Origin of the sequence: Stagnimonas aquatica, assembly GCF_003730135.1 — a bacterium.
Lineage (GTDB): Bacteria > Pseudomonadota > Gammaproteobacteria > Nevskiales > Nevskiaceae > Stagnimonas > Stagnimonas aquatica.
Genome location: NZ_RJVO01000001.1, coordinates 744915 through 800069 on the forward strand (window position 1 = coordinate 744915; position 55155 = coordinate 800069).

Consider the following 55155-nt stretch of genomic DNA (forward strand, 5'->3'; position numbering starts at 1 on the left):
GCGGGCCTAGCGGCACCGGCTCGCTGACCAGATAGCTTTCACTATCGGTCATCAAGAGCTCGGGCGAGTGCGTCATCTTGGCCAGGCTCGCGCCCAGGCGCGGGATGGTGGTGATGCCGGAGGCGAGCACTTCACCGTTGTCGCGCCAGGCTTCGGAGCTGGCGACGATCATCAATTCGGCGAGGGTGGCAGGGGCTAGGTCGCTCATGTTCAAAACACCGGCAGCTTGAGCTTGGCGAGGCGCTCGGCGCCGCCGATCTGGGTCTGGTAGGCGACTTCGCCACCGCTCACGAACTCCTCCACGTACTTCGCCCAGCCACCTTCTTCGCTGGCGGAGGCGTTGTAGCGCTTGAGGTGCTCCATGTCCCAGCCGTAGTTGGGGCCGAGGTAGGTCGGGTGCGCGCCACCCGGTGCATGCACGACGCTATGCACGAGGTAGCGCTCGAAGGGATTGAGCTTGGCGGTGTCGGCATCCAGCTCCAGCTTCTCGTGCACCACTTCGCTGCTGACGATGACGTGATCGGCGGCGCGGGCGTAGAGGTGATCGAAGAAGGTGTCGTGACCACGCACCAGCGTGTTGCCCAGGCGGTCGGCCTCGTTGACGTGAATCAGCGCGGCGTCGAGCTTGAGCGCCGGCATCGCCACGTAGACCTCGCCGTCGGCGTAGGGCGAGGCGATGGTCTTGAGTTGGGGATTCTTGGCCAGCACATCGGTCGCCAGACCGACGCGGGTGGGCAGGAAAGACATGCGCATGCCGGCGGCGCGCAGGCCCCACTCGAACATGCCCTCGTCGTATTCCTCCACCGCGATGGCGCCCGACTCGCGCGCCTTGCGGTAATAGGGTTCCAGCGGGATCGCGTCCATGGTGACGAAGGCGAAGATCAGCTTCTTCACCTTGCCGGCAGCGCAGAGCATGCCGACATCCGGGCCGCCGTAGGAGACGACGGTGAGATCCTTCAGCGGCGAGCGCAGGATCTCGCGTACCAGGGCCATGGGCTTGCGACGAGGGCCCCAGCCGCCGATGCCGATGGTCATGCCATCGCGCAGGGCCGCGACGGCCTCGGCCGCCGACTTCTGTTTGTTGAGTGCCATGTGGTTCTTGTTAGCGGAAGCCGACCGAGAAATCGTGGCCCCAGATGGAGACCTGCTTGGTGTGCGTGGTTTCCCAGACACCCGGCTCGACGCTGATGCCGCCCCAGCCGTATTCGAGCGCGAAATTGCTGGGCGTGAGCATGTAGAACGAGGTCATCTTGTCGTTCTCGTGCTGGCCCAGTGTCGCCATGAGTTTGGCGCCGTGCTTTTCGCGACGCAGCTCGCCGCGGTCCACCTCGTCCTTCTCGGTGACCTCCAGCATGATGTGCACGCAGCCGGAGGGGCTGGGCATCTCCGCCAGCGCCAGGCTGTGGTGACGGCCGGAGGCGGCGTGCAGGAAGTAGATGCGGATCAGCGGCGCATCCGGGCCGGGCTGGAAGTTGAAGATGTCGGAAATGCCGAAGCCCAGCACCTCGGTGAAGAACTTCAGGCTGGCGTCGAAGTTGAGCGAGGGCAGCACGGTGTGGCCCATGCCCTGCGCGCCGGTCTTGAAATGGGTGCTGCCCAAGGGCGACACGAACGGCGACTCGCCGCCCGCGTAGCCATAGCCCAGCTCGTGGCGGTTGCCGGAGGGATCGGTGAACAGCGCCAGATCGGTGACGCAGCGTGCGGCCTTCAAGGCGGCGCTGGCAGGCTCGACCTTCACCCCAGCCTTTTCGATGGCGGCGACGGCGGCGGCGAAGTCGGCGGCGTTCGCCACCTCCCAGCCGGAGGCCTGGTAGCGGTCCTCGCTGCCGGCGACCACCGCGAGACGGAAGCGGCGCTCGTCCAGCTTCAGGTACAGGCCGCCCTCCGGCGCCGGGCTGGTCATCGCACCCAGTACCTGCTCGCCGTACTGCCGCCAGCGGGAAACGTCCGTGGACTCCGCCACCACATAGGCCAGCGCCTGGATCAAGGGCTTGGGACTGCTCATGGAAGGTCTGCCTGAAAGGGGGATTTGAACGACCGGGATTATCGAGACCGCCCTGTGCAAGAGCTTCACCCGTTTTGATGAGTCGATCTGCGGGGCTCCCTGGGGCAGATCGTCTTATTGGACGAAGGCTAGCCAGTGGGCAGCCGAAATAATGCCGGCCACTGGCCATGAGCCATCGTCCAGGCTGCCTGCACAGCCTGGGCAGAAGACATCCGAGGCCGCGTCGCGCAAGCCCGGACACCGCGAACAACCGCCATTAGAACCAATAGACGAGGAGAACGCAGCATGGGTCGAGTACAGAACAAGGTGGCGATCGTCACCGGCGCCGCCAGCGGCGTAGGCAAGGCCGACGCCGAGCTGCTGGCGCGCGAGGGCGCCCACGTCGTACTCACCGACCTCAACGAGAGCGAGGGTGTGAAAGCCGCCGAGGCGATCAAGGCCAAGGGCGGCTCGGCGCTGTTCCTCAAGCACGACATCGCCGACGAAGAGAGCTGGAAGTCGGTGATTGCCAAGACCGAGGAAACCTTCGGCGGCCTCGACATCCTGGTCAACAATGCCGCGATCCTGATCTACGGCAACATCGAGAACACCGATCTCGCCACCTGGCAGAAGATCCAGAAGATCAACTCCGACGGCTACTTCCTCGGTTGCCACTACGGCTACAAGGCCATGCTCAAGCGCGGCGGCGGCGCCATCGTCAACATGTCCTCGATGGCCGGCATCGGCGGCGTCGGCTCCTTCTGCGCCTACTCGGCCTCGAAGGGCGCGGTGGCGGCGATGACCCGCTCGATTGCCGCGCACGCGCGCATGAACCTGCACAAGATCCGCTGCAACTCGATCCACCCGGACGGGATCATGACGCCGATGGTCACCGGCCTGCACGCGACCATGCCCAAGGGCACCCAGAGCGCGGTGCGGGTGATGGACCAGAAGCAGATGATGGCGCGCTTCGCCAAGCCCGAAGACATCGCCAATCTGGTGCTGTTCCTGGCCAGCGACGAGTCCAGCTTCATCAACGGCTCCGAGTACCGCATCGACAACGGCTATCTGCTCTGGGCCGACTGATGCCGATTGCGGATCGCCGAGCTCGGCTTGCGGCGGTGACCGTGGGCAAGGCACTCCGCTTCTGCCGATTCATTCCGCAATCCGAAATCCGAAATCCGCAATGCAACTGACCCTGCCACTCGCCTTCGCCGAATCGGTCCGCAAGTTCGCCGACCGTCCCGCCCTGATCGGCGAAGACGGTCGCAGCTTCAGCTACGCGCAATTGGACGCGCAGCGACGCACTGCCGCGCAGGCGCTGATCGCGCTCGGCGTGCAGCCCAAGGACCGCGTCGCGCTGTGGGCGCAGAACACGCCGGAGTGGGTGATCGCGGCGCTGGCGGTGCAGAGCATCGGCGCGGTGCTGGTGCCGGTGAACACCCGCATGCGCGGCCAAGAGGTTGCCTATGTGCTGGAGCGCAGCCAGGCCAAGCTGCTGTTCACCTGCGGACGCTTTCTCGACCAGTACTTCCCGGCGCTGCTGGAAGGCCACCGGCCGGCCAGCCTGGAACAGCTGATCGTGCTGCGCGACGCCCAGGACGGTGACACCACCTGGGCACAGTTCCTGAACCGGGCCGAGGGCGTCGATCCGGCCGAGGTGGATCGCCGCGCCGCGCAGGTGCGGCCCAGCGACCTGATGGACATCATGTTCACCAGCGGCACCACCGGCCAGCCCAAGGGCGTGATGAGCGCACACGGGCAGAACCTGCGGGTGAGCCTGGAATGGGGCAAGCGGGTGGAGCTGGTGCCGGAAGACCGCTATCTGGTCATCAACCCCTTCTTCCACGCCTTCGGCTACAAGGCCGGCTGGCTCACCGCCCTGCTTTACGGCTGCGCGATCCTGCCGCACGCGGTGTTCGACGCGGCGGCGGTGATGAAGCGCATCGAGCGCGACCGCATCTCGGTACTGCCCGGCCCGCCGACGCTGTTCATCAGCCTGCTCAATTCGCCCGAGCGCGCGCGCACCGACCTGAGCTCGCTGCGCGCGACCATGACCGGCGCCGCCACCGTCGCGCCCTCGCTGATCGAGCAGATGCGCGCCGAGCTGCACTTCAAGGTGCTGCTCACCGGCTACGGCCTGACCGAGGCCAGCGGCATGGTGTCGTTCTGCCACTCCACCGACGATGCCGAGACGGTGGCCCGCACCTGCGGCAAGCCGATCCCCGACACCGAGGTGAAGTGCATCGACGAAGAGGGAAACCGCCTGCCGCACGGCGTCGCCGGCGAGCTGCTGGTGCGCGGCTACAACGTCATGCAGGGCTATCTCGACAACCCCAAGGCCACCGCCGAGGCCATCGACGCCGAGGGCTGGCTGCACACCGGCGATGTCGCGGTGATCGACGAGCGCGGCTACATCCGCATCACCGACCGCCTCAAGGACATGTACATCACCGGCGGCTTCAACTGCTATCCGGCGGAGATCGAGCGGATGATGTCGGCGCACCCGGCCATCGCCCAGGTGGCGGTGATCGGCGTGCCCTGCGAGCGCCAGGGCGAGGTCGGCAAGGCCTACGTCACGCTGCGCCCGGGGCAGAGCGTCGATGAGAAATCGCTGATCGCCTGGTGCCGGGAGCAGATGGCCAACTACAAGGTGCCGCGCCACATCGAGATCGTCGAGGCGCTACCGACCAATGCCTCCGGCAAGGTGATGAAGTTCCAGCTGCCGCGCTAGCCTTGCAACCGCCCCTCGCGGCTCAGGCATGCCCGCTGGGCAGCACCTCGGGCAACCCGAGCAAGTCCCGGCGCACCGCATCACGGCCGTCGCCCTTGGCGCCGTACAGAGCCCGGTCCGCCCGCTCGAACAGGCTGGCCACGGTTTCCTCTGGCGCCGGCACCAACACCGCGACTCCGGCGCTGATCGTCAGGGGACGGCAGCCGCTGGCGGGACTCTCGGCGAGCGCCGCCACTTCGGCGCGCAGGCGTTCGGCGATCTGCACGGCCGACGCCGGCTGCACGTCGAACAGCAGCAGCACGAACTCTTCACCCCCCAGGCGCGCGCAGACATCCATCGGCCGCTGGGCAGCGGCAGCCAGGACCTGCGCCACGGCGCGCAGCGCGATGTCGCCGGCCAGATGGCCGTGGCTATCGTTGTAGCGCTTGAAGTGATCGACATCGAACAGCAGCAGCGCCAGAAAGCGTTGGTCGCGACGCGCCTGCCCGAGCACGCGCTCGGCCTGCGCGAAGAACACCCGGCGGTTGTGCAGGCCGGTCAAGCCGTCGCGCTCGGAGAGTTCGCGCAGCCGCGTCGATTGCAGCCAGTTGCGCCGGTCGGCGCGCTCCTGAAGGTAGCCCACACAAATGCAGATCAGCAGACCGGCGAGCAGGATCAGACTGTTCCGCAGCAGCCACTGGCTGTCGAGGCCCAGCGCCTGGCCCAGACCGACAAAGACCAGCACGGTGGCCAGACTCAAGAGCAGTGCGTAGCGGAACACCAGACCAATGAAGAAGTGCACGACCAGGAACGCGAACACCAGGAACTCGTGCGGCCAAGGGACCGCCACGCGTGCCGATTGCAGTGACACCGCACAGAGCGTCAGCAGCACCATGCCGCCCAAGCAGGCAGGCAGCCATTGCGGGTAGCCCGGCCCCGGACGCAGGGCGATCCCCAGCAAGCCCAGCGCCACCGCCAGGAAGCACAGCGCCATGGCGCCCAACATCCAGGGCTGCTGGAAATCACGGCGGGCATGCGCGTCCTGCAGAAAGAACACCCAAAATAGGATCGTCATCACTACGACCGTGCCGTAAACCACCGGGACGGCATTTTCAGTGCGGTACGCCAGGTAGGCGCGCTCCTGCGCCTCCTCGGTGAACCGCAGACGGCGCATCGCACTCACTAGAAGCGCTCCTTGGCCGCAGCTGCATACCCCTGACGGGCCGGCGGCGGCTCTAAAGATCAAAACAATCAATTGGTTGCGGTCACGTCAAAGCGATCCGCGACACACCCGAGGGCCGCTGCCACGGCCCGTCCCAGCCCCTGTTTGGTTACGACTCCTCTTGGCGCGAAGACCTGCAGTCGGCCCGAAGAATCGGTGTTATTGCCCGTCAAAGTATGGTTTTACCCAACAAAAGGCGTCAAGTAATTCCGCACGACACCGCTATAGGGCTGCCATACCGTGTCGCGCTGAAGCAAAAGGACTGCCCAGGTGAATCCATTCGCGAGGCGACTGAAGGATGCGCGGATTGCGATGGGGCTGACCCAGGAGCAACTCGGCTTTGCCGTGGGAGTCACCAAGTCCTCGGTTTCAGCCTGGGAAAACGGCCGCGAATCTCCGAGTTTCAACGCGCTGCTGCGATTGCGGGACGCCCTGCAATGCTCCATCGACGGCCTGCTCGACGAAGAGTCCGGCAGCCGCTCCGGGCCCGGACCGCTAGCCATCCGTGACGCCAAGGAGCAGGCGCTGCTGCGGCGGTTCCGCTCCCTCAACGCACGCCGGCGCCTGGCCTTGCTCGAACTGATCGGCGCCGAGAGCGACACTCCGAAACCGGCCAACTAGGCGCGCCGCCGCGCCCGGTCTCCCGTGATCGGACGAGTTTTCGCCGCCACCGCGCTGGCACTCTGGCCGGACTAAAAATCCGAACGGAGGAGAGATGAGCAAGTCCGAGCAAAAGCCCCTGGCCGGTGTGGTGGCGGTCGTCACTGGCGCCTCGCGCGGCGCCGGCAAGGGCATCGCCATCGCCCTGGGCCGCGAAGGCGCGACCGTCTACGTCACCGGCCGCACAGTGAACGAAGGCGAAGCACCGCTGCCGGGCACGGTCGGCAACACCGCGCAACTGGTGACCGAAGCCGGCGGCAAAGGAATCGCTGTCGCCTGCGACCACGCCAAGGACGCCGAGGTGAAAGCCCTGTTCGAGCGCGTCGAAAGCGAGCAGGGCCGGCTCGACATCCTGGTCAACAACGCCACCTTCCTGCACGACAAGCTGATCGACAAGGGGCCGTTCTGGGAAAAGCCGCTGGAACTGGTGGACATCCTCGATGTCGGCCTGCGCTCCGGCTATGTCGCCAGCTGGTACGCGGCGCCGCTGATGGCCAAGCAGAACAACGGCCTGATCGTGTTCACCTCCAGCTTCGGCTCCAGCTGCTACATGCACGGCCCCGGCTACGGCGCACAGAAGACCGGCGTCGACAAGTTCGCCAAGGACATGGCGGTGGACTTCAAACCCTACAACGTCGCTGCGGTGTCGATCTGGATGGGCATGCTGCGCACCGACCGCACCCGCCGCGCGATGGACCGCGCTGCCGAGCAGTACGCCGGCTTCTGGGAGATCGCCGAGACGCCGGAGTTCACCGGCCACATCGTCTCGGCGATCTACCGCGACCCCAAGCGCGCCGAGAAATCCGGGCAGGTCATCATCGGCGCCGAAATCGCCAGCGAATACGGCATCAACGACGAGGGCCGCCAGCCGCCCTCGCACCGGCCGATGCTCGGCTCGCCGGCGCAGGCGCATCCCGCCATCGTCGATTGAGCCACCGCCGCTAACGAGGAGAAACAGCAATGGGACGTTTACAAGGCAAGGTCGCCATCATCACCGGCGGCGCGCGCGGCATGGGCGCGGCCACGGTGCGGCTGTTCGTGGCGGAAGGCGCCAAGGTGCTGATCGCCGACGTGCTGGAGGCCGAAGGCCAGGCGCTGGCACAGGAGCTGGGCGCCAACGCTGCCTACCTGCGCCACGATGTCACCGACGAGGCCAGCTGGCAGGCGGTGGTGGCGAAGGCCAAGGCCGACTTCGGTGGTATCGACGTGCTGGTCAACAACGCCGGCGTGCTGTTGTTCAAGACCATCCAGACCACCGAGAAGGCGGAGTTCGAGCGGGTCATCAACATCAACCTGATCGGCACCTTCCTGGGCACCCGCATCGTCGGCGCCGAGCTGATCGCGCAGGGCAAGGGCTCGATCGTCAATATCTCCTCAGTGGACGGCATGAAGGCCGCCAACGGCCTCGGCGCCTACTGCGCCAGCAAATGGGCGGTGCGCGGCTTCACCAAGGTCGCGGCGATGGAGTACGGCCACAAGGGCGTGCGGGTGAACTCCGTGCATCCGGGCGGCGTCGACACCGCCATGGGCAATCCCTACGCCGAGCAGAAAGCCGAGGTGAACAAGCGCTACACCATGGTGCCGCTGCAGCGCGTCGGCGAGCCCGAGGAAGTGGCGCGTACCTCGCTGTTCCTGGCCAGCGATGACTCCAGCTACCTCTGCGGCGCCGAGATCGCCGTCGACGGCGGCATGCTCACCGGCCAGTACTACGTCGGCTTCCCCGGCGCCCCTGGCGTCTAGCGGACTGGCATGCCCCCTACCCCGAACGAGACCACGCGATGAGCCGTCTGCGCAGCGCTGCCGACCTTTCCCCGCAACAGGGCAAGCTCGCCCTCATCACCGGCGGCAACCGCGGCCTGGGCCTGGAGACGGCACAGGCGCTGGCCGGCGCCGGCGCGCGGCTGCTGCTCGGCTGCCGCGATCCGGCCAAGGGCGAGGCCGCCGCTGCGCAGCTGCGCCAACGGCATCCCGGCGCGCAGGTCGAGGTCCTGGCACTGGACGTCGCCGACCTCGACTCGGTGCGTCGCTTCGCCGAAGCCTTCAAGGCCCGGCACGCCAGCCTGGATCTGCTGATCCACAACGCCGCCGCGATCATGGTGCCGCAGGGCAAGACCAGGGACGGCTTCGAGACCCATCTCGGCACCAACCACCTGGGACCGTTCGCGCTCACCGGCCTGCTGCTGGACCAACTGGAAGCCGCGCCGGCCGCGCGGGTGGTGAGCATGTCCAGCCTCGCGCACTGGCTCACTGCGGGCCTGGACCCGGACGATGCCGGCCTGAGCCGGCGACCGTACAAGGAGATGGATGCCTACGGTCGCAGCAAGCTGGCGGCGCTGCTGTTCACCTTCGAGCTGGAACGCCGGCTGCGGCGCACCGGCAAGCGCAGCATCGCGGTCGCCGCCCACCCCGGCTACACCGCGACCAATCTCGATCTGGGCAATTTCTTCATGCGCCTGGCCACCCGGCTGTTCGCGCAGAAGCCGGCGGTAGGCGCGCTGCCGGTGTTGCTGGCCGCGACCGGCGATGAGGTCAAGGGTGGCGACTACTACGGCCCCGGCGGCTACAAGGAACTCGGCGGGCCGCCGAAGCGCGTGGACTGCAGCGCGGACGCGAAGGACGCGGATCTGGCGCGGCGGCTGTGGACGCTCTCGGAACAACTCACCGGCCTGCGCTACCTCTAGCCAGACAGCCGCGACCAGCCAAGCCGCGATTCCAGGGCCAGCCGTTCACCGGCGAGGCCCAGCTGTGGAACTTCAATGCGTTGTCTTGGCTGAGGCCGAGTCTGGAACCTGGGCGGCATGCCGCGCAACGCGGCGTGTAGGTGGCGCCCGCTCTAGTGATGAAAGCAGGCGCCCAATACTTGGTTTCCTTGCGTGAATTGCTGGCAAGTGGTGGCGTACGCCCGTTACCACAGCACGCTCTGGATCAAGCGTTCGGCCCTGCCCTTGTGGTGAAGGGCGTAGGGTCGGACGCGGCGGCGGCGTGCGTTGGCTAGGCTCGCGAGCGGCGGCGGCAACTTTCGAGTCAGAGGCAGTCGCGTTATCGGTCGTTTCCTTATGCACGCTTATGTGGCGCTGGCAGTCGCGCTCCACACCCTGTTCGTGAAATGCAGCGGTCGTCAGTGACGATTCGTGCTCGGCCACGCTGGCAAGGCCGGTGCGCGATGGCTCGTCAGTGGCAACACGGAACACCTGCCGGCCAATCCCGCCACGCCCCGCAACCCGATCCCCAGGAAAATTGCTCCGCCGCAGTGTCTTGGTATCCAGACGATTTCTATCGCCTGGATACTCCATCTCGTGCCCCATGAAGGGCACCACCGGAGCCAGCGCGCGCCAGCGTCGCCATCGCGTACCCCGCATAAACAGCGACATGCTCGCCGCCGGTCCGGGCATCAAGCCGCAGACCAGTCTCCAGGCAGCTGGAGCAATCTTCCGATACCGCCAGATCTCCCGATCAACACCGTTTCCACCATCTGCCCACCGAGCTGGTCGATACCCACATCGCCTGTGCGAGTTCCTCCACCGGAAGGCCGGTCTCCAAACGCTCCACCACCCCGACTCGACCATACGCCGTTACACGCGCATGCTTGGCGCAGCTTTCCTCCCAAGGCTATCGGGCGTCATTGCCCGTAACCTCCACTGCCCCATCCCTTCCGGCAGGCAACAACCCACCGGCACATCACAGCTCGCAGGCGCCCCCGCGATGGAAGAACTGAAACTGGTGCAGCCCTTCCTGGTCAGCCTCGGCATCGGGCTGATGATGGGCCTGGAGCGCGAGCGCCGGCCCAATGCCCGCGCCGGCCTGCGCAGCTTTGCGCTCACCGCGCTGCTGGGCACCACCGCTGCCTTGCTCGGCGAGCACGGCGCCAGTATCTGGCCGCTGGTCGCCGGACTGCTGACGGTGGGCGCGGTGATGCTGCACGCCCGCGCGCCCGCCGCCAATGGCGAAGACCCGGACACCGTCACCCCGCTGGGAGCACTGCTCTGCTACTGCCTGGGTGCCATGCTCTGGTATCAGCACACCCACCTGGCGGTCGCCCTGGCCCTGGCCGCCACCAGCCTGATGTACTTCAAGGCCGAGCTGCACGGCCTCTCGCACCGCCTCACCCACCAGGATCTCATCAGCTTCCTGCAGTTCGCGCTGATCAGCTTCATCGTGCTGCCGCTGCTGCCCAACCAGGGCTACGGCCCCTACGAGGTGCTCAACCCCTTCCGCATGTGGCTGATGGTGGTGCTGATCTCCGGCATCGGCCTGGCCGGCTACACCGCGCTGCGGCTGTTCGGCGAAGGCCGCAGCGCGCCGCTGCTGGGCCTGCTGGGTGGCGCGGTGTCGAGCACCGTCACCACCATGGTCTACGCCCGGCAGGTGCGACAGACACCCGCCCTGCGACGCATGGCGCTGGCGGTGATCCTGATCGCCAACCTGGTGGTGATGCTGCGGCTCGCCATCGTCACCGCCGTGATGGGCCGCGACGTGCTGGCGCAGTTGCTGCCGGTGCTGGGGCTGGGCTTTGCCGCCGGGGCACTCGTCGCCTGGCCGGCGCTGCGCGCGGCGCAGCACGAAGCCCAACCCGGCGCGCCGCTGGAGATCGCCAACCCCATCGAACTGCGCGCCGCGCTCAGCTTTGGCCTGCTGTTCGGCCTGGTATTGCTGGCGGTGGCCTGGCTGCACGACCTTGCCGGCGCGCGTGGCGTTTACGCCGTGGCCTTGGTTTCCGGCCTCACCGATGTCGATGTCATTACCCTCTCCAGCCTGCAGATGCACGAAACCGGCGGCCTGACCACCGCAGAGGTGGTGCACAGCATCGCCCTCGCCTACGGCTCCAACCTGGTCGCCAAGCTGCTGATCGTCGGCGCCATCGCCGGCCGCGCGCTGCTGCTGCCGGTGCTGCGCGGCTTCGCCGCCACCGGCGCGGGCCTCGGCCTGGGCGTGCTGCTGTTCGCCTGAGAGCCGTTGGGCCTTCGGCCCCAAGTCTCGCACCGCAACCGCCACCTCACACGAAACGCCTCACGCCGGGCGGTGACCGTAGCTCAGCACTCGCGTTATGAGCCATTTATCTCCCTCCTGACGCCAGACGATTACGAATTCCGCAGTACCCTCGCACGCGCCAGACTTGAACTGGCAGAACCGATGCACGCCTTGAGCGATGGCGCCGAAGTCTTTGATTGGATAGACGCGCAAGCTGCCAGCCACCAACTCTCGCCGGAAGTTGCCGCAAACGAACTTCTCGGTGTTGGCGATCATGTCGGCCCGATTCCAGGTGACCCCGCCATTGTCGTGATAGAACTCAACCGACTCGGAAAAGTACCCGGCGTGCTTCTGCAACTGACCCGCCTCTGCACAGGTGTTGAAGGCCGAAAAGACCTCCGTGTCCAGGGCCAGAATTTTGTCGAACAGAGGCCCAGGAGTCTGGGGAGCCGCGCTTGAAGAAACCTGCGGGGTAGCCGCGCAACCGCTCAGCACCAGGTTGGCAGCGAGCGCGCAGACGGCAAGGTGATTGTTCATGGTCTTCGAGGAAGAGAAGGGCAGTTAAATGCGGAACCGGACGCCGCTCTTGGCATTCTTGGATCACCGGCCTTCTGCGTCTACCGCCACGCAGCACCCTGCAGTAATCGTCCACCGGTCCGCGTGCGGGAGGGCGAGGCATTAGAAAGCGGCTTGCAGCCATCGACCGCAAACAGCTCCTTGCCGGGCAGGACCTGACCGGAGAACCGCACCGGCAGCATCTTCGACAGATGTGGATCGACCGCCTTGCAGCGCGCCACGAGCACCTCTTTCCAGAAGCGACAAAGCCGCTGCATAAGCGCAGCGGCTTGTGTGCCAAATCAGCAGCGATTCTGGGTTTTTTCTACAGCCTCAACGCCTAAGTTAAGCGGCGGGCGAAGCCCGTCCGCTTGAATGCATGGTTAGCGCTCATGTGCGGTTGCGGCGCGAGCGGATGCCACCCAAGCTTTTAGCGACGTTTGGTCTGCTTCAAATGCACCTGAAACTACCGGCCCAAGGCTGAAGTTGTTTGGGCTGAACTTATATGTGCCAGACAAAGCTCCTCGCTCTTCTAAAACGAAGGTGAAGGCAATGTTCTCTTCCATATTTTCCCAGTTGGCCGAGATGCGCTTGCCAATTGCGGCTTCAAGGCGCTGCAGCTCATCGACGAAAGAACTCCATTCTGCAGTGTCGATGGTGCACCCAAAACGGCATGTCACAGATGGCACATGCACTTCTATAGCCGCACTCATCCAGCCCTCTTGATCAGGCCGTGATAGACGAAGCTCAAAATCTAGGCCGTGGCTTTTGATTTGCATGAGAGCTAACGCCGAAATTAACCGGCGTGACCGCGAAGCGGGCACGTCCGAGTTGAATGCCTTGTTAGCCACGCCCGGCCCGAAACTGTGTGCGCTGCCAAGCGAGGAAATGAAAAAAGCATGGGAGCCTTTTGAACCGGGAGTTATCTATGACGAAGAAGAGATTCAGCAGCTTGGCGCGAGGCACCAATTGCCTGCACATAAACCTCTAGCTGACAGCTCTGAGAGTGGTTTTGAAGGAGCGCCGAACCATGATCGTTGAAGTTGCCGGAAACGATGTCATTCGGACGAACATCACCAACCTCCAAATCGAAGACCACGAACTCGCCGTCTTCGAGCTGCACAGCGAATCGCGTTCTGTTTGCATTGAAACCGCAGACTCTGGCTTTCATATGGCTAACGCCCAGCTTCAGTGGCGCAACCGCCGAAGGCGGGGGCGTCCACTGCAAGCACTTGTTGGGCCTTATCCCTGACTTTGGACACGATCATTTACCAAATAGGCCAGGCATCACTTTGCGTGCAACGGCCCACTCTCGTTTGTTATCTAAACAAGACACCGTAACTTTGTACGGGGTAGTTGCACCGATGCCGATGTGGTACCCCTCAGCCGCCGATCCGTCCCAGCTACCTGTTCCGTATTTGTCTACCAGCGTTGTCTTTACTGCTTCGGGCAGTGTTGCGATGTACTCCATGGCAAACTTTCTCGAAAGTGATTTGCCTTCTTGTACCTCCGCTGGGGAGTACGCTTTACCGTCTGCCGGAAGACCATAAGTGATTTTCACCGCGACTATTTCAAATATCTGCCTCTTATCTGCATCTAGTCTTATTTCGTACCTGTCGAAACGCGCGTCAGGTTCTGGAGCTTCGCCTACATACCAAACGGAAGCGTCATTTCCATACAGCTTTTCTCCCAACCGTGCGGGCTTCGAGCCAAAGGCAAAGCCATAAGCGCCTTCAGGTGAGCACGCATAGGCGGGCGCGGTGAACAATATCGCGGCGGCAACCGCTGAAAAAATGAATCTCACTGGATCTGCTCTCTCTTTACGGCCCAACGCTCAGGTTAAGCAGCGGCCACGCCGGAGCGACAGCGGAGGCGTGGACGTCGGCTTGAACCGCCGGTTGGGCGGTAACTACGCTGGCTTTCCATGTGCTTGTAACTCCGCTGCGAGGATGCTGAGGCTAAAGCCGCTGTATTTTTCTTCCTTGCGATCTTCCTCTGGAATGAGAGCGAGGTGAAGTTCCTCGTAGTTCTCCGGAGTGCACGAGACGCCTGGAGCGCCTTTGACTTGGTCATGGACTACGACCACAACAGTGCCAACAGGAACGGTTACATGGTGGCCGCCTGTGAATGGTGCAAACCAGTGAGTGAGCGCAATGGCGGGCATTGGCGACACCACTAAGAACTTGGAACCCTTCTTGAGCATGCTTCTCCAGATTGGCTCACTGTGTCTTTGCCGCCCAACGCCAAAGCTCAGCGGCGGGGCGAAGCCCCGTCCGCTGGAGTGCCTGGTTAGGGGCGACCATGCGAGTGCTCGCGCAGTGCAGCCGGTGCCGCAAAGAGATTGGCCTTAGCGATTACCAGACGGACGGGGCTGGCGGCTTTTGTCATGCGCTGTGCCCAACCATGAACCCTATTGAGACGCTGCCGCCAGATACGACCAAGCGGACTAAGTGGAGCGGGATGGAAAAGCTGACCTCACCCTTTATGCCGGGGGTTGATTCAGGCTTGCATATCAAGACCATGAAAGACCCTACCTGTGTTGCCGACTCGCAGGGGATATATGGGCCACGCGAGCCGGCGATGATGCAGGGAGGTGCAGCATGGCCGAAGAATTGAATGGCCTCGTCGGTAAGAAAGACGGCGGAAACACTGATGCCCATAAAGCCCCTAACGCATGGAGTTCAGCGGCGCCGAGCGAAGCGAGGGAATGGCCGAAGGCCACGTCCGCTGCAACGACTGGTTAGAAATTGTTATCACGCGATCCCTGCCCCTGAGCTACTCCCCCTCGCCAAAAAAGCGCCCCTTGAACCCAATGAGCGCTCCTTACAAAGCCTCTGAAATTTTGTCCGTATCAACTTGTTATGCGGCACAATTTCAGAGGCTTTGTAATAGCACACCAAGCGGTCATTCATACAGCTCAAAAAGATGTCTACGCTGTGCGGCTTTGCCCCAAGAATTACCCGCCGAAACCGCCTAACAATTACTAACGCCCAGCTTCAGTGGCGGCGTCGCCGAAGGCGACGACGTCCACTGGAAGCACTTGTTGGGCCCGTCACAGGTCAGCCTTTGCGACAAACTCCAACTCCACCTTTGCTGGGCAGGCGCGCACCTTCCGCTCCCAGAGACTTCTGATGCGAGCCAAATCATCTACCGGGAAGTCGAAGACCACCACCAGCAGCAGTCGGAAACGACTCTCAAAGAACTTGTCGGCAACAACTGCACCGTAAAGCGCGCGATCGAGTGCCATGCTCGAAATCATAGGTGAGCGCAACAGCTTTACCTCCAGAGCTGTGAACTGCATGCCTTCAGTAAATAGGGCGTCGAATGCGACTCCGGTATCTCCGATGCCGAGATTGCGTTCTCCAGGTACGCCAAGCCTCTTCTCGTATCGCTTTACGACCCCCTCCTCAACTCTCTCAATCTCGCGCCTCAGTTCCAAGTAATCGGGCCTGACCGAAACGCTCTCCGGTGATACGGAAACAACTTGCTCTGCTGGCGGCGGCGCTTCCGCTTGAGGTATTGCGTCACTAAGCTCCCTCTGTATTTTCGTTTCCTGCTCCTCTGGAGATAGCGTCCTCAGGAATGACTTGTCGTCCTTGTAGTCACCAGGCGCATAAAGCTTTCCGTGGTGCTTTGAAACAAGGAGATAGAAGACGCCTAAAACAACAACAGGGAAAAGTACGATGAAGATAATGAGCGGATGTCGCTCGTCAGCGGAGAGCGTGCTGGCCGTAGCACCTAAAAGTAGGTTCGCGATGCTATAAATCAGCGAGATGAAGAGGGCTACGATTCCCAGCGGATTTTTTACTAGATCCTTCACGATCCCCCCTTTTTTCTCAGGCCCAACGCATGGAGTTCAGCGGCGCCGAGCGAAGCGAGGGAATGGCCGAAGGCCACGTCCGCTGCAACGACTGGTTAGAAATTGTTATCACGCGATCCCTGCCCCTGAGCTACTCCCCCTCGCCAAAAAAGCGCCCCTTGAACCCAATGAGCGCTCCTTACAAAGCCTCTGAAATTTTGTCCGTATCAACTTGTTATGCGGCACAATTTCAGAGGCTTTGTAATAGCACACCAAGCGGTCATTCATACAGCTCAAAAAGATGTCTACGCTGTGCGGCTTTGCCCCAAGAATTACCCGCCGAAACCGCCTAACAATTACTAACGCCCAAGCTCACCGGCAGGCCGCGCCTTCGGAGAACCACCATGAAAAGAACTGAACGCGAGGCGCGGACTGTCCGAGTGCAGCGCCTTGTTGGACGGAACGACAAGATTTACTGGGCCAAGTTTCGAGGTTGCATAGCCGAAAAAGCAGCCAAGCGCGGACTCGATGAAAACGAGGCTGGAAGAGCAGTAAACCGGCGCCTTGTCGCTCTCTGTCATGAGATTGGACTTATTCCGCCCAACGCCAATTAGATGGAACACGGATCGCCGCCTAATCTGGCGGCACGTCCGTATAATCTGGAAAGGGAAATTTCAACATGCTGAATCCACAGAAGATTCGCAGTTGGGGAGGGATGAAACATGGAACAGAGGGTGGACACGGCCAAGGCTCCCAAGTTGTTGGACCAAGTTCGGCTCCGCATGCGGGCCAAGCACTACAGCCTCCGCACCGAACAGTCTTATTTGCACTGGATTAAACGCTTCATTCTTTTCCACGGCAAGCGGCATCCGCGTGACATGGGCGCGCCGGAAGTCGAGGCCTTTCTGACCGCGCTAGCGGTCGAATTGAAGGTCGCTGCGGCAACCCAGAACCTGGCTTTGGCCGCAGTGCTGTTCTTGTACCGGGAGATACTCGGAGTTGATCTGCCCTGGCTCGACGGAGTGACCCGAGCCAAGAAGCCGGAGCGCCTGCCGGTCGTGCTGGGCACCTCTGAGGTGCAACGCCTGCTGCAAAACCTGGGCGATGACCGGCCCTCGGCGCTGTTGGTTCGCCTCCTGTACGGGACGGGTTTGCGCTTGATGGAGGGTTTGCGCCTTCGCGTGCAGGACTTCGATCTGGAGCGCAAGCAACTCACAGTGCGGCATGGCAAGGGCGGCAAGGATCGTGTCACGGTTCTGCCTCAATCGCTGCTGCTACCGCTGAAACAGCATCTGGATGAACGCAAGCAGTTGTTCGACCGGGATGTCCTGGCCGGTGTGGGTAGCGTCTACCTGCCGGGCGCGCTGGCTCGCAAGTATCCGAATGCGGCGCGGGAATGGATTTGGCAGTACGTCTTCGTGGCGGCTGGCTTATCGGCCGATCCAGAGAGCGGCGAGATTCGCCGCCATCATCTCGATGAGTCTGTGGTTCAGAAACTGGTTCGTCGCGCCGCCCAGAAGGCCGGCATCACCCGGCCGGTTTCGCCGCATGTACTCCGTCATTCGTTTGCTACCCATCTTCTGGAGTCGGGCTACGACATACGCACAGTGCAGGAGTTGCTCGGGCACAGCGACGTGAGCACCACCATGATCTACACCCATGTACTGAATCGCGGTGGACGGGGAGTGGTGAGTCCGCTGGATCGCGTGTAGCGGCCAAGGCCGCCAATGTTCAAGCTGCGGTACTTCCTCAGTACCACCGTGCTCCGCCTACCGCCCCCACCCTAACCCTCCCCCGCAAGCGAGGGAGGGAACCCAACCGTGACGGAGCCCGCGCCAGCTAACGCTCCATCGCCTGCGCCGGCAGGCACCAGGGCGCGAAGTGCTGCGGCGCCAGCACGGCGCCGAGCGAGGCGGCGCCCAGGCTCACCAGCAGGACGGCGGTGAGGCGGCGCAGGGTCGGCGCCCGCAGCAAACCTTGCAGGGCCTGACCACCACCAGCGAGCAGCGGTACGGTGCCCAGGCCAAAGGCGGCCATCAGCAGGGCGCCGCTCAGCGCGCCGCCACCGGCGGTGGCGAGAAACAAAAGACCGTAGAGCAAGGCGCAGGGCATCAGCGACCACACCAGGCCGCGCACGAGCAGGCGCAGCGGACTGGGTGCGGCGCCAGAGAGGCGGCGCAGCAGGTGGTGACCGTGGCAGTCCGCCACCGGTCGGCGCAGGTAGGAAACGCCGATCAGCACCAGCACCGCACCGGCCAGGGCCTGCAGCCAGCCGCTGAATTCGCGCGCCGGCAGCCACAGCATCAGGCGCGCGCCGAGGTAGCCGGCGGCGGCGCCCATCAGCGCGTAGCCCAGCACCCGGCCCAGGTGCAGCCACAGCAGGGGGCTCATCGAAGCGGGGGCGCCGCGCAGTTGCAGGGTCTGCACCGGGCCGCACATCAGGGCGCAATGCGGGCTCAGCGCCAGGCCGGCCAGCAGCATCGCCGGGATGCTCAGCTCGTGCACCGGCAGCAGCATCATCGCCGGCTCTCTCTAGGACCGGCCGTTACCGGGCTTGCGGTCGCTGGCGCAGTCCTGGCAGGTGGTGGCGTCGGGCAGCGCGGCTAGGCGCGCGCCCGCGATCTCCTCGCCGCAGATTTCGCAGAGGCCGTAGAGGCCGGCATCGAGCTTTTCGATGGCATGGCTCACCTGCCGCAGTTCGGCGGCGGTGGCTTCGGCCAGGCGGTCGAGCACCTCGTCGTTCTCGCGCTCGGTGGCCTGCTCGCTGAAGTCGGCGGACAGCGGCTGCTCCTGGCGCTGGCGGTCGCGCTGGATGCGCACCAGGCGCTCGGCCAGTTCGGCACGCCGGCCGCGCAGCACGGTGCGGGCCTTGGGAAGATTCTGGGCGGCGGTCGCCGGGCTGGGGGTCATCGCGAACTCCTTGCGTTTTTGAGGCTGGGAGGATGCTCGGCGAGTGGGCGCAAGGCCGCGTTGACGCAGATCAATCTGGGCGGACGGAGGCGTGCCCACGGTGGGTGAACGCCCCCATCCCGGCCTTCCCCCGCAAGCGGGGGAAGGAGTACCGCGTAGTCGCTTGGTCGCGCTAAGGCTCGTCGTCGGGCATGCGGCTGCCGACTTGGTCGAGCGAGTCGTACTGGCCGCTGTACAGCGCCCACACCAGCAGGGCGCCGGCGAAGGCGACCACGGCGACACCCAGGGGGATCAGCAGGTAGAGGATTTGCATGATGCGATGCCGGTCGCGGGAACGGCCGCCTCGTTGGTGGGCGGGGAGCGCCCGGATGTTTTCTGAGGCGCTGGCGGTGCGACGCGCAGGGCGTTGGCAACCACCAGCAGGGAAGAGATCGACATGCCCAGCGCCGCCAGCCAGGGCGTGAGCGCGCCGGAGAACGCCAGCGGCAGCATCACCAGGTTGTAGCCCAGGGCCCAGCCCAGGTTCTCGCGCACGCGCCGCGCCGCCTGCGCGGCCACCTGCCGCAGCAGCCGCAGGCCGGCGAGGCTGTCGCCGGTGAGGATCACGTCGGCGCGCGCCTGCGCCAGTGCGGCGCCGCCGGGCATGGCAATGCCGATGTCGGCGGCGGCCAGCAGCGGCGCGTCGTTGATGCCGTCGCCCACCGCCATCACCACTGCTCCTTGCTGTTGCAGGGCGCGCAGGCTGGTGAGCTTCTGCTCCGGGGTCTGGCGCCATTGCGCCTCGGCGATGCCCAGTTGCCGCGCGAGCTGGCGTACTGCTGCCTCGCTGTCGCCGCTGGCGAGTTGCAGGCTCACGCCCTCCTGCCGCAGTGCGGCGAGGGCGGCGGCGGCATCCGGACGTGGCTGTGCCGCCAGGCCGAACAGCGCCAGCGCCCGGCCTTCGCGCGCCAGCGCCACCCAGGTATTCGCCGCGTCGGCGGATGCGGGCTGGCCCTCAGCAACCAGGCCCAGGCGCTCAGGCGCGCCCAGCCAGTAGCCTTGTCCCGCCACCTTGCCGAGCACACCGCCCTGCGGGTCCAGCTCCACCTCGGTGGCGGGCGCCACCCGGCCGGCGGCCGCCACCAGGGCGCGGGCAATCGGGTGCTGTAGCGGCTGCTCCAGCGCGGCGGCGATGGCCAGCGCCTCGGCATCACCCAGCTCCGCCAGCGGCCGCACCGCCACCAGGCGCAGGCTGGCCTCGGTGAGGGTGCCGGTCTTGTCGAACAGCGCGTGGCTCAGGTGCGGCAGGCGCGCCAGTGCGGAAGGGTGCGCCAGCAGCACGCCGGCCGCGGCGAGCCGGCTGCTGGCGGCGGCGTACACCGCCGGCATCGCCAGCGACAGCGCGCAGGGGCAGCTCACCACCAGCACCGCCAGCAGCACGTTGAGCGCCTGCTCGGGGTCGCGCGGCCACCACCAGGCGGTGGCGGCCAGGGCCAGCAGCAGCACCGCCAGCACGAAGCGGCCGGCGATGCGGTCCGCCAGCAGTTGCGCCGGCGGCTTGTCGCGCTGCGCTTCCTGCAACAGCCGGGTGATCGCCGCCAGCCGGGTGGCGTTGCCGGCGTTGCTCACCTTCAGGTCGATGGCGCGGGCGCCGACGTTGAGGCTGCCGGCCAGCAGGCGCGCATCGCGCAGATGCCGCACCGGATGCGACTCGCCGCTGAGCAGGGCCTCGTCGAGATCGGCGGCGGCATCCAGCAACTGGCCGTCGGCGGGCAGCGCTTCGCCGGGCGCGACGCGCACCACGTCGCCGGCTTGCAGGGCGATCAGCGGCACGTTGCGCGGCTCGCCGTCTTCGATGCGGACGGCGGTGAGCGCGCGGCGGCCGGCGAGCAGACGCAGGCGCTCGCCGGCGAGCGCGCGGCTGCGGCCTTCCAGATAGCGGCCGGTGCCGAGCAGCATCACGAACATGGTGGCGGCGTCGAAGTAGAGCGCGCCCTCGCCGGCCATCACCCGCCAGGCGCTGGCGAAGTAGGCGATGAGGATGGACGCCGCCACCGGCACATCCATGCCCAGGCTGCGGTCGCGCAAGGAGCGCCAGGCGGCGGCCAGAAACGGCCAGCCGCTGTAGAACACCGCCGGCGTCGCCAGCAGCCACTGCGTCCAGCGCAGCAACTGCGAGACGCCGGGGTCGATCACGTCGAAGTATTCCGGCCAGGCCAGCATCATCACCTGCATGGCGCAGATCACCGCCACGCCCACGCGCGCCAGCGCGGCGCGGCGCTCGCGCTGGCCGGCCTGCACGGCCTGATCCTGCGCCAGCACCTGCGGCCGGTAGCCGGCGCGGTCCAGGCGCTCGATGGCTTCCGACAGCGGCACGGCCTGTGGCGCGAACACGAACTCGACGGTGCGGCTGGCGAGGTTCACCCGCACGTCGCTGGCGACGCCGGCGAGCGCGCGCTCGACACCGCGCACGCAGGCGCCACAGTGCACGCCATCCACCGCCAGCAGCACCTCGCGGCGGCCGCCGGCCAGCGGCGTGCTGACCGCCTCCAGCAACTCCGGCCGGTCGTAGGTCTGCCAGCGCGGGTCCATCAGTGGCCCTTGGGCGCGACGCTGGTTTCGGCGATGGGCGTGAAGCCCTGCCGGGACGCGGTGAGGATGGTCAGCACGCCGGCCGCCAGCACCGCCGCCGGCAGGCCGAAGATCAGCAGCAGTTCGGCCAGCGGCAGGCGCGGCTTGCGGCGGCGGTCGGGCGGGGTTTGCGTGGGCTCAGTCATGCGCTTCTCCGGCGATGAAACTGGCGCTGCGCTCGCGCTGGAGCTTGGGATCGTCCTCGGCGACCAGGCTGAACTTGAGGCTGTGGATGCCATGCAGACCCTCCTCTTCGTGTTCGTCATCGGATGCCTGGCTGCGCACGCTCACCGTCAGCGCCTGGGCCTCGCCGCGACCAACCAGCAGGCTGTCCGGCACCGCCAGGAAACGGCGGCCATCCGGCGAGCTGACCGAGAGCTTGAAGCGGTGCGCGGCGGAAGTCTCGTTGCTCACCTTCAGGGTGTAGAGGTTCTCGATGGCGCCGTCGTCCAGCTCGCGGTACAGCGAGTGGCGGTCGCGGATCACGTCGAACTGCACCGGCGTGCGCAGCAGGATCGCCACCACGAAGCCGACGCAGAGCGCGGCCCAGATCAGGCCGTAGCCGATCACCCGTGGACGCAGCAGGCGGAACTTCTGCCCGGCCTCCTCGTGGGCGCTGGTATAGCGGATCAGGCCGCGCGGCTTGTGCACCGAGTCCATCACGCTGTTGCAGGCGTCCACGCAGGCCGCGCAGGCGATGCACTCGTATTGCAGACCCTTGCGGATGTCGATGCCGGTGGGGCAGACCTGCACGCACAGCGAGCAGTCCACGCAGTCGCCGGCCGGCAGGCCGCCGAGCTTGGCCACCGACTTGCGCGGCTCGCCACGCTTCTGGTCGTAGGAGATGACCAGGGTGTCCTTGTCGAACATCGCGCTCTGGAAGCGCGCGTAGGGGCACATGTACTTGCACACCTGCTCGCGCATCACCCCGGCGTTGCCCCAGGTGGCAAAGCCGTAGAACAGGGTCCAGAACAGCGGCCAGCCGCTCAGTTGCAGCGCGAAGAACTCGGGGAACAGCTCGCGCGCCGGCACGAAGTAGGCGACGAAGCTCAGCCCGGTGAACAGCGCGAAGCCGGCCCACAGCAGGTGCTTGGCGCCCCGGCGCAGGATCTTCTCGGCGCCCCAGGGCGCGCGGTCGAGCTTGATGCGCGCGTAGCGGTCGCCCTCGGCGAGGTGCTCCATCCAGATGAAGGCCTCGGTCCACACCGTCTGCGGGCAGGCATAGCCGCACCACAGCCGCCCGCCCAGGGTGGTGAAGAAGAACAGCGTCAGCGCCGCGATCAGCAGCAGCCAGGTGAGAAAGATGAGGTCCTGCGGCGCCAGCGTCAGCGTGAAGACGTGGAAGCGACGGTGCGGCAGGTCCAACCAGACCAGGGGCGTGTCGCCGATCTGGATCCAGGGCGCGAGGTAATAGAAGCCGAGCAGCAGCAGCATCGCCAGCACCCGCAGCCGGGCATAGCGGCCCTGGGCGCGGCGCGACTGGATCTTCGCCGACGACTCGTAGAGCAGCCCCGGCTTTTCGGTGGCCGGCGGCTTAGTGGAGGTGCTCATTCGGCGCCTCCGGCGGCAGCGGCACTGCCGGCGAACCGGCCTGGGTCAGCAGCGCCGCGATGGCGGCTGGCGCAGCGGCGGCCAGCCAGCACATGAAGAATCCGAACGACAGCTCGGCCAGGCCGAGCGTCGCCGCATACTCCTCTGGCAGCAGCAGCAGCCAGGTCAACAGCATGGGAATGGCTCCGAGAAAACTGGCCCAGAGCGTGATCGCCACCAGCCGGGCTCCCGGACGGGAGCCCAGGCCCTTGGCCGCAGCCTGCCGAAGCAGGGCCTCGGCCTGGATTTCCTCGCTGGTGTGATCGTCGCTCATGGGTTTTGCGAGAGGCTGTAGACGTAGCTGGAGACGACCCGGATATCGTCGGCGCTGAGGATGTCCTTGTGCGCCGGCATGCTGCTCTTGCGGCCGAACAGGATGGTCTCGCGGATCTTCTCGCGGCTACCGCCATGCAACCAGATGTTGTCGGTGAGGTTGGGCGCACCGATGTAGGGATTGCCCTTGCCGTCGGCGCCGTGACAGGCCGCGCAGGTGATGGCGAAGGTCTTCATCGCGTTCTCGCGCCGCTCCGGGCTGAACTTCGGATCGGACCAGTGCTTTACGGTGTCGATCAGATCGTCGGCGACCTTGGGGTCGAGCGTGGCGTTGAAGAACGGCATCTGGCCCTGGCGACCATTGCTGATGGAGGCAACGATGGCCTCCGGCGTGCCGCCGTAGAGCCAGTCCTTGTCCGCCAGGTTGGGAAAGCCGCGCGCGCCGTGGGCATCGGCGCCGTGGCAGCCGGCGCAGTTGTTCAGGAACACCTCGCGGCCCAGCGACAGTGCCGCCGGATCCTTGGCCAGGGCGGCGACATCACGGTCGCCCAAGGTGGCGTACACCGCCTGGCGCTTGGCCTTGACCACGGCCATGCGTTCGGCGAGCTGCTTCTCCTGGGTCCAGCCGCTCTTGCCGGTGAAGGCACCCAGGCCCGGGTAGTAGACGAGATAGCCGACGCCGAACACCACGGTGAGGATGAACATGTTCAGCCACCAGCGCGGCAGCGGATTGTTGTACTCGCGCAGGTCGTCGTCCCAGACATGGCCGGTGGTGCTTTCCCCCGGCGCTCCCCGGGCGTTGCTGAACAGCAGCCAGAGGCAGCCGATGATGGAGGCGACGGCGATGACGGCGATGAACCAGTGCCAGGGAGCGTTCATGACCGCGCCCCTCCCGACTTGCGCACCGCCGCCGGGCCGCGATGGGCGAGCCGGGGACGGTGCGGATGGCCGCTCAGCGCGAGCCAGCTCACGCCGAGGGCCAGGGACAACAACAAGGCACCGATGAACCAGTGCCAGTAGGTCAGAACCATGTCCATTTCAGTTCTCCTTGGAGCAACCGCAGCCGCCGTGCTGGCAGGCCGCCGGCGCGGGGTCGTCGCTCAGGGGCAGACGGGAGGCGTCCTCGAAGCGCGTGCGGTTACGCGCGGAGTAGGCCCAGACGGTGATGGCGACGAAAGACGCCAGCAGTAAGGCGGTGACGATGCCGCTGATCATGGCTGTTCTCCTTAATCGGTTACTGGGCCGGCGCCGCCGTTTCGGCGGCGGCCGGCGCGGGCTCGCCCTCGGCGGGCTGCTCGGCGGGCGCGGTGGCCTCGGGCGCGGGCGGCGGGACCACCGCTGGCACCTCCGGCTTCGGCACCTTCAGCGATTGCAGGAAGGCGATCAGGGCATCCATCTCGGTGTAGCCCTGCACCGCCGCCGGAGCAGCGGCGATGTCCTGCTCGGTGAACGGCACGCCGACCCGCGACAGTGCCCGCATCTCGGCGACCACGTCCTCGGCCTTCAGCGGCGTCGCCGCCAGCCAGGGGTAGCCCGGCATGTTGGATTCCGGCACCACGTCGCGCGGGTTCTTCAGGTGGATGCGGTGCCAGTCGTCGCTGTAGCGGCCGCCGACCCGGGCGAGGTCCGGGCCGGTGCGCTTGGAACCCCACTGGAAGGGGTGATCCCACACCGACTCGCCGGCGGTGGAGGCGGGGCCGTAGCGCATCACCTCCTCGTGCAGCGAGCGGACCATCTGCGAGTGGCAGTTGTAGCAGCCCTCGCGCAGGTAGACATCGCGGCCGGCGACTTCCAGCGGCGTGCGGATCTTGAGCCCCGGCGCCGGCTGGGTGGTGCTGCTCTGGTGCATCAGCGGCAGGATCTCGACCAGGCCACCGAAGCTGATCGCGACCGCGATCAGGATGCCCATGAGGCCGATGTTGCGTTCAATCTTGTCGTGCAGTGGGCCACTCATGGCTTAGGCCTCCTGGAGGGAACCGGTGGAAGGGTTGCCGGCGCGCTGGGCGCCGGGCTCGGGCTGCACGGTCTTCCAGACGTTCCAGGCCATCACGAACATGCCGGAGAGGAACACCAGGCCACCCAGCAGACGCAGGCCGTAGAAGGGATGCGTGGCCTTGAGCGCCTCGACGAAGCTGTAGGTCAAGGTGCCGTCGTCGGATACCGCGCGCCACATCAGGCCCTGCATGACACCGGCGATCCACATGGCGGTGATGTAGAGCACCGTGCCGATGGTGGACAGCCAGAAGTGCAGGTTGATCGCCGGCACCGAGTACATCTTCGGCTTGCCGAACAGGCGCGGGATCAGCATGTAGATCGAGCCGATGGAGATCATCGCCACCCAGCCCAGCGCGCCGGAGTGCACATGGCCGATGGTCCAGTCGGTGTAGTGGCTGAGCGCGTTGACGGTCTTGATCGACATCATCGGACCTTCGAAGGTCGACATGCCGTAGAAGCTCAGCGAGACGATCAGGAACTTCAGGATCGGGTCGTCGCGCAGCTTATGCCAGGCGCCCGAGAGGGTCATGATGCCGTTGATCATGCCGCCCCAGGACGGCGCCAGCAGGATCAGCGAGAACACCATGCCCAGGCTCTGCACCCAGTCCGGCAGCGCGGTGTAGTGCAGATGGTGCGGGCCGGCCCACATGTAGACGCTGATCAGCGCCCAGAAGTGGACGATGGAGAGCCGGTAGCTGTAGATCGGCCGGCCGGCCTGCTTGGGCACGAAGTAGTACATCATCCCCAGGAAGCCGGCGGTGAGGAAGAAGCCCACCGCGTTGTGGCCGTACCACCACTGCACCATCGCATCCACCGCACCGGAGTAGGCGCTGTAGGACTTGGTGAGCGAGATCGGGATCGCCGCGCTGTTGACGATGTGCAGCACCGCCACCGCGATGATGAAGCTGCCGTAGAACCAGTTGGCCACGTAGATGTGGCTGACCGTGCGCTTGGCGATGGTGCCGAAGAACACCACCGCGTAGGCGACCCAGACCACCGCGATCAAGAGGTCGATGGGCCATTCCAGCTCGGCGTATTCCTTGCCCTGGGTGATGCCCAGCGGCAGGGTGATGGCGGCGGCGAGGATCACCGTCTGCCAGCCCCAGAAGGTGAAGGTTGCCAGCTTCGGCAGGAACAGGCCGGTGCGGCAGGTGCGCTGCACCACCCAGTAGCTGGTGGCGAACAGCGCGCAACCGCCAAACGCGAAGATCACCGCATTGGTATGCAGTGGCCGCAGGCGGCTATAGGTGAGCCAGGGGGTGTCGAAGTTGAGCGCCGGCCACATCAACTGCGCAGCCAGGAGAACGCCGACGGTCATGCCGACGATCCCCCAGACCACGGTCATGATGCTGAACTGGCGGACCACACTGTCGTGGTAATTCACGACCGACGTTGTCGTTGGGGAACTCATCGGTTTCTTCTCCGAAAAAATGCGGGCCTACTCGGTACGTCGCGGCATTGTTGTGAGCGGGCCTCCGGGGAGCATTGACTTGCGTCAATTGCGACCCGATATATCGGCGCAGACCATTGCTCGCCGTCACGCGGAGTTCAGCGCCATGACCAGTCCCAGCACCCACCTCGTCTGCCCGCATTGCCAGGCGGTCAACCGCCTGCCCAGCCTGCGGCTCGCGGAGCACCCGGCCTGCGGGCAGTGCCACCGGCCGCTGTTCACCGGCCATCCGCTGGAACTGAACCAGCAGAGCTTCGCGCGCCACATCGAGCGCAACGATCTGCCGGTGGTGGTGGACTTCTGGGCGCCCTGGTGCGGGCCCTGCCGGGCGATGGCGCCGGCCTACGAGGCGGCGGCCGCGCAACTCGAACCGGGCCTGCGGCTGGTCAAGGTCAACACCGAGGCTGAGCCGGCGCTGGCAGCGCAATACAACATCCGCAGCATTCCCACCCTGGCGGTGTTCAAGGGTGGCCGCGAGGTGGCGCGTCAGGCCGGCGCCATGCCGCTGCCGCAGCTGCTGGCCTGGCTGCGACAGGCCAGCCGCTGAGCCGCTGAAGGCCGCTGGCGCAACTGCGAGCCGCCGGCACGACCAGACCGACTGACTGCGGCCAACCAGCGGCGGCTACTTCGACAGGCGGCGACCGGGCGCCCAGGACAGCTCCTGCCCACGGCCGGTCAGTTGCCGGGTGATGGCGCTCTTCAGCGGCGGCAGACGATTGGCGACTCCCAGCAGGGCCTCGCGGGCGAAGCGCGCGGGCGGCCGCTCGTCGGTGTAGAGGCCGACCAGCAGGTTGGTGCCGTGATAGAGCGCGGCGGTGGCACGGCGGTGCTCGGACTGGTAGCGCGCCAACACCCGGCCCGCTCCCAGATCAAGGCCCTCGCGGTGCGCCGACGCCAGGGCGCGGCTCAGGGCATCGACGCCGTACAGCCCGAGGTTGAAACCGTGCGCGGTCACCGGGTGCATGCCCACCGCCGCGTCGCCGATCAGGGCGCAGCGCTGGCCGACGAACTGCTGGGCATAGACCGCCACCAGCGGATAGCTGTGGCGCTCGCCCAGCAGTTGCATCGCGCCGAGGCGGCCGCCGAACTGTTCGCTGAGCAGGCGGGCGTACTCCGCCGGCGGCAAGCGGCGCAGGCGCTCGGCCTCTTCGCTGGGCGCGGTGAGCACCGCCGACACCCGGTTGCCGGTGAGCGGCAGCATGGCCAGCGTGCGACCGTGGCCGAAGCATTCATAGGCGATGCCCTGGTGCGGCAGGGCGTGGCCGAGATGGCAGACGATCACGTCGCGGCCGAAGTCCCGCAGGTCGGCGCCGATGCCCAGTTGCCGGCGGCTGTCGGAGAGGCGGCTGTCGGCGGCCACCAGCAGTCGCGCGCGCAGTTGGCGGCCGTCGGCGAGTTCCACCTGGGCCGCCTCTTCGTCCACCACCAGCTTGCGCGGCTGCACGCCGTCGAGAATCTCGACGCCGGCCTGCGCCACGGCGGTGGCGTAGGCGGCACGACGGATCACATGGTTGGGAACCAGAAAGCCGAGACCGCCGGTGCCGGCCTCGCGGCTGTCGAAGTGCAGCGCGCGTGGCGACGCGCCGTTGAGCACCCGCGCCTCGCGGATGGTGGACACCTCGTCGCGTGGAATCCGCGCCCAGATGCCGAGCCGTTCGAGGATGTCCACGCCGCGATGGGTGAGCGCGATCTCGCGTCCGTCCGGCGCCGCCTCGGCGAGCGCTGCGCGCGGCTGGCGCTCCAGCAGCTTGACCCGCAGGCCCTGCTGCGCGAGTGCACAGGCCAGGCTCAGCCCGGCCGGGCCAGCCCCGACGATCAGCACTTCGGCGTCGTCGGGCGCGGAGGCCGGGGCGCCATCCGCCGCTGCGGCGCTGGTGGGTCGGCGGTGTTCGTCGAGGCTCATGGCTTGGGGACTCCGGCTTGGCGTTGCAACTGGCCCGGCAGCGCGGTGCGCGCGCCGGCGAAATCGGTCCAGCAGCCGCGCTGGTCGTCGTAGAGCTTGCACAGCCGCGCGGTCTCGAAGTACCAGCGCCAGGAGAAGTCCTGGATCACGATGCTGCCGGGCAGGCGCTGTTCCAGAATCCGTTGCGCGGCCTTGAGCCGGTAGAGCGGAATGCTCATGTCCACGTGATGGGCGGTGTGCTCGAAGATGTGGTGCAGCAGGCCGCCCAGATCCACACCCCGCCAGGGCCGCAGCCGCAGATGCACGGTGGTGGTGACGAAAGGCTGCGCCGCCGACCACTCGGCCTTGTCGGCATGCCAGGCGATCTCGGGGTGCGTGTGGTGCACGTAGATGACGAAGCCGATCAGCGCGTTCCACACCAGCCAGGGCAGCGCGAAACCGGTGGTCAGCAACAGCGCTGGCGACTGTCCGCTGGCGCGCGCCGCCCAGACCAGGCCGGCCATCCACAGCAGCGCGAAGGCGCTCACCAAGAGGCCGTCCCAGACGAACACTGCGCGGCGGCTGGGCATTTCGCGACGGCTGGGGAAGTACATGCGCCGCCACCAGATCTCGATCAGGTAGTACAGGCCCGGGCCCCAGCCGCTGCGGTAGACCCGCTCCAGCGCCTGCCGCCAGCGCGGCAGCGCCCGGTACTGCTCGGGTGTGAGCGGCTCCCAGACCATGTCGAAGCCGCGCAGATTGGTGTAGCCGTGGTGGACGACGTTGTGGCCGACATCCCAGAGGCTGTAGGGCGTCAGCGAGGGCAGGAACAGCAGCCGCCCCAGCCAGCGGTTGAGGCGGCGGTTGGGGGTGAAGCTCTGGTGGCAGGCGTCGTGGCCGAGGATGAACAGGCGGCCGATCACCAGACCGGCGATCACCCCGAACAGCAGCTTGAGCGGCCAGGACGGCAGCCAGATCACCGCTGCCAGCGCCGCCGCGAACAGACTGTAGTCGAGCAGCACCAGGGGCAGCGCCCGCCAGGTGCTGCGCGCCGACACCGGCAGCAGCCAGCTGCGCAGCACCTTGCGGTGCGGGACGGCGAACGGCGCCGTGGGTGCCAACGGAGCGACTGACATGGGGCGAGACCTGGACCGGAGAAACGGCGGCGTCGAAATCCTGAGGCCGGGCATCCGGCACCGAGTTGACCCAGATCAATTTCCGACGCTCCGGCCACCGCCGAGGCGACCGCAAGGCGGTCTTGCAGGCACCATCGGTCGCGCCGACCACGGATGCCGGGGCTTCGATGGCGGCACAATTGCATGCGAAGTCGACTTGTCGCTCCCGCTCCTGCCTCCCCCCGTTACCGCTTCTCATGGAAATCCTGCTTGATCGCTTGGCCAACTCCGTTTCCAACGCGGAGGATCTTGAAGGCCTCACCCGCCCCCTGCTGGAACTGCTGGAACTGGTCACCGGACTGGAATCCACCTACCTGACCCAGATCGACGAAGAGCGCGGCGTGCAGCATGTGCAGTACGCGCGCAATTCCAGCGGGCTGCAGATTCCCGAAGGCCTGTCGGTGCCCTGGGAAGACACCCTGTGCAAACGCGCCCTGGAGTCCGAGCAGATGTTCACCGACGATGTCTCCGGCTGCTGGGGCGACTCCGAAGCCGCCCGGCAGCTGGGCATCAAGACCTACATGAGCCAGCCGGTGCGCGGCATCAACGGCGGTCTCTACGGCACCCTGTGCGCCGCCAGTTCGCAGCGGGTCTCGACCGCCGCCAGCACCACCAAGGTGCTCGGCCTGTTCGCCCGGCTGATCGCCCACCAGGTCGAACGCGAGCACCTGCTGCACGCCTTGCGCAGCACCAATGCCGAGCTGTCCTCGCACGCGCTCACCGACCCGCTCACCGGGGTCGCCAACCGCCGCGCCCTGATCCTGGAGTTGCGGCGCCGGCTCGCCCAGGCGAACCGCGAGGGCAGCATGGTGGAAGTCGCTTTCGTGGACCTCGACGGCTTCAAGGCCATCAACGACCAGTACGGCCACGAGTCCGGCGATCGTTTCCTGGTCTACATCGCCTCCCGACTGAGTGCGGGCACACGGACGGGCGATCTGCTGGCCCGCTACGGCGGCGACGAGTTCGTGATCGTCACCAGCCACGGCGACGGCCAGGCCCTGCGTGACCGCCTGGAGAAGATCACCGTCGGCCAGTACATCAGCCACGGCGTGGTGATCGACTACCCCGGCGCCAGCGTCGGGCTGGTGAGTTCAGCGCCCGGCGATACCGACGCGGAAGCCCTGCTGGCCCGCGCCGACACGGCGATGTACGCCCAGAAGAAAGCCCGCAAGGCGGCGCGCTGAGCCCTGGTGCCGGCCAGGGCGTCCGGCGCCTAGGGCCTGTCACCCATTAGAACGTCGCTGCGTTGCCGGCCAAAAGCGTGTCAGGCAAGGCGCCTGCCGACGCGAAGGCTGGTTGCCTTCGCTAGGCTGGCAACGCCGCATGACGCGCTTTTGGCCAGCAACCCTTCGGGGCGGGACGGTTTTGGGGCATTGCTACGTCAGCCAGTGTTTCAATAGAGCCACTATTGCGCACACTGGCTTCCTTGCACTGCCCCAAAACCGCCTTCCGCCGCAGCGACGTTCTAATGGGTGACAGGCCCTGGAGTCGGGGCTCTTGAGTGCGGGGGGCTTGTACCCGATATTGACTGCGCAAGCCCCCCAACAGTCACGGTGCCCCTTATGAACAACTTGCTGCGGATCCTGGCGCTATGTGGCGCCGCCCTGTTGAGTGGCTGCGGCTACAACACCATGCAACGCCAGGACGAGGCCGTGAAAGCGACCTGGGCCGAGGTGCTCAACCAGTACCAGCGGCGCGCCGACCTGGTGCCCAATCTGGTCAATACCGTGAAGGGCTATGCGCAGCAGGAGCAGACCGTGCTGCTGGGCGTGACCGAGGCGCGCGCCAAGGTCGGCAGCCTCAACGTCAGCCCGGAGATGGTCAACGACGCGCAGGCCCTGAAGAAGTTCGGCGAAGCGCAGGGCGAGTTGTCGAGCGCGCTGTCGCGGCTGCTGGTGGTCACCGAGAACTATCCGCAGCTGAAGTCCGACGGCCTGTTCCGCGACTTGCAGGCGCAATTGGAAGGCACCGAGAACCGCATCACCGTGGCGCGCAACCGCTACATCGCGGCGGTGCAGGAATACAACACCACCGTGCGCAGCTTCCCCAACAACCTGTTCGCCGGCATGTTCGGCATGCAGGTGAAGCCCAGCTTCACCGTGGAAGACGAAAAGGCCATCGCCCGGCCGCCGACGGTGGACTTCTCCGCGCCGCCGCAAAAATGAACCTGCGCCGTCTGCGCCTGGGCGCGCTCGCGGCCCTCGGGCTGCTGGTAGGCGCGCTGGCTCATGCCGAGCTGCCGGTGCCCGAACTGCCGGCGCGCGTCACCGACCAGACGGGAACGCTCGACGCCACCCAGCGCGGCGCGCTGGAGCAGAAGCTCGCCGCCTTCGAGCAGTCCAAGGGCAGCCAGATCGCGGTGCTGATCGTGACCAGTACCGCGCCCGAGACCATCGAGCAGTATTCCCTGCGCGTCGCCGAAAAGTGGAAGCTCGGCCGCAAGGGCGTTGACGACGGCGCACTGCTGCTGATCGCCAAGAACGACCGGACGCTGCGCATCGAGGTTGGCTACGGCCTGGAAGGCGCGCTGCCCGACGCCATCGCCAAGCGCATCGTCGCCGAGACCATCACCCCCTACTTCCAGCAGGGCGATTTCTACGGCGGCATCGACGCCGGTACCAGCCAGATGATCCAGGTGATCGACGGCGAGCCGCTGCCGGCGCCGAAGCCGGCGCGCGGCGGCAACGGCAGCCAGGCGGATCGCCTGATCGGCTCGCTGCTGCTGCCCTTCATGGTCCTCTACGCCATCGGCCAGGGCCTGCGCCGGCTGATCGGCAGCTTCCCCGCCTCGGCGCTGGTCGGCGGCGGCACCGGCATCGCGGCGTTTCTGATACTCGGGTCCGGCCTGGTCGGCCTGGGCGTCGCGCTGTTCGCGATGATCGCGGCACTGGTGCTGTACAGCGGCGCGCTCGGCGGCGTTCCCATCCACGGCGGCTATGGCGGTGGTCGTGGCGGCGGCTTTGGCGGCGGGGGCGGCGGCTTCAGTGGCGGCGGCGGTGGCTTTGGCGGTGGCGGTGCATCGGGACGCTGGTGAAATGAGCACGAGCTTGCAGAGACTCTGGACCCATGCCTGCACCGGCCAGCTGGCGCTGCGGCGCCGCTTTCCGCCGGCGACCCTGGCGGCCATCGAGACGGCGATCCGCGATTGCGAAAGCCGCCATGCCGGCGAGATCCGCTTTGCCGTCGAGCCGGCCTTGCGGCTGTCGGCGGTCTGGCGGGAGCAGGGCCCGCGCCAGCGCGCGCTCGCCGCCTTCGCCGAGCTGGGCGTGTGGGATACCGCCCACAACAACGGCGTGCTGATCTACGTACTGCTCGCCGACCAGGCGGTGGAAATCGTCGCCGACCGTGGCGTCTCCAGCCAGCGGGTGCCGGTGGCGGAGTGGGAGGCGGTCTGCCGCTTGATGGAGAGCCACTACCGCAGCGGCGCCTTCCGCGAAGGCTCGGTGGCCGGCATCGAGGCGGTCGCCGACGTGCTGTCGCGCTACCCGCCGGCCTTCCCCGATGCCGGCAACGAACTGCCCGACGCGCCGGTACTGCTGCGCTGAAGGCTTACGCCAAGCCGCCGGCCTGAGCTACACTTCGCGCCGTCATTGGGGAGTAGCCGCTCTTCCACCCGAAGAGGTTTGCGTCAACACACTTGGCCCGCAGGCCATGGCGCAGACAGTCGCTTTCAGCCTGGCAAGACCTTTGACCACGACGCCTCCGATGGCCGGGGTAGCGGCGTGGTCATTCGTCCACCGCCCGGCCCTGGTACCCCTCATGGAATCCTTCTTCGTCTCCACTGGTGTCGTCGCCCTCGCGGAAATCGGCGACAAGACCCAGTTGCTCGCCTTCCTGCTCGCCGCCCGCTTCAAGAAGCCGCTGCCGATCGTCGCCGGCATCCTGGTCGCGACCCTCATCAACCACGGCCTGGCCGGTGCGCTGGGCGCCTGGATCACCGCCAGCTTGAGCCCGGAAGTGCTGCGCTGGGTGCTGGGCCTGTCGTTCCTGGGCATGGCGGTGTGGACCCTGATCCCCGACTCCATCGAGGACGAAGAGACCAAGACCGTGCAGCGTCTGGGCGTGTTCGGCGCCACCCTGGTGACCTTCTTCCTGGCCGAGATGGGCGACAAGACCCAGATCGCCACCGTCGCCATGGCCGCCCACTACGCCGCGCCGCTGATGGTGGTCGCCGGCACCACGCTGGGCATGCTGATCGCCGACGTGCCGGCGGTGTTCGCGGGCGACAAGCTCGCCAACAAGATTCCGATGAAGCTGGTGCACGGCATCGCCGCCGCGATCTTCGCCGCGCTCGGCCTAGCGACCCTGCTCGGCGCCGGCGCTAAGCTCGGCTTCTGATCCCGACAGCCCTGCGGAGCGGCTCATGCACAGCGACAATCTGCCGGCCTGGCAGCACCACCATCGGTTCAACGAAGGTAATGCCGCCGCCGAGCGCGGCACCCGAGCGGTGATGTGGATCACCGCCGTCACCATGGTGGTGGAGATCCTGGCCGGCTGGTGGTTCAACTCCATGGCGCTGTTGGCCGATGGCTGGCACATGAGCTCGCACGCGGTGGCTATCGGCCTCAGTGCGCTGGCCTATGCCAGCGCGCGCCGCTATGCGAGCGACCCGCGCTTTGCCTTTGGCACCTGGAAGATCGAGATCCTCGGCGGCTTCGCCAGCGCGATCTTCCTGCTCGGGGTCGCCGGGATGATGCTGTTCGGCTCGGCCGAGCGGCTGTGGTCACCGCAGCCCATCCACTACCGGGAAGCCATCGTCGTCGCCGTGCTCGGCCTGGTGGTGAACCTGGTCTGCGCGCTGATCCTCGGCAAGGCCCATCACCACGGCCACGGCCACGATCATGGGCACGGGCACGGGCACGACCATCATCAGGGTCATCACCACCATCAGGACTTGAACCTCAAGTCCGCCTACCTGCATGTGATCGCCGACGCCGCCACCTCGGTGCTCGCCATCGTCGCGCTGATCGGCGGCTGGCTGTACGGCTGGTCCTGGCTGGACCCGCTGATGGGCGTGGTCGGCGCGGTGCTGGTCGCGGTCTGGGCCAAGGGCCTGATCGCCGAGACCGGCAAGGTGCTGCTGGACCGCGAGATGGATCATCCGGTGGTCGAGGAGATCCGCGAAGTCGTGGAAGCCGGCGCCGAAGGCGAGGAGACCAAGGTCACCGACCTGCATGTCTGGCGGGTCGGCAAGGGCGTGTATTCCTGCGCGCTCACCGTGGTCACCCACGCCGCCGGGCTGACCGCCGAAGACCTCCGCCAGCGCCTGGCGGTGCACGAGGAGATCGTGCATTCGACCATCGAGATTCACCACTGCCCGGATGGCGGCGGCCGGACCTAGATCGCCGTTAGCATGGCCTCATGAACATCCTCATCACCGGTGGCGCCGGATTCATCGGCTCCGCCTTGATCCGGCAGCTGCTCAGCGAGACCGAGCATGCGGTGATCAATCTCGACTGCCTGACCTACGCCGCCAGTCTCGACGCGCTGGCGCCGGTGGCGCACAGCCCGCGCTACCGGCTGGAGCAGGTCGATATCCGCGACGGCGCGGCGCTGGCGCGGGTGTTCCGCGAGCAGCGGCCGGACGGGGTGATCCATCTCGCGGCGGAGTCGCACGTGGACCGCTCCATTCGCGGCCCGGGCGCGTTCATCCAGACCAATCTGGTGGGCACCTACCAGCTGCTGGAAGCGGCACTGGCCTACTGGCAGGGGCTGGACGCCGAGCGCCGAGCGCGCTTCCGCTTCCATCAGGTCTCCACCGACGAGGTGTACGGCAGCCTGGACGAGAGCGGCAGCTTCAGCGAGACCACCGCCTATGCGCCGAACTCACCGTACTCGGCCAGCAAGGCCGGCGCCGACCATCTGGTGCGCGCCTGGCACCACACCTACCGGCTGCCGGTGGTGATGAGCCATTGCTCGAACAACTACGGCCCCTCCCAGTTTCCGGAAAAACTCATTCCGCTGATGCTGCTCAATGCCCTGGATGGCAAGCCCCTGCCGATCTACGGCGATGGCGGCCATGTCCGCGACTGGCTGCACGTCGAGGATCACGCGCGGGCACTGTGGACGGTGTACAGCCGCGCCGAGAATGGCGCCCGCTACAACATCGGCGGCGGCAACGAGTGGCGCAACCTCGATCTGGTGCAGCGGCTTTGCACGCTGCTCGACGAGCTGCGTCCCGACCCCAGCGGCGCGCCTTACCAGCGGCTGATCCGCTTCGTCGAAGACCGCCCAGGACACGACCGTCGGTACGCCATCGACGCCTCGAAGATCGAGCGCGAGCTGGGCTGGCGACCGCAGGAAAGTTTCGAGACCGGCCTGCGCAAGACCGTGCACTGGTATCTCGAACACCTGGACTGGTGCCGGGCGCTAAGACAAGGCGATACCGGTCGGCGCTAGCGCGCGCTGCGTCCGCCCCGCACGACCGCGCACCGGCCAGGGTGACGGCGGCTCGCATCCCTCGCGCCGGCCGGCATCGGCCCGGCCGCCAACTTGATCTGCGTCAGTTTTCCTGCACGCCCGCCGCCCTAGCCTAGGTCCGTCTCCATTCCGGCCTCGCGGGGGCGCTCGCTGCAAACGCGCGCTCCCGCCGGTCGGCCTTTCATTCCAGGCTCATGGATTCGGGCGCAGACTGCGGACTCTGGCTCCGGGGCCTTGGCGGCCGGTGGCGGTGACGGCTCTGCCGCCACCCGCTCCGCGCGCTCAAGCAGCGAGGTGGCTGATGTTGCAGGACTTGTTGACCGAACAGGACCGCTATTACGACGGCGTGCTGCGCGACAAGTACGCCAAGGGCGAGGAGCGCAGCGTCGACGAGGTCTTGCAGCGCGTGGCGCGCGGCCTCGCCGAAGCCGAAGCACCCGAGCGGCGCGCGCACTGGCAGGCGCAATTCCTCAACGCGCTCAAGGCCGGCTTCTACCCGGCCGGTCGGATCATGAGCGCGGCCGGCACCGACCTGCAGGCCACGCTCATCAACTGCTTCGTGCAGCCGGTGGGCGATTCCATCGCCCAGAGCCGCGACGGCAAGGTCGGCATCTACACCGCGCTGCTGCAGGCGGCGGAAACCATGCGTCGTGGCGGCGGTGTCGGCTACGACTTTTCCAGCATCCGCCCGCGCGGCGCCAAGGTGCACGGCACCCGGAGCCGCGCCAGCGGGCCGATCAGCTACATGCGGGTGTTCGACCGCTCCTGCGAAACGGTGGAATCGGCCGGTGCCCGGCGCGGCGCGCAGATGGGCATCTTGCGGGTGGACCACCCGGACATCGAGGCCTTCATCGCCGCCAAGGATCTGCGCGAGCCGGCGCGCCAGCTCGCTGCCGCCGGCTACAGCGGCAGCGAGCTGGAGGCGCTGTTGCAGAAGCAGCGCACGCTCGCCAACTTCAACCTCAGCGTGGCGGTCAGCGATGCCTTCATGGCCGCCAAGGACCGCGACGAGGACATCGAGCTGGCGCACGCCGCCGAGCCGGACCCCAGCGAGCACCCGGAGGCCTACCAGCGCGCCGACGGGCTCTGGGTGTACCGGCGCGTCAAGGCCGCCGCGCTCTGGGACGCGCTGCTGCGCACCACCTACGAAACCGCCGACCCCGGCGTGGTGTTCATCGACCGCATGAACGCCGAGAACAACCTCGCCTACTGCGAGCGCATCGAGGCCACCAACCCCTGCATCACCGCCGATAGCTGGGTGCATACCGATGAAGGCCCGCGCCAGGTGCGCGAGTTGCTCGGCCGCGCCTTCGTGGCGCGGGTGGATGGCGAGTCGCACGCCGCCACTGCGCGCGGCTTCTTCGTCACCGGCCACAAGCCGGTGCTGAACCTGCGCACCGAGGAGGGCTACCGGCTGCGGCTCACCGCCGACCACCCGGTGTTGAGTCTGCGCTGGATGGGCCGCTGGACCCAGGAGCCGGTGTGGAAGAAAGCCGGGGAGCTACTGCCGGGCGAGCTGATCGTGCTGCACGACCACCGCGACCAGCCGCAGTGGCCCGGCGTGGAAAGCCAGGAGGAGGGCTATCTGCTCGGCCTGCTGCTGGCCGAGGGCCAGTTGTGGAGCGAGGCGGCGGTGCTGTCGCTGTGGGCGCGGCCCTTGGCGGTGGGTGGCAGCCCGGCGCAGGACGGCGCGCGGGGCGTGATGACCGAGGCACTGCGCTGCGTCGCCACGCTGGCGCCCGGCGCGCCACTCCCGGACTGGCGGCCGCAGACCGGGCGTGGCGAATGGCGACTGTCGCTGCCGGTGCTGGCCGATCTCGCCCAGCGCATGGGTCTGGGCGAGGGCCAGACCCGGGTGACGCCGGCGATGGAGCGCGCCTCCAGCCGGTTCTATTGCGGCCTGCTGCGCGGCCTGTTCGACAGCGCCGGCCAGGTGCAGGCCTGCGCCAGCAAGGGCGCCAGCCTGCGCCTGAACCTCGCCGACTACGGCCAGGCCGAAGCGGTGCAGCGCATGCTGCTGCGGCTGGGCATGGTCAGCAGCCTGCACCGTGACCGCCGGCACTGGGAGCTGGTGCTGTCCGGCGACAACCTGGCGATCTACGCCGAGCGCATCGGCTTCGCCGACGGCGAAAAAGCCGCGCGCCTCAGCCAGCGGCTGGCCGGCTACAAGCGCGGGCTCAACCGCAGCCGCTTCGCCGCGCGGGTGGCGAGCATCGAGGCCGGTCCGGCGGAGACCGTCTACGACTGCCAGATTCCCGGCATCAACGCCTTCGATGCCAACGGCCTCTACGTCCACAACTGCGGCGAGCAGCCGCTGCCCGACTACGGCTGCTGCTGCCTGGGCTCGCTCAATCTGGCGCTGTTCGTCAGCGAACCGTTCACCGAGCAGGCGCGTCTGGACTGGCCGCGACTGAAGCAGACCGCCGCGACGGCGGTGCGTATGCTCGACAACGTGCTCGACCTCACGCACTGGCCCCTGCCCGAACAGCAGCGCGAGGCGATGAACAAGCGCCGCGTCGGCCTGGGATTCACCGGCCTGGGCACGGCGCTGATGATGCTGCGCCAGCGCTACGGCTCCGAGGAGGCGGTGCAGCTCACCGCCGAGATCGCCCGCACGCTGCGCGACAGCGCCTACGAGGCCTCGGTGGCGCTGGCGCAGGAGCGCGGCGCGTTTCCGCTGTTCGACGCCGACCACTACCTGAAGAGCCCTTTCGTGCAGCGGCTGCCGGAGCCGCTGCGCGCCGCCATCGCCCAGCACGGCCTGCGCAACAGCCATCTGCTGTCGATCGCGCCCACCGGCACCATCTCGCTGGCCTTCGGCCGCAATGTCACCGGCGGCATCGAGCCGGCCTTCGCCTGGGAATACCACCGGCGCAGCCGCAACCGCGACGGCGAGGCCATCGAGTATCCGATCCAGGACTACGGCTACCGCCTGTACCTGCGCATGGGCGGCGACGCGCAGAACCTGCCCGGCTATTTCGCCAGCGCGCAGACGCTCTCGCCGGCCGATCACCTGCGCATCCAGGCGGCGGTGCAGCCCTACATCGACTCCTCGATCTCGAAGACCGTCAACGTGCCGGTGGAATGCGGCTTCGAGGAGTTCAAGCGCATCTACGACCTCGCCTACGAATGGGGCTGCAAGGGCTGCACCACCTACCGCCCCAACGACATCACCGGCGCGGTGCTGAGCGTGAGCCCTGCGCCCGGCGCCGATGCCCGCAATCCAACGCTGGAGCTGCCCGCCGCCAGCCTCGACCAGCGGCTGCGCCTGGAATCGCTGCCCTCGCCGCCCCTGGCCTCGCTGAAGTGGCCGGGGCGGCCGGAATTCGCCGCTGGCAATCCGGCCTGGACCTACATGGTCGATGCCGGCCCCGGCTGCCGCTTCGCGGTGTTCGTCGGCCACACCGCGAACGGCCACTCGCGCCCCTTCGAGGTCTGGGTCAACGGCGCCGAGCAGCCGCGCGGCCTGGGCGCCACCGCCAAGCTGCTGTCGATGGACATGCGCTCCGACGACCGCGCCTGGCTGCAACTGAAGCTGGAGGCGCTAGTGCGCACCCAGGGCAATCCGGTGCAGGTGCGGATGCCGCCGGCCGGCGAGCCGCAACTGCTGGCCAGCCCCACCGCCGCGCTGGCGCGGCTGGTACTGCACCGTTGCCAGGAGCTGGGCGTGTTCGCCGAGCCGGGACCGACGCCGGTGGTGGATGCCCTGCTCAGCCGCGAGGAGCCGCTCACCGGCACCGACGGCACCATGTCCTGGACGGTGGACGTGAAGAACGCCAACACCGGCGACGACTGCGTGCTGGTGCTGCGCGAGCTGCAACTGCCGGATGGCGAGCGGCGTCCCTACGCGGTCGGCCTCTACGGCGACTATCCGAAAGACCTCGACGGCCTCTGCCGCCTGCTCAGCTACGACATGCGGGTGCTCGACCCGGCCTGGATCGGCGAGAAGCTGCGCAAGCTGCTGTCCTATCCGGAAACCGGCGGCGGCTTCTTTGCCCGCGTGCCGGGCAAGGCCAAGTCGCAGATCTACCCCTCCACCGTCGCCTATCTCGCCGAGCTGATGCTGCACCGCTATCACATGCTCGGCATCCTCAACGCCGAGGGCCTGCCGCAGACGCCGCTGGGCGTGCTCGCCGCGCCCAGCAGCAGCGGCAGTGCGCGCAGCCCGGCCCTGCCCGGCAAGCCCTGCCCGGAATGCGGCGTGCACGCGGTGGTCAAGCGCGACGGCTGCCAGAGCTGCACCCATTGCGGCTGGGTGGGGAATTGCGGCTGAGCCCTCCGCTCATCCCGCCAAAGTCCCCCTCCCCCGCTTGCGGGGGAGGGTTGGGGAGGGGGCGTTCCGGGCACGCGGAAACCGCCCCCATCCCGTCAGAGCAGTGCTCTGACTCCCCCGCACGCGGGGGAAGGAGGTTCAGCAACTGCCTGTCGGCCTTCCTCCCGCAAGCGGGGGAAGGAGCCCGAGGCGGCATAGCGCGACGAAAGCCCTAAGTCGGTGCCGCCGCGCCCGCGCTGACCTGGGTCAACGCGGATCGCGGCTCGGCGGCCGCAAGCTGGACGCCGAAACCTGGAGCCGACCGTGTCCGCCGTTGCCATTCCCACCCGCCGACGCCGCATCGAACCCCTGCGCTGCACCGGCTGCGAACGGGGTAGCGATTGCCTCGGCGCCGCGCTCGACGAGGGCAGCGGCGCCGGCCGCATGAGTCGCGGCCATCTGGAACGCGGCGAGCATCTCTACCGCATGGGCGAGCCCAGCGACTCGCTGTACGTGGTCAGCGGCGGCGCCTTCAAGTCCTACGTGGTGAGCCCGGACGGCGGCGAGCAGGTGCTCGGCTTCGTGCTGCCGGGCGACGTGCTGGGCATCGACTCGCTGAGCCATCCGCAGTTCCAGAGCAGCGCGGTGGCCATCGCCCCGGCCCGGGTCTGCCGCATGCCGGCCGAGGCGATCCGCCTGCGCCTTGGCGAATCGCCGGACTTTCGCGAGCGCCTGAGCGCGCGCATGGGCCGCGAGATCCAGCGCCTGCAAAGACTGCTGCACCTGGGCCGCTGCACGGCCGAGCAGCGGGTGGCGGTGTTCCTGCTCAGCCAGAGCGCGCAGAGCGAGGGCGGCAGTCTGGCCGGCCGGCCGCAGCGCCTGCCGATGTCGCGCCGGGACATCGGCCAGTTCCTCGGCCTGGCCACCGAAACCGTGTCACGGGTGTTCACCCGTTTGCAGGACAGCGGCGCGCTGCGCGGCCGCCGCACCTCCATCGAGATCCGCAACGTCGAGCGCCTGATGGAGATCGCCCGCGTGGGCCTGCCGCTGCGGCGCGGCAGCTGAGCGGATTGCGGATTGCGGATTGCGGATTGCGGATTGCGGATTGCGGATTGCGGATTGCGGATTGCGGATTGCGGATTGCGGATTGCGGATTGCGGATTGCGGATTGCGGCGAAGCTGCCGCGCCGCTCGCCGCTGTTCAATCCGAAATCCGCAATCCGAGATCCGCAATAGGCCGCGCCTGAGGCGCGGCCGGCCTACCTGGCCGCCACGGCTTCCGGCTTGACCACGAGCAGGTCGCAGCGCGCCTGGTCGAGGATGCGTTCGGCGGTGCTGCCGATCAGGGCACGCTCCAGGCCGCCGCGCTGCACGCTGCCCAGCACCAGCAGATCGGCGCGCGGATCGTCGGCGCAGTCGGTCAGCGCCAGCCAGGGCGGGCCGTAGAGCACCTGCTGACGCTCGGCAGGTACGCCCTGCGCGGCGGCGAAGCGGTGGAAGCGCTCCACCTGACTTTGCCGTAGCTGTTCGTAGATTTCGGCGGCGATCGCCGTGTACTCCTCGGGTTGGCTGACCGCCAGCGGCGACAGCCCTTCGTAGGCGTAGGCCAGCTCGTGGCCGGCGCCGCAGGTGCGGGCCAGTTCGGCGGCGAACTGGACGATGCGCTCGTTCAGATGACCCTCGCCGTGCTCGGCCGCCACCGGCTCGACGGCGGCGATCACCCGCCTCGGCAGCGGCAGCGCCTGCGGGTTGACCAGCATCAGCGGACAGGGGCAGTCGCGCAGCAGGTGCCAGTCGATGGGGGTCAGCAGCACCCGCCGCAGCAGCGGTTCCAGATGGATGTCCTTCACCACCAGGCTCGGCTGCTGCTGGCGGATCTTGGCGAGCATATGGTCCAGCACCGGCCGCCCCCAGACCACCTCGCCCTCGGCCTTGACGCCGGTTTCGCGCAGGGCCTGCACCTTGTCCTTGAGCCACTGGTGCGCCTCGGCGAGCTGGGCCTCGCGCGCCAGGCGCGCCACCTCGCTGCTCAGGTGCGCCACCGTGTCCAGCAGCGGCTGCTGCTCGAACAGGCAGAGGTGCAACTCGCCGCCACCGGCCCGGATCAGCGCGGCGGCACGATTGAGCGCCGGCGAATGCGGCTCGCTGCGCCGGGCGATCAGGAAGACCTTGCGATGGGACATGGGTGGCTGCGCTCCGAAAAACAGTGTGGAAGCATCCGCCTGGGGCAGGCCGCTGCGCGTTGACCCAGGTCAATGGCGCATCGGAATCGCCAGCGCCGGTGGCGTTCAGATCAGCCGCGAGTAGCGCGGCGTGGCCGGCCGGCTTTCCTGGTTCGCGGCCGCCACGGCCACGCGCGGTGGCGGCAGATGGGCGTCGAAAGGCATCGCCACCGCCCGCAGCAGGAAACGCCCCCGGGCGGTCACCTGCAACCCGCGCGCACCCAGCTCCACCAGACCATCGGCGGCCAGGGGCTCCAGCGCTTTCAGTGCCTCGGCGAAATAGCCGCCGAAGTCGATGTGGTACTCGTTCTCCAGCGCCGCGTAATCCACCCGGCCACGGCACATCAGGTCTTCGATCAGGCGCCGGCGCAGGCGGTCGTCGGCACTCAGTTGCAGGCCGCGCTGCAACGGCAGATGGCCGGTGTCGAGCGCGGCGTAGTAGGCGTCGAGGGTCTTGGCGTTCTGGCAATAGCTGTCGCCGATGCGGCTGATGGCGCTCAAGCCCAAGCCGATCAGATCGGCGCCGCCGCGCGTGGAATAGCCCTGGAAATTGCGTTGCAGGCTGCCGTCCTCGAGGGCGCGCGCGAGTTCGTCGTCGGGCCGCGCGAAGTGATCCATGCCGACGTAGACATAGCCCGCCGCCTGCAGCTTTGCCACCGTGAGCTGGAGCAGGCCCAGCTTCTGCTGCGGGCTGGGCAGGTCGGCGACGTTGATCTGGCCCTGCGCCTTGAACAGCTGCGGCATGTGCGCGTAGCTGTAGGCGGAGATGCGGTCGGGCGCCAGGTCGATGACCTGCTCGAGGGTGCGGCCGAAACCTTCCAGCGTCTGCTTCGGCAGGCCGTAGATCAGATCCACCGACACCGAGTTGTAGCCGTGCCGGCGCGCATCGCGCACCACCTGCTCGGTCTGCTCATAGCTCTGCAAGCGGTTGACCGCCTCCTGCACGGCGGGATCAAAGTCCTGCACGCCGATGCTGATGCGGTTGAAGCCGAGCGCGGCGAGGCCGGCAACGCTATCCGGCAGCAGCGCGCGTGGATCAACCTCGATGGAAAACTCGCGCTGCGCGCCGCGACTGAGGCCGAAGCCGCGATCCAGGGCCTGCATCACCTGCTCCATCTGCGCGAGACTGAAGAAGCTGGGCGTGCCGCCGCCGAAGTGCAGCTGCGACACCGGGCCACGGCCGGCGAACAGCGCCGCCTGCATCTCGATCTCGCGCTCCAGACGCTCGATGTAGCCGGCGGCGATGCTGCGCGAGCGGCTGATGATGCGGTTGCAGCCGCAGTAGAAGCAGGGGCTGGCGCAGAACGGCACGTGCACATACAGCGAGATCGGCACGCCGCTGTCGCGGCTGTACTGCACGGCACTCAGATAATCGCTGGCGCTGTAGCTGTCGCTGAACTGCGCGGCGGTCGGGTAGGAGGTGTAGCGCGGCCCCGCGCGGTCGTAGCGCTCGATCAGGGCGGGGTCGAATAGGGCGAGATCCATGAAGGTGCTCCTGCGGATGCCAGCCACCTTAGGGTCGCGGCCACTCCGCCGCGTTGACCGGCGTCAATGGCCCTCCGCCGTCGGCGACAGCTCATCGGCCACCCATCCGCCCGCCTCTACCTTGCGGCCGGCGAGCGGGTCTGCGGATCGCAGGCCCGGCAAGCTTCCCCAGGCGGCCGGCTCGGGTCGGGTTGGCCCGACCGCGCTCACCGCAGCCACGGCGGAAGCCTGCCGTGGAACCCCAGAAGAAGAAGAAGAAGGAGGAAGCAAGCCGTGCCGATGGCCATCAACTTCCCCAGCGCCGGCCCCTCCGACCAGCACGACGAGCGCTTCCGTCTGGTGGTGGAGGCCTCGCCCAATGCCATCCTGATGGTCAACGCCGAAGGCATCATCACCCTGGTCAACCGCCAGACCGAGCAGTTGTTCGGTTACGCCCGCGAGGCGCTGCTCGGGCAGCCGGTGGACGTGCTGGTGCCGCTGCGCATCCGCGAGCACCACCCCCGCCTGCGGGAAAGCTATTTCACCCGGCCCAGCCACCGGCCGATGGGCGCCGGCCGCGACCTGTTCGGCCTCACCAGCGCCGGCCGCGAGGTGCCGATCGAGATCGGCCTCAGCCCGATCCGCACCGAGGAGGGCGTCTTCGTGCTCGCCTCGATCATCGACATCACCGAGCGCAAGCGCGGCGAACAGGCGCTGCGCGACCTCAATCATTCCCTGGAAACGCAGGTGCAGGAAACGCAGCGGGCGCTGGCCCAGCTCAAGGTGGCGCAGGGCCAGTTGGTGCAGGCCGAGAAGATGGCCTCGCTGGGCAGCCTGGTGGCCGGCGTCGCCCACGAGATCAACACCCCGGTCGGCGTCGGCGTGACCGCCGCCTCGCACTTGCAGGGCGAGGTTCGCGCCATGCGCCTCGCCGCCCGGGACAACAAGCTGACCAAGGCGCAGTTCGAGAAGCTGCTGCTGTCCTTCGAGCAGGCCAGCGACATCATCCTGATCAACCTGCGGCGCGCCGCCGACCTGATCAAGAGCTTCAAGCTGGTGGCGGTGGATCAGTCCAGCGACGAGCAGCGGCGGATCAACCTCAAGGCTTACATCGAGGAGGTGCTGCTGAGCCTGCGCCCCAAGCTCAAGGCCAGCCGGCACCGCATCGAGCTGGACTGCCCGGACGACATCGAGATCCTCACCACGCCGGGCGCGCTGTCGCAGATCCTCACCAACCTGGTGGTCAACTCGGTCACCCACGCCTTCGAGCCGGACAGCGCCGGGCGGATGACCATCCGGGTGAGCCGCCAGGGCGAGCGCGTGGAGCTGTGCTTCAGCGACGACGGCAAGGGCATCTCCGCCGAGAACCTGCCGCGCATCTTCGACCCGTTCTTCACCACCCGCCGTGGCCAGGGCGGCACCGGCCTGGGCCTCAACATCGTCTTCAACCTGGTGCACCAGACCCTGGGGGGCAGCGTCGAGGTCGCCAGCACCCCGGGCCAGGGCACCCGCTTCACTCTCCGTTTCTGAACAGGACCTCGCGATCATGGAACAGGCCGACAACGAACTGATGAGCTTCGCCGCCAGCGAGCTCCAAACCAGTGGTACCGGGCCGGAGCCCTGGAAGATTCTGGTGGTGGACGACGAGGAGGAGGTGCACAAGGTCACCCGCCTAGCGCTGGAGTCGTTCACCGTCCTCGGCCGGCCGCTGCAGATCCACGACGCCTACACCGGCCGCGAGTCGGTGGAGATCATGGCGCGCGAGGCCGACATCGCGCTGGTGCTGATGGACGTGGTGATGGAAACCGAGCACGCCGGCCTCGACGCGGTGCAGGAGATCCGCCACCGGCTCGGCAATCGCTTCGTACGCATCGTGCTGCGCACCGGCCAGCCCGGCCAGGCGCCGGAGCTGGAGGTGGTGCGCAAGTTCGACATCAACGACTACAAGGAAAAGACCGAGCTCACCACCACCAAGCTCTACACCGTGCTGCAGACCGGCCTGAGCCTGTACCGCGAGCTGGTGGCGATGGACCGCAACCGCCTGGGCCTGGAGCAGGTGATCGAGGCCTCCGCCTCGATCTTCAAGACCCATTCCCTGGTGCAGTTCCAGCGCGGCGTGCTGGAGCAGATCACCGCCCTGCTGTACGCCCGGCGCGACGCCGTGCTGATCGGCGCCAATGGCTTCGCCGCCGACCTGAACTGCGGGCAGTTGCATGTCGCCGCCGGCACCGGCGCCTACCAGGCCAGCGAGGGCGCGCTGGCGGAGGACGTGCTCGACGCCGAGGCGATGGCGCATGTGCAACGGGCGGTCAGCTCCCATTCCTTCGAGATCGGCGAGCGCCAGTTCGCCGCCTATTTCTCCACCCGCCTGCACACCGAGCATGTGGTCTACCTGAGCAGCGACAGCAACTTCTCGCCGGCCGACGCCCGGCTGATCGAGCTGTTCTGCCGCAATGTCTCCATCGCCTACGAGAACCTGACGCTCAACCAGGACCTACTCGAATCCCAGCGCCGGCTCATCATCCTGCTCAGCACCGGCATCGAGGAGCGCTCCAAGCTGCTGCGCAACCATGTGCGCCGGGTTTCGGAATACTCCAAGCTGCTGGGCCGGCTGCTCGGGCTATCGGACGAGGAAGTCGAGGCACTGGGCGTGGCCGCCGCCATGCACGATCTCGGCAAGATCGGCATCCCCGACGCCATCCTCGACAAGCCCGGCAAGCTGGATGCCGCCGAGCGGGCCATCATGGAAACCCATGTGCTGCGCGGCCAGCGGATGCTGGAAGGCCAGAAGGGCCATCTGCTGAAAGCCGCCGAGCTGGTGGTGGGCGGCCATCACGAGCGCTGGGACGGCGGCGGCTATCCGCGCGGTCTCGGCGGCACCGAGACCCATCTGTTCGCCCGCATCACCGGACTCGCCGATGTCTTCGACGCCCTGAGCTCACGCCGCGTCTACAAGGAGCCCTGGTCCTGGGAGGACATCGCCGACTACCTGCGCGGCGAGCGGGGCCGGCAGTTCGAGCCCCGGCTGGTGGACCTGTTCCTGGACCACTACCAGGACTTCCTGGCCATCCACCGGAGCCTGCCCGGCGACGAGCGCGAATAGGGCGCTCAGCGCTTCAGGCGGTAACCGGTCTTGAAGATCCACCAGACCGCGACCAGGCAGATCAGCATGAACAGCGCGGTCATGGCGACGCTGATGCCGACCGCGACATCGGCGACCCCGTAGAAGCTCCAGCGGAAGCCGCTGACCAGATACACCACCGGGTTGAACAGGGCGATCTTCTGCCACAGCGGCGGCAGCATGCTGATCGAGTAGAAGCTGCCGCCGAGGAAGGTCAGCGGCGTGACGATCATCAGCGGCACGATCTGCAGCTTCTCAAAGCTGTCGGCCCAGATGCCGAGGATGAAGCCGAACAGGCTGAAGCTGAACGCGGTGAGCAGCAGGAAGGCCAGCATCCAGAACGGGTGGGCGATGTGGTAGGGCACGAACAGCCGCGCGGTGGCGAGGATCAGCAGACCCAGCATCACCGACTTGGTGGTGGCGGCGCCGACGTAGCCGAGAATCACCTCCGCCGAGGACACCGGCGCCGACAGCAGCTCGTAGATGGTGCCCGACCACTTCGGCATGTAGATGCCGAAGGAGGCGTTGGAGATGCTCTCGGTGAGCAGCGAGAGCATCACCAGGCCGGGGATGATGAAGGCGCCGTAATGGATGCCATCGACCTCGCCCATGCGCGAGCCGATGGCGGCGCCGAACACCACGAAGTACAGCGAGGTGGAGAGCACCGGCGAGGCGATGCTCTGCATCAGGGTGCGGAAGGTGCGGGCCATCTCGAAGCGGTAGATGGCGCGGATCGCGTGGAAGTTCATGGGCGGCCCTGGACCAGGCTGACGAAGATGTCTTCCAGCGAGCTCTGGCTGGATTGCAGCTCGCGGAAGTCGATGCCCTGCGCCGCCAGGCGGCGCAGCAGCTCGGCGATGCCGGTGTCGTCCTGCTGGTCGTCGTAGGTGTAGATCAGCGTCTGGCCCTCGCCGGCCAGCTCCAGCGCGTAGCCGGCCAGGGTGTCGGGGATGGCGGCGAGCGGCGTCTTCAGTTGCAGGCGCAGCTGCTTCTTGCCGAGCTTGCGCATCAGCGCCGCCTTCTCCTCGACCAGGATCAGCTCGCCCTGGCGGATGATGCCGACGCGGTCGGCCATCTCCTCGGCTTCCTCGATGTAATGGGTGGTGAGGATGATGGTCACGCCGCTGTCGCGCAGGCGCCGCACCAGTTGCCACATGTCGCGGCGCAGCTCGACATCGACCCCGGCCGAGGGTTCGTCGAGGAACAGGATCTTCGGCTCGTGCGAGAGCGCCTTGGCGATCATCACCCGCCGCTTCATGCCGCCGGAGAGCGTCATGATCCGGGCGTCCTTCTTGTCCCAGAGCGAAAGCTCGCGTAGCAGCTTCTCGATCAGCGACGGATCGCGTGGCTTGCCGAACAGGCCACGGCTGAAGTTGACCGTCGCCCACACGCTCTCGAAGGCGTCGGTGTGCAGCTCCTGCGGCACCAGGCCGATCTTCTCGCGCACCAGACGGTATTCGCGCTGGATGTCGTGGCCGTCGGCAATCACCTGGCCGGCGCTGGCCTTCACCAGTCCGCAGATGACACCGATCAGGGTGGTCTTGCCGGCGCCGTTCGGGCCGAGCAGGGCGAAGATCTCGCCGCGCTGGATGTCGAGCTTGACGTTCTTGAGGGCGGTGAAGCCGGAGGCGTAGGTCTTGGAGAGATTCCGGACCGAGATGATGGGGGGCTGCGACACGCGACGCCTGCCTGAGGAGGGGAATATGCTCATTCTAGAGCGGCGCTCGCTAGGCTAGGGTGTGTCGGCAATTGGAGAATCGCCCCATGAGGAAATGGCTTGCGCGCCTGCTGCCGGCGCTGGGTCTGCTGCTGGCTGCCGGACTGGCGGTGCTGTACAGCTACCGCCCCGGCATGGCCGAGTACCAACGCCACCGGGTCGCCGCCGCGCCGATCCCCGCTGGCGCGCTCACCGCCACCTGGCTGGGCGTCACCGCCGTGCTGCTGCGCGACGGCGAGCACGCGCTGCTGGTGGACCCGTTCTTCTCGCGGCCGGAGGGCCTGCTGCCGCTGGCGCTCAACCGCCGCATCGCCCCCGACGAGGCGCGCATCCGCGCCTGGCTGACCCGCCTGGGGGTGAGCAAGCTGGACGCGGTGCTGGTCTCGCATTCGCACTACGACCACGCGATGGACGCCGGCCTGGTGGCCAGGCTCACCGGCGCCCAGTTGCTCGGCTCCGCCAGCACCGCCAACCTCGGTCGTGGCGCTGGTCTGCCGGAGGCGCAGCTGACGGTGATCGCGCCCGGACAGAACTACCGCTTTGGCGACTTCGAGCTGCACTTCGTCGAGAGCCGCCACGCTGGCGCCACCGGCGGCGCGCCCACCGGCGAGATCGACGCGCCGCTGACGCCGCCCGCCCACTACCTGGACTACAAGCTGGGCGGCACCTACTCGATCCTGGTCGCGCACCCGCAGGGTCGGGTGCTGCTGCACGGCAGCGCCGGCACGCTACCGGGCGCGCTGCGTGGCGAGCGCGCCGATCTGGTGTTTCTCGGCGTGGCGCTGATCGACGATCTCGATGCCTATCTGGCCGACGTGGTCGATGCGGTCGGCGCCAAGCGCATCGTGCCCAGTCACTGGGACGATTTCAGCCGACCGCTGGAGGAGCCGCTGCGGCCGTTCCCGGTCGTGGTGAGACTGGACCGCTTCTTCGCCGCGATGCGGGAGGGGCACCCCGATCTGCGAGTGGAGACCTACGGCCTGGCCGAACCGGTCGCTCTGTTCGCGCCGCCCCCCTGAGCCGCGCCACTGGCGACCGCAGGCAACAAAAAAAGCCGAGCAGCGCGAGCTGCTCGGCCTCGAGGCAACAACCGTGGTCGGGCGGCGCGGTGCGCGCCGCCAGGACCGGTCTTAGCCAGCCGCCGGAGGGGCGGGCGGGGTCACCTTCTTGATCGCCTTGGCGGCCTTCTTCTTCACCAGGGCAACATCCTTCTTGACCTCCTTCTTCACCAGGGCGACTTCGGCCTTGATCTTCTTGACGACCTTGGCGAGGGTCTTGCCACCCTTCTTGGCAGCGGCTTTCTTGGCCGGAGCCTTCTTCGCAACCGCCTTCTTCGCCGGAGCCTTCTTGGCGACTGCCTTCTTGGCGGCAACCTTCTTCACGACTTTCTTGGCAACTGCCTTCTTGGCCGGGGCCTTCTTGGCGACCGCCTTCTTGGCCACCGGCTTCTTCGCCACAGCCTTCTTCACCACTTTCTTCGCGGCAACTTTCTTCGTCGCCTTCTTCGCCGCTTTCTTCGCTACTGCCATGTGTTTGCTCCCGAGGTCAGGTTGGTTAAGGCCTTCCAAAAACACTGATATGGCAAGCCTTATTCGGACACTAGCAAGAGCGCGCGCGCTTTGCACGCCACACCTGTGCTAGGGCGCACGCGTGGGCATGGCAACGACACTTTCCACCCGCGCCGGCAGCCGAACGAAGGCCTTTCCGAAGGGCTCCCGAAGCCGCACGACACACGCCCATGTGCGCAGTTTCAAAACCGCCTTTTTACTAGGAGAAACGCAGATTCAGGAGGCTTGCTTCGCGGCCATATCTCTGGTCGGCGAGCGCCTTCTTTTCGACTCGAACGCCGGCCGCTGCGAGACGAGTCGCAAGCGTTCGCGGCAACGCTCCCGCAGCGCGGCAGCGAAGGTGCTTGCGCGCAAACTTGCGCGCACTCGCGCAAGGTTCGCGCGCCGCGAACGGCGGGTAGAGTGCGCGCCATCCACTCGGCCAACGCCCCACCGCCGTCCGCGCACCTCGCACCGAACGTCACCCTTGTCCATCGTCACCGCCAACACCGACAGCCAGCCCGCGCAGTACCGCATCGCCGCCCGCGAGCTCTGCGAGTTCACCGCCAAGCACGGCGATCTCGATCTGCGCTTCACGCCGGCGCCGAGCGCGCTGGAGGGCATCGCCGGCCACGCCAGCGTTGCCGCCCGGCGCGGCGACGACTACCAGAAGGAGCTGCCGCTGCGCGGCCGCTACGGCGCGCTGGAGGTTCGCGGCCGCGCCGACGGCTACTACCCGGCGCGTCAGGAGCTGGAGGAGGTAAAGACCTATCGCGGCCGCCTGGAGCGCTTGCCGGAGAATCAGCGCGCGCTGCACTGGGCGCAGCTGAAGGTCTACGGCTGGCTGCTCTGCCAGGCGCTGGCGCTGCCCGAGCTGCGACTGACCCTGGTCTACTTCAACGTCGACAGTGAGCAGGAAACCCTGTTCAGCGAGCGCCACGATGCCGAGGGCCTGCGCACATTTTTCGAGACCCAGTGCGCGCACTTCCTGCACTGGTCGGCGAGCGAGTTGGCGCACCGGGAGCGGCGTGATCCGGCGCTGGCGGCGGCGGCCTTCCCGCACCCCCAGTTCCACGCCGGCCAGCGCCAGCTCGCCGAGGCGGTGTACCGCATGGCCGCGCGCGGCGGTGCTCTGCTGGCGCAGGCGCCGACCGGCATCGGCAAATCCATCGGCAGTCTCTACCCGGCGCTCAAGGCGCTGGCGCGCGGCGAAGTCGAGAAAGTGTTCTTTCTCACCGCCAAGACTTCCGGCCGCCGGTTGGCGCTGGACGCTGCCGCCTCGCTGGTCGGCACCGCGACGACCGGCGCCATCCCGCTGCGGGTGCTGGAACTGGTGGCGCGCGAGAAGAGCTGCGAACACCCGGACAAGGCCTGCCACGGCGAGTCCTGCCCGCTGGCGCGCGGCTTCTACGACCGCCTGCCCGCCGCCCGCGCCGCCGCCGTGCAGCGGTCGCGTCTCGATCAGGCCGGCCTGCGCGCGGTGGCGCTGGAGCACCAGGTCTGCCCCTACTACCTCGGCCAGGAGCTGGTGCGCTGGAGCGATGTGGTGGTCGGCGACTACAACTACTACTTCGACGGCAGCGCCTTGCTCTACGGCCTGGCGCAGCTCAACGACTGGAAGCTGGCGGTGCTGGTGGACGAGGCCCACAACCTGGTCGAGCGGGCGCGCGGCATGTACTCGGCGGAACTCGATCCCATGCAGCTCGCGGCGCTGCGGCGCGTCGCCCCGGCCGAGCTGCGCAAACCGCTGGAGAAAGTCCGCCGCGCCTGGAGCCGCCTGCACCGCGACCAGACCGAAGCCTATGTCGCGCACGCGCAACTGCCGGACTCACTCTGCCGCGCCTTGCAGGAGGCGGTCTCGGCCATCGCCCGCCACTACGCCGAAGAGCCGCCGGCCAACGACAGTCCGCTGCAGGCCTGGTGGTTCGAGGCGGCGCAGTTTCTGCGCCTGGCGGAGAGTTTCGCGCCGGCGCATTCGCTGTTCGAGATCGTGCTGGAAGAAGCCTCGCAGCCGCGCCAGCCCGGCCGCTCGCGGCTGGCGATCCGCAACCTGGTGCCGGCGCCGTTCCTGGCGCCGCGCGCCGCGCGCACGCATGCGCTGGTGCTGTTTTCGGCGACTCTCAAGCCGCCGCACTACTACCGCGACCTGCTCGGCCTGCCGGCCGGCACGCAGTGGCTGGACGTGCCCTCGCCGTTCCGCGCCGAACAGTTGCGGGTGACGGTGGCGCGCGATATCTCCACCCGCTACCAGCACCGGCAGCGCTCGCTGCCCGCACTCCTCGCCCGGATGGCCGGGCAGTACCGCAAGCAGCCCGGCAACTACCTCGCCTACTTCAGCAGCTTCGACTATCTGCAACAGGCGCTGGCGGCGTTCGCCGCGCGCTACCCGGAGATTCCGCTGTGGTCGCAGCAGCGCGGCATGCGCGAGCCGGAGCGCGAAGCCTTTCTGCAGCGCTTCGTGGCCGGTGGCGAGGGCATCGGCTTTGCAGTGCTGGGCGGCGTGTTCGGCGAAGGCATCGACCTGCCCGGCGAGCGGCTGATCGGCGCCTTCATCGCCAGCCTCGGTCTGCCGCAGATCAACCCGCTCAACGAGGAACTGCGACGCCGCCTCGACGCGCAGTTCGGCGCCGGTTACGACTACGCCTATCTCTACCCCGGCCTGCAGAAAGTGGTGCAGGCCGCCGGCCGGGTGATCCGCGGCGCGCAGGACCACGGCGTGCTGCACCTGCTCGACGACCGCTACGCGCAAGCCGAGGTGCAGGCGCTGCTGCCGCGCTGGTGGCAGATCGAATAACGAAAAACTGCGATCAGTCCCCTCCCCTGCGTAGCGGGGGAGGGTTAGGGTGGGGGCGCTCCGCTCGCCCCACGGGATGCAGTGGTACACCCAGGCGCCCCCATCCCGGCCTTCCCCCGCTACGCAGGTGAAGGAGTGAGTCCTTAGGGCCTGTTAACACTACGGGGCTCGCTGCGCCCCAGCCTCAAGCCAGTTGGCTGAGCATCTTGCGGAAGCGGGCCAGCGACACCGCGAAGAACACCGCGCCGATCAGCACCAGCGCCAGGAAGTAAGGCCAGACCACCTCGAAGCCGGCGGCGCGGAACAGGATCGCCTGCGAGGCGGAGATGAAGTGCGTGGTCGGCGCCAGCAGCATCAGGTACTGCACGAACAGCGGCATGCTCTCGCGCGGCGTCGAACCGCCGGACAGCATCTCCAGCGGCATCAGCACCAGGATCAGCAGCAGCGCGAACTGCGGCATCGAACGCGCCAGAGTGGCCATGAAGATGCCCATCGAGGTGGTGGCGAACAGGTGCAGCGCCGCGCCGGCCAGGAACAGGCCCACCGAGCCTTCGATCACCACGCCGAGCAGGCCCTGCACCACGAAGTGCAGCGACAGCGCGGCGGCCAGCAGCACCACCAGACCCATCGACCAGACCTTGGACAGCATGATCTCGGCCGGCGTCACCGGCATCACCAGCAGGTGCTCGACGGTGCCGTGCTCGCGCTCGCGGATCAGCGCCGCGCCAGTGAGCAGGATCGACAGCATGGTGACGTGATTGATGATCTCCATCAGCGCGCCGAACCAGCCCTTGTTGAGCGTGGGGTTGAAGCGCGCGCGCAAGGCCAGCTCCACCGGCAACACGCTGGCCTGGCGGTGGCCCTGGAGAAACTCGTTGATCTCGCCGAGCAGGATCTGCTGGATGTAGCCGCTACCGGTGAAGGCCTGGCCCATGCGGGTGGCATCGACATTGAGTTGCAGGCTGGGCGCGCGGCCGGCGAGCACGTCGCGCTGGAAGCCAGGCGGGATCACCAGGGCGAAGGTGTAGTCGCCGGCGTCCATGCCCGGATCGACGGCGGTGAGCGGGATCAGCGCCGGTGGCAGGAACTGCGGCGGATAGAAGCTGGAGACCAGGCGTGAGGACAGCGGCGAGCCATCTTCGTCGACGATGGCGATGGGCGCCTTGTTGAGGGTTTCCGGCATCGCCTTGGCGGCCGAGTACACGGTGAACACGAACATGAACACCACCAGCACCAGCATGATCGGGTCGCGCCACAGGCCCCATAGCTCCTTCACGCCCAGGCGGTGGATGTTGGCGAGCTGGCCGCGCATGCTCAGCGCTCCTGCTTCTTCAGCAACAGGATCGCCAGCAGCAGAATCGTCGGCGCGCTCAACAGCAGCGGCCAGAACGAACCGCCGAGGTCGGCGAAGCCCAGGGCCTTGTTGAACACGCCCCGGCTGATGGTGAGGAAATGGCTGGCCGGATACAGCCGGCCGATCACCGCGCCGGCGCCTTCCAGCGAACTCACCGGATCGAGCAGACCGGAGTACTGAATGGTCGGGATCATGGTGCCGATCATGGTCAGGAACACTGCGGCCACCTGGCTGCGGGTGAAGCTGGAGGCCAGCAGGCCGGCGCCAGTCGCGCAGATCACGTAGAGCACGGCGGCGGCGAAGAGGGTGAGAAAGCTGCCCTTGATCGGCACCCCGAAGGCGGTCACCGCGAGCAGCACCATCAGCAGAAAGTTGAACAGCGCCAGCAGCACGTAGGGCAGTTGCTTGCCGAGCAGGAATTCGCTGCGCCGTACCGGCGTGACGTAGAGGTTGAGGATGGAGCCCAGCTCCTTCTCAC

Annotated in this window: 56 protein-coding genes and 1 riboswitch (2 of these 57 running past the window's edge); of the genes, 24 read left to right on the top strand and 32 right to left on the bottom strand. The window is 67.2% G+C overall.

Annotation, left to right across the window (positions count from 1 at the left end; genetic code table 11):
• The 3 genes in view from ED208_RS03285 to ED208_RS03295 are tightly spaced (at most 10 nt apart) and all read right to left on the bottom strand, a layout consistent with a single transcriptional unit that may run on beyond the window.
• A protein-coding gene (locus ED208_RS03285; protein WP_123210412.1) for a CoA-transferase subunit beta crosses the window boundary here: on the bottom strand, positions 1-208 show its 5' portion. Its footprint begins 596 nt before the window's first position; only the first 208 of its 804 coding nucleotides appear in the window; it begins with the start codon at positions 206-208; the stop codon falls past the left edge of the window.
• A 2-nt stretch (positions 209-210) separates the two neighbouring features.
• On the bottom strand, positions 211-1092 hold the full coding sequence (locus ED208_RS03290; RefSeq protein WP_123210413.1) for a CoA transferase subunit A: 882 nt from the start codon (positions 1090-1092) through the stop codon (positions 211-213).
• A gap of 10 nt (positions 1093-1102) precedes the next feature.
• The gene (locus ED208_RS03295; RefSeq protein ID WP_123210414.1) at positions 1103-2005 is read right to left on the bottom strand and encodes a VOC family protein; all 903 of its coding nucleotides are present in this window, start codon (positions 2003-2005) and stop codon (positions 1103-1105) included.
• Between the two features lie 285 nt (positions 2006-2290).
• Here ED208_RS03295 and ED208_RS03300 point away from each other — a divergent pair, with 285 nt between their 5' ends.
• Together ED208_RS03300 and ED208_RS03305 are read left to right on the top strand one after the other, a co-directional pair.
• Positions 2291-3070, top strand: coding sequence for a glucose 1-dehydrogenase (locus tag ED208_RS03300; RefSeq protein WP_123210415.1), 780 nt, complete (start codon positions 2291-2293; stop codon positions 3068-3070).
• A gap of 100 nt (positions 3071-3170) precedes the next feature.
• Complete coding sequence (locus tag ED208_RS03305) at positions 3171-4718, top strand: FadD3 family acyl-CoA ligase (RefSeq protein ID WP_123210416.1); 1548 nt, start codon at positions 3171-3173, stop codon at positions 4716-4718.
• Positions 4719-4740: 22 nt separating this feature from the next.
• Here ED208_RS03305 and ED208_RS03310 read toward each other — a convergent pair whose 3' ends face one another.
• Positions 4741-5871: a GGDEF domain-containing protein gene (locus tag ED208_RS03310; protein ID WP_123210417.1), complete on the bottom strand. Its 1131-nt coding sequence runs from the start codon at positions 5869-5871 to the stop codon at positions 4741-4743.
• Between the two features lie 318 nt (positions 5872-6189).
• Here ED208_RS03310 and ED208_RS03315 point away from each other — a divergent pair, with 318 nt between their 5' ends.
• The 5 genes from ED208_RS03315 (at position 6190) to ED208_RS03340 (ending at position 11526) form a co-directional block, all read left to right on the top strand.
• Positions 6190-6540: a helix-turn-helix transcriptional regulator gene (locus ED208_RS03315; RefSeq protein ID WP_123210418.1), complete on the top strand. Its 351-nt coding sequence runs from the start codon at positions 6190-6192 to the stop codon at positions 6538-6540.
• A 94-nt stretch (positions 6541-6634) separates the two neighbouring features.
• Positions 6635-7510 carry an SDR family NAD(P)-dependent oxidoreductase gene (locus ED208_RS03320; RefSeq protein WP_123210419.1) on the top strand — a complete coding sequence of 292 codons (876 nt, stop codon included), beginning with the start codon at positions 6635-6637 and terminating at the stop codon, positions 7508-7510.
• Between the two features lie 29 nt (positions 7511-7539).
• Positions 7540-8319 (top strand): SDR family NAD(P)-dependent oxidoreductase, encoded by a 780-nt coding sequence (locus ED208_RS03325; RefSeq protein WP_123210420.1) that lies wholly within the window; start codon positions 7540-7542, stop codon positions 8317-8319.
• Between the two features lie 38 nt (positions 8320-8357).
• Positions 8358-9260, top strand: coding sequence for an oxidoreductase (locus ED208_RS03330; protein ID WP_123210421.1), 903 nt, complete (start codon positions 8358-8360; stop codon positions 9258-9260).
• A 1021-nt stretch (positions 9261-10281) separates the two neighbouring features.
• The gene (locus tag ED208_RS03340) at positions 10282-11526 is read left to right on the top strand and encodes an MgtC/SapB family protein (RefSeq protein WP_123210423.1); all 1245 of its coding nucleotides are present in this window, start codon (positions 10282-10284) and stop codon (positions 11524-11526) included.
• 60 nt (positions 11527-11586) lie between these two features.
• On the opposite strand, the gene ED208_RS03345 is transcribed toward ED208_RS03340, so the two are convergent.
• The 3 genes from ED208_RS03345 to ED208_RS16945 form a co-directional block, all read right to left on the bottom strand.
• On the bottom strand, positions 11587-12084 hold the full coding sequence (locus ED208_RS03345; RefSeq protein ID WP_123210424.1) for a nuclear transport factor 2 family protein: 498 nt from the start codon (positions 12082-12084) through the stop codon (positions 11587-11589).
• An 80-nt stretch (positions 12085-12164) separates the two neighbouring features.
• Positions 12165-12380, bottom strand: coding sequence for a hypothetical protein (locus ED208_RS16940; protein WP_148044666.1), 216 nt, complete (start codon positions 12378-12380; stop codon positions 12165-12167).
• Between the two features lie 105 nt (positions 12381-12485).
• A complete protein-coding gene (locus ED208_RS16945; RefSeq protein WP_148044667.1) occupies positions 12486-12881 on the bottom strand; it encodes a WapI family immunity protein in 396 nt (131 codons plus the stop codon).
• Between ED208_RS16945 and ED208_RS16950 the strand changes: the two genes are divergently transcribed.
• Positions 12880-13143, top strand: coding sequence for a hypothetical protein (locus ED208_RS16950; protein WP_148044668.1), 264 nt, complete (start codon positions 12880-12882; stop codon positions 13141-13143). The genes ED208_RS16945 and ED208_RS16950 overlap by 2 nt on opposite strands.
• Positions 13133-13354, top strand: coding sequence for a hypothetical protein (locus ED208_RS16955; protein ID WP_148044669.1), 222 nt, complete (start codon positions 13133-13135; stop codon positions 13352-13354). The genes ED208_RS16950 and ED208_RS16955 overlap by 11 nt, the downstream gene beginning before the upstream one ends.
• A 12-nt stretch (positions 13355-13366) precedes the next feature.
• Here ED208_RS16955 and ED208_RS16960 read toward each other — a convergent pair whose 3' ends face one another.
• From ED208_RS16960 to ED208_RS17230, 4 genes are all read right to left on the bottom strand, one after another.
• Positions 13367-13906 carry a hypothetical protein gene (locus ED208_RS16960; RefSeq protein ID WP_148044670.1) on the bottom strand — a complete coding sequence of 180 codons (540 nt, stop codon included), beginning with the start codon at positions 13904-13906 and terminating at the stop codon, positions 13367-13369.
• Between the two features lie 105 nt (positions 13907-14011).
• A complete protein-coding gene (locus ED208_RS16965) occupies positions 14012-14305 on the bottom strand; it encodes a hypothetical protein (RefSeq protein WP_148044671.1) in 294 nt (97 codons plus the stop codon).
• Between the two features lie 849 nt (positions 14306-15154).
• Positions 15155-15922: a hypothetical protein gene (locus tag ED208_RS03350; RefSeq protein ID WP_123210425.1), complete on the bottom strand. Its 768-nt coding sequence runs from the start codon at positions 15920-15922 to the stop codon at positions 15155-15157.
• 338 nt (positions 15923-16260) lie between these two features.
• Positions 16261-16482 carry a hypothetical protein gene (locus ED208_RS17230; RefSeq protein WP_158608409.1) on the bottom strand — a complete coding sequence of 74 codons (222 nt, stop codon included), beginning with the start codon at positions 16480-16482 and terminating at the stop codon, positions 16261-16263.
• 141 nt (positions 16483-16623) lie between these two features.
• On the opposite strand from ED208_RS17230, the gene ED208_RS03355 reads away from it, so the two are divergent.
• Complete coding sequence (locus tag ED208_RS03355) at positions 16624-17613, top strand: integron integrase (RefSeq protein ID WP_123210426.1); 990 nt, start codon at positions 16624-16626, stop codon at positions 17611-17613.
• A gap of 127 nt (positions 17614-17740) precedes the next feature.
• Here the strand turns inward: ED208_RS03355 and ED208_RS03360 are convergent, their stop codons facing one another.
• From ED208_RS03360 to ccoN, 12 genes are all read right to left on the bottom strand, one after another.
• Positions 17741-18421 (bottom strand): sulfite exporter TauE/SafE family protein, encoded by a 681-nt coding sequence (locus ED208_RS03360; protein WP_123210427.1) that lies wholly within the window; start codon positions 18419-18421, stop codon positions 17741-17743.
• Between the two features lie 12 nt (positions 18422-18433).
• Positions 18434-18811: a TraR/DksA family transcriptional regulator gene (locus ED208_RS03365; RefSeq protein ID WP_123210428.1), complete on the bottom strand. Its 378-nt coding sequence runs from the start codon at positions 18809-18811 to the stop codon at positions 18434-18436.
• Positions 18812-18983: 172 nt separating this feature from the next.
• Positions 18984-19124, bottom strand: a complete 141-nt coding sequence (locus ED208_RS03370) for a cbb3-type cytochrome oxidase assembly protein (RefSeq protein WP_123210429.1) — start codon at positions 19122-19124, stop codon at positions 18984-18986.
• Entirely contained in the window at positions 19103-21382 is a 2280-nt protein-coding gene (locus tag ED208_RS03375; RefSeq protein WP_123210430.1) for a heavy metal translocating P-type ATPase, read from the bottom strand. The genes ED208_RS03370 and ED208_RS03375 overlap by 22 nt, the downstream gene beginning before the upstream one ends.
• Complete coding sequence (locus ED208_RS03380; protein ID WP_123210431.1) at positions 21382-21567, bottom strand: hypothetical protein; 186 nt, start codon at positions 21565-21567, stop codon at positions 21382-21384. The genes ED208_RS03375 and ED208_RS03380 overlap by 1 nt, the downstream gene beginning before the upstream one ends.
• Positions 21560-22972 carry a cytochrome c oxidase accessory protein CcoG gene (gene ccoG, locus ED208_RS03385; RefSeq protein ID WP_123210432.1) on the bottom strand — a complete coding sequence of 471 codons (1413 nt, stop codon included), beginning with the start codon at positions 22970-22972 and terminating at the stop codon, positions 21560-21562. The genes ED208_RS03380 and ccoG overlap by 8 nt, the downstream gene beginning before the upstream one ends.
• Complete coding sequence (locus ED208_RS03390) at positions 22956-23285, bottom strand: hypothetical protein (RefSeq protein WP_123210433.1); 330 nt, start codon at positions 23283-23285, stop codon at positions 22956-22958. Before ED208_RS03390 ends, ccoG begins: the two co-directional genes overlap by 17 nt.
• The gene (gene ccoP, locus ED208_RS03395) at positions 23282-24163 is read right to left on the bottom strand and encodes a cytochrome-c oxidase, cbb3-type subunit III (RefSeq protein WP_123210434.1); all 882 of its coding nucleotides are present in this window, start codon (positions 24161-24163) and stop codon (positions 23282-23284) included. Before ccoP ends, ED208_RS03390 begins: the two co-directional genes overlap by 4 nt.
• The gene (locus ED208_RS17235; protein ID WP_158608410.1) at positions 24160-24321 is read right to left on the bottom strand and encodes a hypothetical protein; all 162 of its coding nucleotides are present in this window, start codon (positions 24319-24321) and stop codon (positions 24160-24162) included. The genes ccoP and ED208_RS17235 overlap by 4 nt, the downstream gene beginning before the upstream one ends.
• A 1-nt stretch (position 24322) precedes the next feature.
• On the bottom strand, positions 24323-24499 hold the full coding sequence (locus ED208_RS03400; protein ID WP_123210435.1) for a cbb3-type cytochrome oxidase subunit 3: 177 nt from the start codon (positions 24497-24499) through the stop codon (positions 24323-24325).
• A gap of 19 nt (positions 24500-24518) precedes the next feature.
• On the bottom strand, positions 24519-25238 hold the full coding sequence (ccoO, locus tag ED208_RS03405) for a cytochrome-c oxidase, cbb3-type subunit II (RefSeq protein WP_123210436.1): 720 nt from the start codon (positions 25236-25238) through the stop codon (positions 24519-24521).
• Between the two features lie 3 nt (positions 25239-25241).
• A complete protein-coding gene (gene ccoN / locus ED208_RS03410) occupies positions 25242-26690 on the bottom strand; it encodes a cytochrome-c oxidase, cbb3-type subunit I (RefSeq protein ID WP_123210437.1) in 1449 nt (482 codons plus the stop codon).
• Positions 26691-26835: 145 nt separating this feature from the next.
• Between ccoN and trxC the strand changes: the two genes are divergently transcribed.
• Positions 26836-27276 carry a thioredoxin TrxC gene (gene trxC, locus ED208_RS03415; protein WP_123210438.1) on the top strand — a complete coding sequence of 147 codons (441 nt, stop codon included), beginning with the start codon at positions 26836-26838 and terminating at the stop codon, positions 27274-27276.
• Between the two features lie 75 nt (positions 27277-27351).
• Here the strand turns inward: trxC and ubiM are convergent, their stop codons facing one another.
• Both ubiM and ED208_RS03425 read right to left on the bottom strand, forming a co-directional pair.
• Positions 27352-28632 carry a 5-demethoxyubiquinol-8 5-hydroxylase UbiM gene (gene ubiM / locus ED208_RS03420; RefSeq protein ID WP_123210439.1) on the bottom strand — a complete coding sequence of 427 codons (1281 nt, stop codon included), beginning with the start codon at positions 28630-28632 and terminating at the stop codon, positions 27352-27354.
• Positions 28629-29747 (bottom strand): fatty acid desaturase, encoded by a 1119-nt coding sequence (locus tag ED208_RS03425; RefSeq protein WP_123210440.1) that lies wholly within the window; start codon positions 29745-29747, stop codon positions 28629-28631. Before ED208_RS03425 ends, ubiM begins: the two co-directional genes overlap by 4 nt.
• A 236-nt stretch (positions 29748-29983) precedes the next feature.
• Here ED208_RS03425 and ED208_RS03430 point away from each other — a divergent pair, with 236 nt between their 5' ends.
• The 9 genes from ED208_RS03430 (at position 29984) to ED208_RS03470 (ending at position 41523) form a co-directional block, all read left to right on the top strand.
• Entirely contained in the window at positions 29984-30970 is a 987-nt protein-coding gene (locus ED208_RS03430; RefSeq protein ID WP_123210441.1) for a sensor domain-containing diguanylate cyclase, read from the top strand.
• A gap of 378 nt (positions 30971-31348) precedes the next feature.
• Positions 31349-31951 carry a LemA family protein gene (locus ED208_RS03435; RefSeq protein WP_123210442.1) on the top strand — a complete coding sequence of 201 codons (603 nt, stop codon included), beginning with the start codon at positions 31349-31351 and terminating at the stop codon, positions 31949-31951.
• Complete coding sequence (locus ED208_RS03440; protein WP_123210443.1) at positions 31948-32820, top strand: TPM domain-containing protein; 873 nt, start codon at positions 31948-31950, stop codon at positions 32818-32820. The genes ED208_RS03435 and ED208_RS03440 overlap by 4 nt, the downstream gene beginning before the upstream one ends.
• A 1-nt stretch (position 32821) precedes the next feature.
• The gene (locus tag ED208_RS03445) at positions 32822-33331 is read left to right on the top strand and encodes a TPM domain-containing protein (RefSeq protein ID WP_199720489.1); all 510 of its coding nucleotides are present in this window, start codon (positions 32822-32824) and stop codon (positions 33329-33331) included.
• A gap of 35 nt (positions 33332-33366) precedes the next feature.
• Positions 33367-33536: riboswitch (yybP-ykoY riboswitch) on the top strand.
• 9 nt (positions 33537-33545) lie between these two features.
• Complete coding sequence (locus tag ED208_RS03450) at positions 33546-34124, top strand: TMEM165/GDT1 family protein (protein ID WP_123210445.1); 579 nt, start codon at positions 33546-33548, stop codon at positions 34122-34124.
• 25 nt (positions 34125-34149) lie between these two features.
• Positions 34150-35127 carry a CDF family Co(II)/Ni(II) efflux transporter DmeF gene (dmeF, locus tag ED208_RS03455; RefSeq protein WP_123210446.1) on the top strand — a complete coding sequence of 326 codons (978 nt, stop codon included), beginning with the start codon at positions 34150-34152 and terminating at the stop codon, positions 35125-35127.
• Positions 35128-35147: 20 nt separating this feature from the next.
• Positions 35148-36185 (top strand): dTDP-glucose 4,6-dehydratase, encoded by a 1038-nt coding sequence (gene rfbB / locus ED208_RS03460; protein WP_123210447.1) that lies wholly within the window; start codon positions 35148-35150, stop codon positions 36183-36185.
• Positions 36186-36507: 322 nt separating this feature from the next.
• Positions 36508-40479, top strand: coding sequence for a ribonucleotide reductase barrel domain-containing protein (locus ED208_RS03465; RefSeq protein ID WP_123210448.1), 3972 nt, complete (start codon positions 36508-36510; stop codon positions 40477-40479).
• A gap of 303 nt (positions 40480-40782) precedes the next feature.
• Positions 40783-41523 carry a Crp/Fnr family transcriptional regulator gene (locus tag ED208_RS03470; RefSeq protein WP_123210449.1) on the top strand — a complete coding sequence of 247 codons (741 nt, stop codon included), beginning with the start codon at positions 40783-40785 and terminating at the stop codon, positions 41521-41523.
• Between the two features lie 194 nt (positions 41524-41717).
• Here the strand turns inward: ED208_RS03470 and ED208_RS03480 are convergent, their stop codons facing one another.
• Together ED208_RS03480 and hemN are read right to left on the bottom strand one after the other, a co-directional pair.
• Positions 41718-42641, bottom strand: coding sequence for a universal stress protein (locus ED208_RS03480; RefSeq protein ID WP_123210451.1), 924 nt, complete (start codon positions 42639-42641; stop codon positions 41718-41720).
• Between the two features lie 105 nt (positions 42642-42746).
• Entirely contained in the window at positions 42747-44165 is a 1419-nt protein-coding gene (gene hemN, locus ED208_RS03485) for an oxygen-independent coproporphyrinogen III oxidase (RefSeq protein WP_123210452.1), read from the bottom strand.
• A 279-nt stretch (positions 44166-44444) separates the two neighbouring features.
• Here hemN and ED208_RS03490 point away from each other — a divergent pair, with 279 nt between their 5' ends.
• Positions 44445-45674: a sensor histidine kinase gene (locus ED208_RS03490; RefSeq protein ID WP_233574810.1), complete on the top strand. Its 1230-nt coding sequence runs from the start codon at positions 44445-44447 to the stop codon at positions 45672-45674.
• A 16-nt stretch (positions 45675-45690) separates the two neighbouring features.
• Positions 45691-47247 (top strand): DUF3369 domain-containing protein, encoded by a 1557-nt coding sequence (locus tag ED208_RS03495; RefSeq protein ID WP_123210454.1) that lies wholly within the window; start codon positions 45691-45693, stop codon positions 47245-47247.
• Between the two features lie 5 nt (positions 47248-47252).
• Here the strand turns inward: ED208_RS03495 and ED208_RS03500 are convergent, their stop codons facing one another.
• Positions 47253-48014: an ABC transporter permease gene (locus ED208_RS03500; RefSeq protein ID WP_123210455.1), complete on the bottom strand. Its 762-nt coding sequence runs from the start codon at positions 48012-48014 to the stop codon at positions 47253-47255.
• Positions 48011-48943 (bottom strand): ABC transporter ATP-binding protein, encoded by a 933-nt coding sequence (locus tag ED208_RS03505; protein ID WP_233574758.1) that lies wholly within the window; start codon positions 48941-48943, stop codon positions 48011-48013. Before ED208_RS03505 ends, ED208_RS03500 begins: the two co-directional genes overlap by 4 nt.
• Positions 48944-49029: 86 nt before the next feature.
• On the opposite strand from ED208_RS03505, the gene ED208_RS03510 reads away from it, so the two are divergent.
• Positions 49030-50001, top strand: a complete 972-nt coding sequence (locus tag ED208_RS03510; RefSeq protein ID WP_123210457.1) for an MBL fold metallo-hydrolase — start codon at positions 49030-49032, stop codon at positions 49999-50001.
• Between the two features lie 111 nt (positions 50002-50112).
• Here the strand turns inward: ED208_RS03510 and ED208_RS03515 are convergent, their stop codons facing one another.
• The gene (locus ED208_RS03515; protein WP_199720490.1) at positions 50113-50511 is read right to left on the bottom strand and encodes a histidine biosynthesis protein HisIE; all 399 of its coding nucleotides are present in this window, start codon (positions 50509-50511) and stop codon (positions 50113-50115) included.
• A 505-nt stretch (positions 50512-51016) separates the two neighbouring features.
• Here ED208_RS03515 and ED208_RS03520 point away from each other — a divergent pair.
• Positions 51017-53323, top strand: coding sequence for an ATP-dependent DNA helicase (locus tag ED208_RS03520; protein ID WP_233574759.1), 2307 nt, complete (start codon positions 51017-51019; stop codon positions 53321-53323).
• A gap of 184 nt (positions 53324-53507) precedes the next feature.
• Here the strand turns inward: ED208_RS03520 and ED208_RS03525 are convergent, their stop codons facing one another.
• Both ED208_RS03525 and rbbA read right to left on the bottom strand, forming a co-directional pair.
• Positions 53508-54635, bottom strand: coding sequence for an ABC transporter permease (locus tag ED208_RS03525; RefSeq protein ID WP_123210459.1), 1128 nt, complete (start codon positions 54633-54635; stop codon positions 53508-53510).
• A gap of 2 nt (positions 54636-54637) precedes the next feature.
• Positions 54638-55155: the 3' end of a ribosome-associated ATPase/putative transporter RbbA gene (gene rbbA / locus ED208_RS03530; RefSeq protein WP_123210460.1), read on the bottom strand. Its footprint extends 2254 nt past the window's final position; the window shows 518 of its 2772 coding nt (coding positions 2255-2772); its start codon lies beyond the right edge, outside the window; the stop codon is at positions 54638-54640.

What these genes read in the sequence shown, in the direction of transcription:
- ED208_RS03290 (WP_123210413.1), bottom strand. Translation starts at nt 1,092, where the DNA reads ATGGCACTCAACAAACAGAAGTCGGCGGCCGAGGCCGTCGCGGCCCTG.
- ED208_RS03295 (WP_123210414.1), bottom strand. Translation starts at nt 2,005, where the DNA reads ATGAGCAGTCCCAAGCCCTTGATCCAGGCGCTGGCCTATGTGGTGGCG.
- ED208_RS03300 (WP_123210415.1), top strand. Translation starts at nt 2,291, where the DNA reads ATGGGTCGAGTACAGAACAAGGTGGCGATCGTCACCGGCGCCGCCAGC.
- ED208_RS03305 (WP_123210416.1), top strand. Translation starts at nt 3,171, where the DNA reads ATGCAACTGACCCTGCCACTCGCCTTCGCCGAATCGGTCCGCAAGTTC.
- ED208_RS03310 (WP_123210417.1), bottom strand. Translation starts at nt 5,871, where the DNA reads ATGCGCCGTCTGCGGTTCACCGAGGAGGCGCAGGAGCGCGCCTACCTG.
- ED208_RS03320 (WP_123210419.1), top strand. Translation starts at nt 6,635, where the DNA reads ATGAGCAAGTCCGAGCAAAAGCCCCTGGCCGGTGTGGTGGCGGTCGTC.
- ED208_RS03325 (WP_123210420.1), top strand. Translation starts at nt 7,540, where the DNA reads ATGGGACGTTTACAAGGCAAGGTCGCCATCATCACCGGCGGCGCGCGC.
- ED208_RS03330 (WP_123210421.1), top strand. Translation starts at nt 8,358, where the DNA reads ATGAGCCGTCTGCGCAGCGCTGCCGACCTTTCCCCGCAACAGGGCAAG.
- ED208_RS03340 (WP_123210423.1), top strand. Translation starts at nt 10,282, where the DNA reads ATGGAAGAACTGAAACTGGTGCAGCCCTTCCTGGTCAGCCTCGGCATC.
- ED208_RS03345 (WP_123210424.1), bottom strand. Translation starts at nt 12,084, where the DNA reads ATGAACAATCACCTTGCCGTCTGCGCGCTCGCTGCCAACCTGGTGCTG.
- ED208_RS16940 (WP_148044666.1), bottom strand. Translation starts at nt 12,380, where the DNA reads ATGCAGCGGCTTTGTCGCTTCTGGAAAGAGGTGCTCGTGGCGCGCTGC.
- ED208_RS16950 (WP_148044668.1), top strand. Translation starts at nt 12,880, where the DNA reads ATGAGAGCTAACGCCGAAATTAACCGGCGTGACCGCGAAGCGGGCACG.
- ED208_RS16945 (WP_148044667.1), bottom strand. Translation starts at nt 12,881, where the DNA reads ATGCAAATCAAAAGCCACGGCCTAGATTTTGAGCTTCGTCTATCACGG.
- ED208_RS16955 (WP_148044669.1), top strand. Translation starts at nt 13,133, where the DNA reads ATGATCGTTGAAGTTGCCGGAAACGATGTCATTCGGACGAACATCACC.
- ED208_RS16965 (WP_148044671.1), bottom strand. Translation starts at nt 14,305, where the DNA reads ATGCTCAAGAAGGGTTCCAAGTTCTTAGTGGTGTCGCCAATGCCCGCC.
- ED208_RS17230 (WP_158608409.1), bottom strand. Translation starts at nt 16,482, where the DNA reads ATGACAGAGAGCGACAAGGCGCCGGTTTACTGCTCTTCCAGCCTCGTT.
- ED208_RS03355 (WP_123210426.1), top strand. Translation starts at nt 16,624, where the DNA reads ATGGAACAGAGGGTGGACACGGCCAAGGCTCCCAAGTTGTTGGACCAA.
- ED208_RS03360 (WP_123210427.1), bottom strand. Translation starts at nt 18,421, where the DNA reads ATGATGCTGCTGCCGGTGCACGAGCTGAGCATCCCGGCGATGCTGCTG.
- ED208_RS03365 (WP_123210428.1), bottom strand. Translation starts at nt 18,811, where the DNA reads ATGACCCCCAGCCCGGCGACCGCCGCCCAGAATCTTCCCAAGGCCCGC.
- ED208_RS03370 (WP_123210429.1), bottom strand. Translation starts at nt 19,124, where the DNA reads ATGCAAATCCTCTACCTGCTGATCCCCCTGGGTGTCGCCGTGGTCGCC.
- ED208_RS03375 (WP_123210430.1), bottom strand. Translation starts at nt 21,382, where the DNA reads ATGGACCCGCGCTGGCAGACCTACGACCGGCCGGAGTTGCTGGAGGCG.
- ED208_RS03380 (WP_123210431.1), bottom strand. Translation starts at nt 21,567, where the DNA reads ATGACTGAGCCCACGCAAACCCCGCCCGACCGCCGCCGCAAGCCGCGC.
- ccoG (WP_123210432.1), bottom strand. Translation starts at nt 22,972, where the DNA reads ATGAGCACCTCCACTAAGCCGCCGGCCACCGAAAAGCCGGGGCTGCTC.
- ED208_RS03390 (WP_123210433.1), bottom strand. Translation starts at nt 23,285, where the DNA reads ATGAGCGACGATCACACCAGCGAGGAAATCCAGGCCGAGGCCCTGCTT.
- ccoP (WP_123210434.1), bottom strand. Translation starts at nt 24,163, where the DNA reads ATGAACGCTCCCTGGCACTGGTTCATCGCCGTCATCGCCGTCGCCTCC.
- ED208_RS17235 (WP_158608410.1), bottom strand. Translation starts at nt 24,321, where the DNA reads ATGGACATGGTTCTGACCTACTGGCACTGGTTCATCGGTGCCTTGTTG.
- ED208_RS03400 (WP_123210435.1), bottom strand. Translation starts at nt 24,499, where the DNA reads ATGATCAGCGGCATCGTCACCGCCTTACTGCTGGCGTCTTTCGTCGCC.
- ccoO (WP_123210436.1), bottom strand. Translation starts at nt 25,238, where the DNA reads ATGAGTGGCCCACTGCACGACAAGATTGAACGCAACATCGGCCTCATG.
- ccoN (WP_123210437.1), bottom strand. Translation starts at nt 26,690, where the DNA reads ATGAGTTCCCCAACGACAACGTCGGTCGTGAATTACCACGACAGTGTG.
- trxC (WP_123210438.1), top strand. Translation starts at nt 26,836, where the DNA reads ATGACCAGTCCCAGCACCCACCTCGTCTGCCCGCATTGCCAGGCGGTC.
- ubiM (WP_123210439.1), bottom strand. Translation starts at nt 28,632, where the DNA reads ATGAGCCTCGACGAACACCGCCGACCCACCAGCGCCGCAGCGGCGGAT.
- ED208_RS03425 (WP_123210440.1), bottom strand. Translation starts at nt 29,747, where the DNA reads ATGTCAGTCGCTCCGTTGGCACCCACGGCGCCGTTCGCCGTCCCGCAC.
- ED208_RS03430 (WP_123210441.1), top strand. Translation starts at nt 29,984, where the DNA reads ATGGAAATCCTGCTTGATCGCTTGGCCAACTCCGTTTCCAACGCGGAG.
- ED208_RS03435 (WP_123210442.1), top strand. Translation starts at nt 31,349, where the DNA reads ATGAACAACTTGCTGCGGATCCTGGCGCTATGTGGCGCCGCCCTGTTG.
- ED208_RS03440 (WP_123210443.1), top strand. Translation starts at nt 31,948, where the DNA reads ATGAACCTGCGCCGTCTGCGCCTGGGCGCGCTCGCGGCCCTCGGGCTG.
- ED208_RS03445 (WP_199720489.1), top strand. Translation starts at nt 32,822, where the DNA reads ATGAGCACGAGCTTGCAGAGACTCTGGACCCATGCCTGCACCGGCCAG.
- ED208_RS03450 (WP_123210445.1), top strand. Translation starts at nt 33,546, where the DNA reads ATGGAATCCTTCTTCGTCTCCACTGGTGTCGTCGCCCTCGCGGAAATC.
- dmeF (WP_123210446.1), top strand. Translation starts at nt 34,150, where the DNA reads ATGCACAGCGACAATCTGCCGGCCTGGCAGCACCACCATCGGTTCAAC.
- rfbB (WP_123210447.1), top strand. Translation starts at nt 35,148, where the DNA reads ATGAACATCCTCATCACCGGTGGCGCCGGATTCATCGGCTCCGCCTTG.
- ED208_RS03465 (WP_123210448.1), top strand. Translation starts at nt 36,508, where the DNA reads ATGTTGCAGGACTTGTTGACCGAACAGGACCGCTATTACGACGGCGTG.
- ED208_RS03480 (WP_123210451.1), bottom strand. Translation starts at nt 42,641, where the DNA reads ATGTCCCATCGCAAGGTCTTCCTGATCGCCCGGCGCAGCGAGCCGCAT.
- hemN (WP_123210452.1), bottom strand. Translation starts at nt 44,165, where the DNA reads ATGGATCTCGCCCTATTCGACCCCGCCCTGATCGAGCGCTACGACCGC.
- ED208_RS03490 (WP_233574810.1), top strand. Translation starts at nt 44,445, where the DNA reads ATGGCCATCAACTTCCCCAGCGCCGGCCCCTCCGACCAGCACGACGAG.
- ED208_RS03495 (WP_123210454.1), top strand. Translation starts at nt 45,691, where the DNA reads ATGGAACAGGCCGACAACGAACTGATGAGCTTCGCCGCCAGCGAGCTC.
- ED208_RS03500 (WP_123210455.1), bottom strand. Translation starts at nt 48,014, where the DNA reads ATGAACTTCCACGCGATCCGCGCCATCTACCGCTTCGAGATGGCCCGC.
- ED208_RS03510 (WP_123210457.1), top strand. Translation starts at nt 49,030, where the DNA reads ATGAGGAAATGGCTTGCGCGCCTGCTGCCGGCGCTGGGTCTGCTGCTG.
- ED208_RS03515 (WP_199720490.1), bottom strand. Translation starts at nt 50,511, where the DNA reads ATGGCAGTAGCGAAGAAAGCGGCGAAGAAGGCGACGAAGAAAGTTGCC.
- ED208_RS03525 (WP_123210459.1), bottom strand. Translation starts at nt 54,635, where the DNA reads ATGCGCGGCCAGCTCGCCAACATCCACCGCCTGGGCGTGAAGGAGCTA.